The sequence below is a fragment of the Litorivivens sp. genome (assembly GCF_041625495.1).
Lineage (GTDB): Bacteria > Pseudomonadota > Gammaproteobacteria > Pseudomonadales > Spongiibacteraceae > Litorivivens.
Window position 1 is genome coordinate 1 of sequence record NZ_JBFJTH010000010.1, and the last position, 44,117, is coordinate 44,117.

The 44,117-nt window shown below is 55.7% G+C and carries 41 protein-coding genes and 1 pseudogene; 16 read left to right on the top strand and 26 right to left on the bottom strand.

Annotated elements, in window-relative coordinates; genetic code table 11:
• Nucleotides 1-1,458 (bottom strand): phytoene desaturase family protein (locus tag ABYP39_RS02100; RefSeq protein WP_372780926.1); only part of this gene is annotated, 1,458 nt, incomplete at its 3' end.
• A 158-nt stretch (nucleotides 1,459-1,616) separates the two neighbouring features.
• Between ABYP39_RS02100 and ABYP39_RS02105 the strand changes: the two genes are divergently transcribed.
• Complete coding sequence (locus ABYP39_RS02105) at nucleotides 1,617-2,300, top strand: hypothetical protein (protein WP_372749098.1); 684 nt, start codon at nucleotides 1,617-1,619, stop codon at nucleotides 2,298-2,300.
• Nucleotides 2,301-2,309: 9 nt separating this feature from the next.
• Here ABYP39_RS02105 and ABYP39_RS02110 read toward each other — a convergent pair whose 3' ends face one another.
• Complete coding sequence (locus tag ABYP39_RS02110) at nucleotides 2,310-3,032, bottom strand: multiprotein-bridging factor 1 family protein (RefSeq protein WP_372749099.1); 723 nt, start codon at nucleotides 3,030-3,032, stop codon at nucleotides 2,310-2,312.
• Between the two features lie 476 nt (nucleotides 3,033-3,508).
• On the opposite strand from ABYP39_RS02110, the gene ABYP39_RS02115 reads away from it, so the two are divergent.
• A complete protein-coding gene (locus ABYP39_RS02115; protein WP_372780928.1) occupies nucleotides 3,509-4,987 on the top strand; it encodes a FimV family protein in 1,479 nt (492 codons plus the stop codon).
• Nucleotides 4,988-5,083: 96 nt separating this feature from the next.
• Here the strand turns inward: ABYP39_RS02115 and ABYP39_RS02120 are convergent, their stop codons facing one another.
• Complete coding sequence (locus ABYP39_RS02120; RefSeq protein ID WP_372764005.1) at nucleotides 5,084-5,932, bottom strand: serine protease; 849 nt, start codon at nucleotides 5,930-5,932, stop codon at nucleotides 5,084-5,086.
• A gap of 135 nt (nucleotides 5,933-6,067) precedes the next feature.
• On the opposite strand from ABYP39_RS02120, the pseudogene ABYP39_RS02125 reads away from it, so the two are divergent.
• Both ABYP39_RS02125 and ABYP39_RS02130 read left to right on the top strand, forming a co-directional pair.
• Nucleotides 6,068-6,337 (top strand): annotated as a pseudogene (locus ABYP39_RS02125) (diguanylate cyclase); the annotation flags it as partial.
• On the top strand, nucleotides 6,288-6,665 hold the full coding sequence (locus tag ABYP39_RS02130; protein WP_372780930.1) for a diguanylate cyclase domain-containing protein: 378 nt from the start codon (nucleotides 6,288-6,290) through the stop codon (nucleotides 6,663-6,665). The pseudogene ABYP39_RS02125 and the gene ABYP39_RS02130, both read left to right, overlap by 50 nt.
• A 15-nt stretch (nucleotides 6,666-6,680) precedes the next feature.
• Here ABYP39_RS02130 and ABYP39_RS02135 read toward each other — a convergent pair whose 3' ends face one another.
• The 8 genes from ABYP39_RS02135 to bioB all read right to left on the bottom strand — a co-directional run bounded on the left by ABYP39_RS02135 (nucleotide 6,681) and on the right by bioB (nucleotide 16,954).
• Nucleotides 6,681-6,902, bottom strand: a complete 222-nt coding sequence (locus ABYP39_RS02135; protein WP_372764003.1) for a DUF3094 family protein — start codon at nucleotides 6,900-6,902, stop codon at nucleotides 6,681-6,683.
• A 91-nt stretch (nucleotides 6,903-6,993) separates the two neighbouring features.
• The gene (locus tag ABYP39_RS02140) at nucleotides 6,994-8,763 is read right to left on the bottom strand and encodes an acyl-CoA dehydrogenase C-terminal domain-containing protein (RefSeq protein WP_372748720.1); all 1,770 of its coding nucleotides are present in this window, start codon (nucleotides 8,761-8,763) and stop codon (nucleotides 6,994-6,996) included.
• Between the two features lie 22 nt (nucleotides 8,764-8,785).
• Nucleotides 8,786-10,573, bottom strand: a complete 1,788-nt coding sequence (locus ABYP39_RS02145) for an acyl-CoA dehydrogenase C-terminal domain-containing protein (protein ID WP_372780932.1) — start codon at nucleotides 10,571-10,573, stop codon at nucleotides 8,786-8,788.
• Between the two features lie 161 nt (nucleotides 10,574-10,734).
• Nucleotides 10,735-12,372, bottom strand: a complete 1,638-nt coding sequence (locus ABYP39_RS02150) for an acyl-CoA dehydrogenase family protein (RefSeq protein ID WP_372748722.1) — start codon at nucleotides 12,370-12,372, stop codon at nucleotides 10,735-10,737.
• A gap of 117 nt (nucleotides 12,373-12,489) precedes the next feature.
• Nucleotides 12,490-13,173 (bottom strand): dethiobiotin synthase, encoded by a 684-nt coding sequence (gene bioD / locus ABYP39_RS02155; protein WP_372748723.1) that lies wholly within the window; start codon nucleotides 13,171-13,173, stop codon nucleotides 12,490-12,492.
• Nucleotides 13,166-14,704 carry a malonyl-ACP O-methyltransferase BioC gene (bioC, locus tag ABYP39_RS02160; protein WP_372780934.1) on the bottom strand — a complete coding sequence of 513 codons (1,539 nt, stop codon included), beginning with the start codon at nucleotides 14,702-14,704 and terminating at the stop codon, nucleotides 13,166-13,168. The genes bioD and bioC overlap by 8 nt, the downstream gene beginning before the upstream one ends.
• Nucleotides 14,704-15,861 carry an 8-amino-7-oxononanoate synthase gene (bioF, locus tag ABYP39_RS02165; protein WP_372780936.1) on the bottom strand — a complete coding sequence of 386 codons (1,158 nt, stop codon included), beginning with the start codon at nucleotides 15,859-15,861 and terminating at the stop codon, nucleotides 14,704-14,706. The genes bioC and bioF overlap by 1 nt, the downstream gene beginning before the upstream one ends.
• A 46-nt stretch (nucleotides 15,862-15,907) precedes the next feature.
• Nucleotides 15,908-16,954, bottom strand: coding sequence for a biotin synthase BioB (bioB, locus tag ABYP39_RS02170; RefSeq protein ID WP_372747510.1), 1,047 nt, complete (start codon nucleotides 16,952-16,954; stop codon nucleotides 15,908-15,910).
• 66 nt (nucleotides 16,955-17,020) lie between these two features.
• On the opposite strand from bioB, the gene ABYP39_RS02175 reads away from it, so the two are divergent.
• Both ABYP39_RS02175 and ABYP39_RS02180 read left to right on the top strand, forming a co-directional pair.
• On the top strand, nucleotides 17,021-17,701 hold the full coding sequence (locus tag ABYP39_RS02175) for a ComF family protein (protein ID WP_372747511.1): 681 nt from the start codon (nucleotides 17,021-17,023) through the stop codon (nucleotides 17,699-17,701).
• Between the two features lie 23 nt (nucleotides 17,702-17,724).
• Nucleotides 17,725-18,714 (top strand): serine/threonine protein kinase, encoded by a 990-nt coding sequence (locus ABYP39_RS02180; RefSeq protein ID WP_372747512.1) that lies wholly within the window; start codon nucleotides 17,725-17,727, stop codon nucleotides 18,712-18,714.
• Between the two features lie 122 nt (nucleotides 18,715-18,836).
• On the opposite strand, the gene ABYP39_RS02185 is transcribed toward ABYP39_RS02180, so the two are convergent.
• Nucleotides 18,837-19,616, bottom strand: a complete 780-nt coding sequence (locus ABYP39_RS02185) for an SDR family NAD(P)-dependent oxidoreductase (RefSeq protein ID WP_372747513.1) — start codon at nucleotides 19,614-19,616, stop codon at nucleotides 18,837-18,839.
• Nucleotides 19,617-19,735: 119 nt separating this feature from the next.
• Between ABYP39_RS02185 and ABYP39_RS02190 the strand changes: the two genes are divergently transcribed.
• From ABYP39_RS02190 to ABYP39_RS02200, 3 genes are read left to right on the top strand one after another with little or no spacing between them, the layout of a single operon-like run.
• Nucleotides 19,736-20,962, top strand: a complete 1,227-nt coding sequence (locus tag ABYP39_RS02190) for a CaiB/BaiF CoA transferase family protein (protein ID WP_372747514.1) — start codon at nucleotides 19,736-19,738, stop codon at nucleotides 20,960-20,962.
• A gap of 38 nt (nucleotides 20,963-21,000) precedes the next feature.
• Entirely contained in the window at nucleotides 21,001-21,291 is a 291-nt protein-coding gene (locus ABYP39_RS02195; RefSeq protein WP_372747515.1) for a hypothetical protein, read from the top strand.
• A gap of 21 nt (nucleotides 21,292-21,312) precedes the next feature.
• Nucleotides 21,313-22,803 (top strand): class I adenylate-forming enzyme family protein, encoded by a 1,491-nt coding sequence (locus tag ABYP39_RS02200; RefSeq protein ID WP_372747516.1) that lies wholly within the window; start codon nucleotides 21,313-21,315, stop codon nucleotides 22,801-22,803.
• Nucleotides 22,804-22,908: 105 nt separating this feature from the next.
• On the opposite strand, the gene ABYP39_RS02205 is transcribed toward ABYP39_RS02200, so the two are convergent.
• On the bottom strand, nucleotides 22,909-24,033 hold the full coding sequence (locus ABYP39_RS02205; protein ID WP_372747517.1) for an NAD-dependent epimerase/dehydratase family protein: 1,125 nt from the start codon (nucleotides 24,031-24,033) through the stop codon (nucleotides 22,909-22,911).
• Complete coding sequence (locus ABYP39_RS02210; RefSeq protein ID WP_372747518.1) at nucleotides 24,026-24,514, bottom strand: nuclear transport factor 2 family protein; 489 nt, start codon at nucleotides 24,512-24,514, stop codon at nucleotides 24,026-24,028. The genes ABYP39_RS02205 and ABYP39_RS02210 overlap by 8 nt, the downstream gene beginning before the upstream one ends.
• Before the next feature lie 154 nt (nucleotides 24,515-24,668).
• Between ABYP39_RS02210 and ABYP39_RS02215 the strand changes: the two genes are divergently transcribed.
• On the top strand, nucleotides 24,669-27,062 hold the full coding sequence (locus ABYP39_RS02215; protein WP_372780938.1) for a TonB-dependent receptor: 2,394 nt from the start codon (nucleotides 24,669-24,671) through the stop codon (nucleotides 27,060-27,062).
• A gap of 71 nt (nucleotides 27,063-27,133) precedes the next feature.
• Nucleotides 27,134-27,706, top strand: coding sequence for a TetR/AcrR family transcriptional regulator (locus ABYP39_RS02220; RefSeq protein ID WP_372747520.1), 573 nt, complete (start codon nucleotides 27,134-27,136; stop codon nucleotides 27,704-27,706).
• A gap of 8 nt (nucleotides 27,707-27,714) precedes the next feature.
• Here the strand turns inward: ABYP39_RS02220 and ABYP39_RS02225 are convergent, their stop codons facing one another.
• The 4 genes from ABYP39_RS02225 to ABYP39_RS02240 all read right to left on the bottom strand — a co-directional run bounded on the left by ABYP39_RS02225 (nucleotide 27,715) and on the right by ABYP39_RS02240 (nucleotide 31,556).
• A complete protein-coding gene (locus ABYP39_RS02225; RefSeq protein ID WP_372780940.1) occupies nucleotides 27,715-28,749 on the bottom strand; it encodes an aldo/keto reductase in 1,035 nt (344 codons plus the stop codon).
• Nucleotides 28,750-28,774: 25 nt separating this feature from the next.
• On the bottom strand, nucleotides 28,775-29,758 hold the full coding sequence (locus ABYP39_RS02230) for an enoyl-CoA hydratase/isomerase family protein (RefSeq protein WP_372747522.1): 984 nt from the start codon (nucleotides 29,756-29,758) through the stop codon (nucleotides 28,775-28,777).
• 125 nt (nucleotides 29,759-29,883) lie between these two features.
• The gene (locus tag ABYP39_RS02235; protein ID WP_372758474.1) at nucleotides 29,884-30,930 is read right to left on the bottom strand and encodes an aldo/keto reductase; all 1,047 of its coding nucleotides are present in this window, start codon (nucleotides 30,928-30,930) and stop codon (nucleotides 29,884-29,886) included.
• The gene (locus tag ABYP39_RS02240; protein WP_372747524.1) at nucleotides 30,927-31,556 is read right to left on the bottom strand and encodes a TetR/AcrR family transcriptional regulator; all 630 of its coding nucleotides are present in this window, start codon (nucleotides 31,554-31,556) and stop codon (nucleotides 30,927-30,929) included. Before ABYP39_RS02240 ends, ABYP39_RS02235 begins: the two co-directional genes overlap by 4 nt.
• 192 nt (nucleotides 31,557-31,748) lie before the next feature.
• Between ABYP39_RS02240 and ABYP39_RS02245 the strand changes: the two genes are divergently transcribed.
• Both ABYP39_RS02245 and ABYP39_RS02250 read left to right on the top strand, forming a co-directional pair.
• On the top strand, nucleotides 31,749-32,195 hold the full coding sequence (locus tag ABYP39_RS02245; protein WP_372747525.1) for a VOC family protein: 447 nt from the start codon (nucleotides 31,749-31,751) through the stop codon (nucleotides 32,193-32,195).
• An 18-nt stretch (nucleotides 32,196-32,213) separates the two neighbouring features.
• On the top strand, nucleotides 32,214-33,083 hold the full coding sequence (locus tag ABYP39_RS02250) for an LLM class F420-dependent oxidoreductase (RefSeq protein WP_372758475.1): 870 nt from the start codon (nucleotides 32,214-32,216) through the stop codon (nucleotides 33,081-33,083).
• A 5-nt stretch (nucleotides 33,084-33,088) separates the two neighbouring features.
• Here ABYP39_RS02250 and ABYP39_RS02255 read toward each other — a convergent pair whose 3' ends face one another.
• From ABYP39_RS02255 to ABYP39_RS02290, 8 genes are all read right to left on the bottom strand, one after another.
• A complete protein-coding gene (locus tag ABYP39_RS02255) occupies nucleotides 33,089-34,384 on the bottom strand; it encodes a hypothetical protein (protein WP_372780942.1) in 1,296 nt (431 codons plus the stop codon).
• Between the two features lie 143 nt (nucleotides 34,385-34,527).
• Nucleotides 34,528-35,853 (bottom strand): amidohydrolase family protein, encoded by a 1,326-nt coding sequence (locus ABYP39_RS02260; protein ID WP_372749794.1) that lies wholly within the window; start codon nucleotides 35,851-35,853, stop codon nucleotides 34,528-34,530.
• A gap of 98 nt (nucleotides 35,854-35,951) precedes the next feature.
• Nucleotides 35,952-36,665: a DUF2889 domain-containing protein gene (locus ABYP39_RS02265; RefSeq protein WP_372749795.1), complete on the bottom strand. Its 714-nt coding sequence runs from the start codon at nucleotides 36,663-36,665 to the stop codon at nucleotides 35,952-35,954.
• Nucleotides 36,665-37,831: a thiolase family protein gene (locus tag ABYP39_RS02270; protein WP_372780944.1), complete on the bottom strand. Its 1,167-nt coding sequence runs from the start codon at nucleotides 37,829-37,831 to the stop codon at nucleotides 36,665-36,667. Before ABYP39_RS02270 ends, ABYP39_RS02265 begins: the two co-directional genes overlap by 1 nt.
• A complete protein-coding gene (locus tag ABYP39_RS02275) occupies nucleotides 37,828-38,226 on the bottom strand; it encodes a Zn-ribbon domain-containing OB-fold protein (protein WP_372780946.1) in 399 nt (132 codons plus the stop codon). The genes ABYP39_RS02270 and ABYP39_RS02275 overlap by 4 nt, the downstream gene beginning before the upstream one ends.
• Before the next feature lie 3 nt (nucleotides 38,227-38,229).
• Nucleotides 38,230-39,486: a cytochrome P450 gene (locus ABYP39_RS02280; RefSeq protein ID WP_372780948.1), complete on the bottom strand. Its 1,257-nt coding sequence runs from the start codon at nucleotides 39,484-39,486 to the stop codon at nucleotides 38,230-38,232.
• Nucleotides 39,487-39,572: 86 nt separating this feature from the next.
• Nucleotides 39,573-40,397, bottom strand: coding sequence for a coniferyl-alcohol dehydrogenase (locus tag ABYP39_RS02285; RefSeq protein ID WP_372780950.1), 825 nt, complete (start codon nucleotides 40,395-40,397; stop codon nucleotides 39,573-39,575).
• Nucleotides 40,398-40,434: 37 nt separating this feature from the next.
• Entirely contained in the window at nucleotides 40,435-40,638 is a 204-nt protein-coding gene (locus tag ABYP39_RS02290; RefSeq protein WP_372749362.1) for a ferredoxin, read from the bottom strand.
• A 206-nt stretch (nucleotides 40,639-40,844) separates the two neighbouring features.
• Between ABYP39_RS02290 and ABYP39_RS02295 the strand changes: the two genes are divergently transcribed.
• The 3 genes from ABYP39_RS02295 (at nucleotide 40,845) to ABYP39_RS02305 (ending at nucleotide 44,117) form a co-directional block, all read left to right on the top strand.
• Nucleotides 40,845-41,606 carry a hypothetical protein gene (locus ABYP39_RS02295; protein ID WP_372780952.1) on the top strand — a complete coding sequence of 254 codons (762 nt, stop codon included), beginning with the start codon at nucleotides 40,845-40,847 and terminating at the stop codon, nucleotides 41,604-41,606.
• Nucleotides 41,607-41,708: 102 nt separating this feature from the next.
• The gene (locus tag ABYP39_RS02300) at nucleotides 41,709-42,443 is read left to right on the top strand and encodes an SDR family oxidoreductase (protein ID WP_372749360.1); all 735 of its coding nucleotides are present in this window, start codon (nucleotides 41,709-41,711) and stop codon (nucleotides 42,441-42,443) included.
• A gap of 18 nt (nucleotides 42,444-42,461) precedes the next feature.
• Nucleotides 42,462-44,117, top strand: a complete 1,656-nt coding sequence (locus ABYP39_RS02305; RefSeq protein WP_372759529.1) for an FAD-dependent oxidoreductase — start codon at nucleotides 42,462-42,464, stop codon at nucleotides 44,115-44,117.

Consider the following 44,117-nt stretch of genomic DNA (forward strand, 5'->3'; position numbering starts at 1 on the left):
GTGCAGTCCGGGGTGATCAAACCGCTCCGGAAAGTGGTCCAGACCGTAAATTTCACCCTGCACGTTACGCTGATAGAAGCGAGTCGAAAGTGGCGTGGATAGCTCGTAAAAAGCGAGCGCCGACTCCAGCTGAGGCATACGCTGAAAAAGGATAGCCAGCAGTTTTCTGGACAGGTCCGCTTTTTTCGCCTCGTAGTCATCACCCCGCTGCTGCCACGTAGTGTCCTGCCAGCGCGCGAACCATTCCGGATTGGTTACCGTAACAATCTCTACCGTAGACTTATCCGGATAACGCTCAGACCACTGGGGATCCTTGGCCGATGGGAATGAGATATACACCAGCGGAAACGGGTTGTTGTCAGGGTCGCTCAGATACCGTGCAACATTGCCCTCGTGGTCGGCGTCAGGGTAAATCCACAGATTGGTGGTATCCATTCCCAGCGATTGGGGAGAACCGTGAAAACCGGCATACAGGCACAGGTGAGCACTGGAAAGTCGAATGCGATCGTCACTGTGCAACTGAAAGCGCGAACGAACGGTATCAGGTAACAGGCTGTTCACTGTCGGCAAAATGCCCGCATTGCTGACAATCGCCGGCGCACGAATTTCGGTGCCATCTGCCATAACCACGCCAACGGCGCGATCCCGCTCCAACAGAATCTGTGTGACTTCGGCATAAGTAAATACCTCGCCACCGGCCTTCTGAATTGTGGGAATGATACTACGCGCCATCGCCGACGCACCGCCCACAGGATAGGCACCACCAGCCAGATAGTGTTTCGCCACCAACGCGTGCATCACGAAAGAAGATTCCGCTGGCGGCAATCCGTAATCACCCCATTGACCTGTGAGCACCGCAATCAGCTGCTGATTGTCGGTAAGCGATTCGAGCACCTCGCGCGTGGTTTGCCGGAATTGTTTGCCGAGCAGCACTCCGCGGGTTTTGCCGTACACACCTGCCAGAGGCCTCGGCATTGCCTGCCCTGCGAAAAACTGGCTGCTCTTGTAACTTGTTTCGCGCACCAGCGCGACGTAGCGACGTATCGCTTCCTCTTCCTCGGGAAAATGCCAAATTAGCTCGGCAATAAAATTCTCGGTACCCGCTTTTAAATCGTATTCATGGTCACCAAGAATAATACGATCGTATACCGGATCCATTTCTGCCCACTGCAACCGACCCTCACTAACCACGTCAAAAATTCGCCGCAGACGGCTCTCCGGCCGATGGACGTCGCCAATGTAATGCACCCCTACGTCCCATTCGAACCCTTCCCGTTCGTAGGCATGGGTGTAGCCGCCGGCCGTATAATGCTGTTCCAGAACACACACTTTCTTGCCCAGTAATGACAGCAGGGCCGCATTAACCAAGCCACCAATACCGGAACCAATTATCAAAACATCATATTCCCCGGCCAAGCGGTTGGCCCGATAACGCCTGCCTGTTCGCACCTTATCCATTGATTTCCCCATAGTTTTTATTGATCTATTTCGGCTGACGACATGCCGCACCTCGGACACTACGTATTGTCGCCAGTACCTGCGATTGGCTTTACTAGTGCGAGTTTTATAACCCGACAAACAATCAGGTACCAGCGCCCAATGCTAGGAGGGGCCCCATGACAGCAAACTGCCAATGCTCCACACACGACCCAAGCAGGATTGGCGAGCTTCTGGTGCGCGGCGAATTCATCTCCCGTCGACAACTTCGCAAAGCACTTTCCATCGCCGAACTGCAAAAACAGCCACTGTGCAGCGTGCTTATGCGCCAGCGTCGAATTGGTCGCCTGGAAAAGGATGCCTTGCTCAACCTTCAACACAAACTGCGTCAACCGGGCGATACCGCGACAACCGCTGAATTGGGCTGTCGCCTCGGCGACCTCATTATGGCGGACGGCCGCATAAGCCGACAGGAGCTGGAAGAAGCACTGGCAGAACAGCGCAAGAGCAAACGCCCCCTTGGATCAATTTTGCTACAAGCGCATAACGTTTCCGTGGCGCGGCTGACCACCTACTTACGCTTACAGCAGAAACTGCTCACCGCAGCAGCGATGGCGCTGGCGGCGATGTCGCCCAGCTACGCCGCCGAACCTCGTGCACAGGAAGCCGCCTGGGGCAGCCTCGGTGCAGAAAAGCCGCACGCATCACCACATTCGCTGAGTGCAAACTGGCGACGCCCGAGCCTAGCGGACAGCCTATCACCGCGACGCTTTGCAAAAGAGGATGAAATCTTTCGTAGCCGGGGCGGGAAGATGGTTTTACGCTTGACAGAAACCGGCGTGGAATTTCGTAAATTTTTCTGACCAAACAGCTTATTTATCGACGCTGCGTGTAGACTCTTTGCTTGCGGCTTTTTTCTTTGTGGCCTTCTTACGCTTTACCGAGCGCTTATTCACCCCTTCCGCTTCATCCATCACCTGAAGACAATAGTCCACCGACGCGCGCTGCAAATTCAGAAACTGCTCGAAAGTCTCATCACTCATATCACGAAGGCGATCGTGTTTGCGCAGCAGGTTCACATAACGTCTTTCTCTCTCATACTGGCGCGGCAGCTGCAGAATACCCAAATCATCCAGCCGTTGTTCGAGAGCAGGATTGTAGGTTCGCACAAACTTGAGAATAAAAGGAATGGGATCGTGACGGGCAATGAGCGCGGCGATACGCAAGATCATGTCAAACGGTAATGTCGCTCGGCCATTTTCCACTTCACGTAGCAACTCGACGTCTTTCAGGCCGAGGATTTCCGTTAACTCCTGCAGATTGAGACCCGCAACTTCCCGAGCATCTTTCAGGAACTCACCTGCGTCAGCCATGGCTCGCAAACGCTCTGGGTCGAGAGACTTCATGTACAGGTCTTTTAACCAGCTATCGGTATACATCAGCGGTATGGCCGATCCGGTTTTGACCACATCAACAACACTAGCTGTAATCAGGCCCGTATAGTCGAGCAGCTGATCAATCAGGTTGGAGCGGCCACTGGCTTTTTCAGAACGATCGCCTGTTGTTGAGCGTCTGCCTTTGGATCCTTCACCCATAACTCACCTCGCTATCGCCCCCCGCGCCAGCGGAGTGTAGAAAGATCTGTTGCACTGCTTCCCAGCATAGCCCCAATAGACCTCCCCTGAAAGCTGCCCGGCAGCCACATCATGCGTGAAATTGAAAAACAGCCTTTATATAAAGGCTGTTTTAGGACGAGGGTGGATATCATTCGACAGCCATCTGAAACCACAAGACGACCTCATTCACTTGACATTTCAATAACATTTCAATTCATATTGATATAGAGTGGATAGCAATTACGCCGCTACTGCAATTCGTTAGAGAGACGCACATCAAAAATGCAATATTTTTAGGGTGAACTTGCTCTCAAGTGAGGAACTTTCGCTGAAGCGAAAGTTCACGCCGCCGCAATGTCGCAAATTGGGCATTATTGAGAAGTTAGGCTATACTTCACACCACAGGTGATTTTCAGCACTCAAGTCACCGTGAACGCTGAAAAAAGAGCAACTGAATGCGCAGTTACCTGAAGTTCACAGCTTTCGCTATCTTGTTGTTTTTATGCGAATTTTCCTACGCCATCGGACTTGGTGAAGCTGAAGTACGCTCTCATTTTGGCACCCCGCTAGACCTCAGCATTCCCGTTCACCACCTCGGCAAGCTGTCCGGCGAAGACCTCCGTATTGCCCTCTCCACCCTCAAAGACGATGCCTCAGGCCACCCGCTCGATGCGATGGTGGGCAGCAGATACCAGGTAGATTTCGACGCAGCCACCAATATGATTCGCCTGCGCTCCGATGAACCCGTGATGGAGCCTTTCCTGGCGTTTACACTCAATCTGCGCTGGCCACGTGGTTTTTTGCAGCGCGAATACACGGTACTACTCGACTTCCCCGCATTACACCGAAGCGCACCAACAAGTCGTGTAGCGCAGCTCGACAAGCCTGCATCCTCCTCACAGCAGAAGCAGACCACACAGACCAGCAACGCAGCCACCCGGCCAGCCACGATAGATCCGGTAAAACCAGCTCGCTCGCAGCAGGAATTACAGTACAGCGCCACTGAAAACCTCACCTCAAAAACCTCGGCACCGCAGCGAAGAGTTTCAACGTCAGATAACAACTTCAGCGACGGACAATACCGAGTAAGTCGGGGCGATTCCCTGTGGGGCCTGGCAGACAAACTGAGTACACAGCGGGACGGCAGCCACGCCCAGTGGATGGCCGCCGTGTTCGAACAGAATCCTAAAGCGTTTATCGCCAACCAACCGCACCTGCTCAAAGAAGCGTATGTGCTGACCATTCCGGAACAGTGTTACGACGCGCGACTGGTCTTGGAAGACGGCGGCAAAGGCTACCGTATTATTGGCAGTAAAAAATCCAGTCCGCTAAGTACGGCCGTAGCAGTTGCCGACCCCATGCCGAAGGACACCGCAGCGACAATCGACGGTTCCGCAATTGAGGTCAGCGAATCACCCTCATCCGTCGTTGAGTCTGCTCCTGTATATCAATACGACGGCAAAGACTTTGTTAGTGACCCACTGGCCGACACCGCCAACGAACCGACCGGCACAGCGCTCTCGCCATATGAGCTTCACTCTCTAGCTGAGACTGATGCAAGTGCCGACGTCAGCCCTATTCATACCGATACAGTGGCAACCCAACAAGCAGCCCAGACCAATAACACACTGCAACGCGTTGCCGAACTTGAAAAACAGCTAACCAATGCGCTGGCGCTTATTGAAAAGCAGAGCCAGCAGGCAGCGACCCAGAAGACACTGCCTGAGCAGCCGATTGTATCGACTGCATCACCAGCACTGGCCGAACTCACCACGCCCGCCTACCTGTTCCGCTCGATGGGATGGCTTGCCTTTGGCATGTCTGTGGTCATGGGCTACATGATGTATCGCGACCGCGGTGGCCCCCGACTGCGTCTTGTGTCACGAGATCGTCGACGCAAAGATTTCGCATCCATGCTCAGAAAAAACACTTAACCAGCCGCTACCTCAGCTCAACCTTTCACCCAAAAAAACAAGCCGCAACTACCCGACAAATCAGCCCATTGGATAGCAATGACTGGCAGCGAAGAACTACTGCCCGCTGAAGGTCTGCCAGGTAAGCAAGACCGTAGAGGCTGGGATGAAACCACCATTTTTGGCGTAAGCTAACGCACGATCAAGATTTACAACACCGTTACTCACCGGCGCTGTACCAACCCCCACGGCAACATCACTCAAAACACCGAGCGCGCGCCCATCCTCGTGAAGGACCGCACTACCGCTGTCGCCTGGCACCCCGGCATTGTCAGTCCGAACGCGATAGGCTAAACCATCTGCGACCACCTGCGTTATCTGCCCGCGTTTTTCCTCTAACGCAGGCTCTCCAAAGTGCAGGCTCGATTGACCATAGGTAAACACCTCATCGCCTACCGCAGCCAAACCGTTGTACAAACCCGTCGGACCACCAAAGCGCAAGGCTGACGGATGCACATTATCAAGATCATCAGGGTGTATCTGCACCAATGCAAAATCGTTCAATCGGCACTGTTCGGAAGCAGGAACCTCACCCTGCTGCTGCATAGCACTCCAGCTGCTGTAAACCAGTGTTCCTGGAAATCGGGCATTTTCTATTGTCACTCCAGAAAAGCCCGACGCTGCATTGCGCGATTCACAAGGATCCCCATTGTTGGCGTCATCACTAAAGCAATGCGCCGCCGTGCCTATGTAGTAAGTGACAGAATTGGCGGCAAAAATGAAGTTCGAGGTGCAGCTGCCATACGAAGAGGAAATTTTCACCCCAGGGCGGATCTGCTGCGCCGTCGGCTCACCAAAGTCACGGGCGACCGGCTCTGCAGCGGCAGAGGAATTACTCGACGAGGACTTGCACCCGGACAACAACACCACGCCAGCCAGCGCTAATACACGACAATACGAGCTCACAATACGGCACCATAGAAAGAGAATCTGTACAGACTAGCATCTTAATGCGAGCAATAAACACCCAGACCCAACTGATTGCCGTTTAGTCTGGGAAGCTAATCCTCAAAGAACGCCCCCAGCTACAACCCCCTTATAATGGGTATTGGGTCAGGTATTTATCGTACGCACTCGACCACTGCGCTGCTCAAGGCTGGCGTGTCACAATGGCCTGGCAGCAAGGTTGCCGATAGCTGGCATAAAGACAATAGACGCGCAATTGGCCGGACTGGGTTGTTGCCAGCCGCTTTTATCGACTACTTCACACGCTACAACGACGAGTACGGTCACCCAGCAGGCGACAAGGTAATACAGACTTTTGCTGATATTCTGGCGGGTACGTTCAAACGCGCCAGCGACGTGGTGGCGCGCGTGGGGGGGCGAAGAGTTTCTGGTGCTGACCCACGACTCACCCACCGGCTCTTGCCAAGTACTGACCAACAGGGCCCTACAGGAGCTGCGCACAGCAAAACTGGAACATGTGGCGGCACCGCTGAACATTGTGAGCGTAAGCGCTGGAGTCTTTCATGGCATCCCCGATGCCAATCTAACACTGCAGATCGCACTGTCTCGGGTAGATCAGATTCTGTACGCGGCAAAAGAAGCTGGACGCGACCGGGCAATGCACAGCGACGAGCTGGTCAATAACGTCCGGCCGGCGATAACCCCAGACATCGTTGCACTTGCAAAGAAATAGCGCCGCTAAGCAGGCTTAGTAGACGCCTGCTGTTCGGGCCAGGAAAATACTCAGGATACTGAAACCCGTCACCACCGTTATCAACATGAATATCATGCGAAGGGGTTTGAAGGGCTTTCGTGGCGTGTCGTTGTACCCAGACTTGAGGTACTCATCAACGCGTTGCTGATCTTCGGGGTAGAGCTTGCGGTCTTGAGACATGGCGAATACGACATCGGGTGTGAACTGACCTCGCATTATCCCACCCGAATCGGGTTTGGCCAAGCCAGCTGTCCGCAAGACACAGGGCGAGCTTCAACAGAAACCCGCCCTGATCATGGACAGGGGCTTAAAATGCGCTCTCAGGCAAATCCATTAACACATCGCTACCAGCCCGTACTGATGTTGCCAGCGCCTGCAATTGCGGCAGCAAACGCTTCATATAGAAACGGGCGGTGTGCAGCTTGCTCGTGTAAAACTCGTTATCACCCGCTTTCAGTGCTGCCTCTGCCATGCGCGCCCACATGTACGCGTAGATGGTATAGCCAGCGGCGTGCAGGTATTCTACCGACGCTGCGCCAACCGCATGAGGGTCATTCTTGGCCGCATTGAGCACGTCCCTGGTCAGAGAATCCAACACTTCGACAGCCGATTGCAGCGGTGCGGTAAACTCTTCCATTCCAGCAGTTGTGACCGATTCCGCATAGTCACGCATCTCCTGGAGCAGTACACCCATATTCTGGCCGCCATTAGCGGCGACTTTACGCCCCATCAGATCCAGCGCCTGGATTCCGTTGGTGCCTTCGTAGATCTGGGCTATGCGCACATCGCGCACCAACTGCTCCATGCCCCACTCACGCACGTAGCCGTGGCCACCAAAGCACTGCTGACCAAGCACGGTGCAATCCAGGCCTTTGTCTGTCAGGAAAGCTTTAGCGATAGGCGTAAGCAATTCAACCAGGCCCGCTGCGCGCGCCTGCTCTTCACCTTCACCAAATTTGGCGGTATCAAGCTGCTGACCAACAAAGACCGCGAAAGCGCGACCAGCCTCCACATAGGCTTTTTGCGTCAGCAACATACGGCGCACGTCGGGGTGCACAATGATCGGATCGGCCGGGCCGTCAGCATTCTGCGGACCTGCCGGTGACCGACTCTGGAGGCGCTCGCGCGCATAATCGAGCGAACCATTATAAGCAGCGGCCGCCAGCCCCAAGCCCTGAACACCAACTGACAAACGCTCGTAGTTCATCATGGTAAACATGGCTGCCAGGCCCTTGTTCACTTCACCCACCAGATAGCCTTTAGCACCATCAAAGTTGAGTACACAGGTGGCAGACGCGTGAATACCCATTTTGTGTTCTACCGAGCCACAGCTTACGCCGTTGCGCTCGCCGAGACTGCCATCGTCGTTGACGTGGAACTTCGGCACCAGAAACAGCGATATGCCTTTGGAGCCTGCCGGTGCGTCCGGCAACTTGGCCAGTACAAGGTGGACGATGTTTTCTGTCAGGTCATGCTCACCACCGGTGATAAAAATCTTGTTCCCGGTAATGCTGTAGCTACCGTCGGCTTGGGGTTCAGCCTTAGTGCGAATCATACCAAGGTCGGTACCTGCGTGACCTTCGGTCAGACACATGCTGCCAGCCCATTTACCGGAGTACATGTTCGGCAGGTATTTTTCTTTCAGCTCATCACTGGCGTGGTTGGCCAGAGCCAGCGCCGCACCAGAGGTGAGTGAAAGGTACAGACCCAGCGCGATGTTTGAGCCATAGCTCATTTCCTCAAACATCAGCACCAGCATCTTGGGAATAACCTGGCCGCCGTATTCCGGGGCGCCGGCAAGAGCACCCCAGCCACCTTCGGCCAGTTCTTTAAAGGCTTCAGGAAAGCCTTTAGGCGTTGTGACAACCGTGTCGTTCCAGCTTACGCCCTCTTCGTCTCCGCTGCGATTCAGTGGCGAGAGAAGGTTTTCGCTGATTTTTGCCGCTTCATCGAGGATGGCATCTGCCAATTCCCGATTGACCTCCTCCAGTCCCAATTTGGACCAGATGGACTCTGCGTTAAAAACCTCATGCAATACAAATTGCATGTCTTTTACAGGGGCTTTGTAATCCGGCACGGTTGTCCTCCGTTGAGTTTATTTAGAACGCGAATTCGTCAACATCCAACGCCATCAGATTGTCCGCGCCACTGAGCATGCTCAGCTTATGGCTCTCGGTACGCGGCAACAAGCGCTGGAAGTAGAAGCGCGCAGTTTTAATCTTGGACGCCATAAAGCTATCGCCCTCGCTGCCCCCAAGCGCGAGTTCGGCCATCTGAGCCCACATATATGCGAGCGCAATGTAGCCGGAGTACATCAGATAATCAACCGACGCCGCACCCACTTCATCTGGGTTCTGCATGGCTTTCTCACCGATCTGCATGGTGATATCACCCCACTCTTTGTTCAGCGCCGCCAGCGGCTCGACAAACTCAGCCATCGCGGCATTGTCCTTTTGAGACTCGCAGTACTTGTGGATGATCTTGGTCAGCGTCATCAGGGCCTGGCCACCGGTACCCATAATCTTTCGGCCCAGCAGGTCAAGCGCCTGAATGCCAGTCGTACCTTCATAGAGCGTTGAAATGCGCAGGTCACGAACGATCTGCTCCATGCCCCACTCACTGATAAAGCCGTGGCCACCGTAGATCTGAACGCCGTAGTTGGCCACTTCCAGACCGGTCTCGGTAACAAAAGCCTTGGCGATCGGCGTCAGCAGGTGCAACAGGTCGTCGGCTTCCTTGCGCTCTTCTTCAGTCGCACCGCAGTTAGCCTTGTCCACGACCATCAAAATCCAGTACAGAAACGCGCGACTGCCTTCAGTGAAAGCCTTTTGCGTCAGCAGCATGCGGCGCACATCGGGGTGCACGATAATTGGATCGGCAGGACCATCCGGGTTTTTGGGGCCCGACAGTGAACGCATTTGCAAACGCTCACGCGCGTATTCCAGACCACCCTGGTATGACAGTTGGCCCAGTGACAGACCCTGCATGGCAGTACCCATACGGGCAGTGTTCATCATCACAAACATGTAGGTAAGGCCTTTGTTCTCCTCACCGATCATGTAGCCGGTTGCACCGTCAAAGTTCAGTACAGCTGTCGCAGAACCTTTGATACCCATCTTGTGCTCGATAGAGCCACAGGTTACACCGTTGCGATCGCCCAGGCTCGAGTCCTCATGGGCAATAAACTTGGGCACCAGAAACAGCGAGATACCCTTGGTGCCTTCCGGTGCGCCCTCAGTGCGCGCCAGAACCAGATGGATAATGTTCTCCGCCATGTCGTGCTCGCCGGAGGAAATGAAAATCTTGGTGCCGGTAATAGCGTAGGTTCCGTCGCCATTGTCCTTGGCTTTAGTGCGAGACAAACCAACATCAGAACCGGCGTGCGGCTCGGTCAGACACATAGTGCCAGTCCAGGTACCGTCTACCATTTTGGGCAGGTAACGGGTTTGCTGCATTTCATTGCCGTACTCTTCCAGTACGCGTGCCGCAGAGCTGGACAGGCCGGGATACATGCTCCAAGACCAGTTAGCACCACCCATCATGTCTGACAGCAGCAGACCAACAGACGGAGGCAAACCCTGGCCACCAAATTCGGTACGGGCGCTTACACTGGTCCAGCCAGATTCGCAGTATTGCTGATAGGCTTCTTTGAAGCCTTCCGGTGTAGTCACACCGTCTTCGCTCCAGGTACAACCCTGCTGGTCGCCGATCTGGTTAAGAGGGGCAATCACTTCCTCAGCAAACTTCGCACCTTCGTTCAGAATGGCATCCAGAAGATCGGGAGTCACTTCCTCGCGATCAGACAGCGTGGGATAGTGCTGATCAACTTTCAGCAAATCATTCAACACAAACTGCATATCGCGCAACGGAGCTTTATAAACGGGCATGGCTCTTACCTCAATGTTCGTGGCAGGAGAACAACTCAACCGCCAATGTTGACGGCGAGTATATTAGGCAAATCAATTAGTGCTTTGCAAGAGATTTGCCGTCAAATTACCTTTATCGAACATTTACTACTTATATTTCAAAAGGTTACAAACCTTAGTATTTACTCGTATATGTGCGGATTGGCGCGATTTACCAATAAATCCAGGTTCAAACCGGCGGGAAGCGCCCCAAAGTGATGGCTCGGAGACTGCGAGCGACCCGCCAAAAATGCCTCGGCGATCGCTGCATTCGGGCTGCGCAGCAGCAATGAGCCCTGCAGACTGAGACCCAACAGCTCGGCCAAGCGGCGCGCCGACGACTCATCAGCTGCCGCCAACTCGTGCTTCAGGTTCTCCACCACCGCATCCTGCCGCGGATCCATATTGGCAGTGGTCAGCAGCTCAGCCATCCAGGCATCCACCACTTCCGGGCTGCGCTCCATGGCACGGCGCACATCCAATGCCTGAATGTTGCCTGAGCCCTCCCATATCGCGTTTATCGGCGCTTCCCGATACAAACGCGGCATAATGCAGTTCTCCATCACGCCGTTGCCGCCAATGCACTCCATTGCTTCGTAGGCGTGCTGAGGTGTGCGCTTGCAGATCCAGTATTTGCCAACCGCCGTGCCGAGTCGAAGCAGTAGCTGATCTTGCTCACTGCCACCATCGAGAGCCTGCGCCATTCGGAATGTCATGGCCAGCGAGCCTTCTACCTCCAATTGCAGATCAGCAATCACATTGCGCATGATGGGTTGGTCTATCAGACGCTTACCGAAAGCCTCGCGCTGACTGGCGTGGTGTGCCGCCTGCACCACAGCCTGGCGTTGACCAGCACTGGAACCGATCATGCAGTCAAAGCGCGTCATCGCCACCATCTGAATGATGGCGGGCACACCGCGTCCCGGCTGGCCAACCAGCCAGCCCAAGGCGCCGCGAAACTCCACCTCCGACGAGGCGTTGGCAACATTGCCCATCTTGTCTTTCAGGCGTTGAATTTCCAGCGGGTTTTTATGACCTTCCGGGTGCCAGCGCGGCACCAGAAAACAACTGATGCCCTGATCGGTCTGGGCCAACACCAGAAAAGCATCACACATGGGTGCCGACAGAAACCACTTGTGCCCGACCAGCGAATAAGCATCCATCCCATCCACTTCGCCGACCCGAGTAGCCTGGGTCGTGTTGGCGCGCACGTCAGACCCGCCCTGTTTCTCGGTCATTCCCATGCCAATGGTCAGGGCTGACTTTTCGCTGTAGTGCACATTCCGCGGATCGTAGGCATTCGCCAGCACCTTGGGCAGCCAGCGCTCCGCCAGCACAGGGTTTAGCTTGAAGGTCGGCACCGAGGCAAAGGTCATCGTCACTGGACAGCCGTGTGCCGCTTCTATCTGGGAATGTAGATAATATCTGGCGGCGCGCGCCGCATGACTGCCGCCCGTCCAGGGCTCACTGTGTAGCCCGGACTGATAAGCCTGCTCCATGAGCGCATGGTAGCTCGGATGGAACTCTATCTCGTCCAGTCGATGACCAAAACGATCATGGGTATGCAGCACCGGCTTGTGTGCATTGGCCTGAAAACCCAGCTCGATAAATTCAGGCAAGCCACACAGCTGGCCATAGTCCACCAGTGACTCATCAGCCTGTGGCGCCTGAGCCTGAATCGCTTCCCGCAACGCCTGATCACCTAGATAAAGATTGTGATTCTCCAGCGCCGAAGCCTGATTGAACACTTCATGGGTAGACTCAAAGTTCTCGAGAGGCATGATTACTCCTGCACAACATTCAATACCGAATCAGCAGAGTAAACATCGTCTGGTCACAGGCGTAAAGGCGGCTGCACTTATTCCCGATATTTTTAAAGCCAGGACCTGCCCACGGCTTTAGAGTGCAAGCTGAGCAAGATCCAGGTGGGGAGCAACGTGAGTGCCCTGAGTGTCCTGCAAGCGGGGAATTACGCCAAGGCAGGGCGCTGGCAGAAAGTGCTTAAGGGTAGCGATATTGTCATCAAAGCAGGCCATCTGCGGGTCCACCGTATTGGCAACCCACCCTGCCAATGGCAATCCATCGCGCTGAATCGCCTCAGCCGTTAACAGTGCGTGGTTGAGACAACCCAGCTTCATACCAACCACAAGAATAACCGGCAGCTGCAGTTCAACAGCCAGACCAGCCAGCGTTTCGCGCCCACTTAGCGGCACCCGCCAGCCGCCGGCTCCCTCTACCAGCGCAAAGTCGCTCGAGGTCATTAGCGCACCTCGACAATAACCCGCCAACTGAGACACGGTAATGCGCTTACCCGCTTGCTGTGCGGCGATATGGGGGGCGATTGGCGGATCAAACAAAACCGGATTGACCTGTTCATAAGCAAGCTTGACGCTGGCACTGTCCATCAGCGCCAACGCATCTTCGTTACGTAGTTCGCCAGCAATGTTGTCGGCACCTGCAGCCAAAGGCTTTAGAGCCAATGTTCGAAGCCCTAGCTGATTGGCAGCCGCCAGCAGGCCACAGGCAACGGTGGTTTTACCGATTTCAGTATCGGTACCAGCCACGAAGAACTTTTTACCCATTGCTATCACTCTTTTTTTTCAGGTGCAGATACCAGACTTGATAACTGGCGGGCAGCAAGCCCCGCTCATTGCGGTAACTTTCGTAAGCCGTCATAAAGCGCCGCAATGCCTGCTTACCCATCAGACCACCGGCCCGGTCGCTATTGACGTTATGTGCTCCGAGGTTCTTTAGCTCGCCCATCAGTTCGCGCAAATGCTGGTACTCCAGGATTTCCTGCGCTTCTTGCCAGGCAACCAGCGTCAAACCACTCAGCGCTATGCCACGTTCAAGTTCATCGCGCGCCAAAAAGCGATTCACATGGGTGCTGTTGTCAGCTGCCCGGCCCGCCTCCCGCAACTCAAACAAGGTGTCAGGCCCCAGAGTGCTTACCAGCATTTCACCGCCCGGCCGCATCACGCGATAGGCTTCTGCAAATACGGCAGCGATATTTTCACACCACTGCACTGCCAGCGACGAGAACACCTGATCCACACTGTCGTCCGCCAGTGGCAAATCTTCTGCGTCGCCACATACCCAGCCCTGGGCATCACGCCCCTCCAGTGAACGGGCGTAAGTCAGCATACCTTCGGCGAGGTCCATCGCGATGACACGCTGCGCACAGCCGCTCAATCTCGGCAGGCTGTAGCCCGTGCCGCAACCGAGATCAAGTGCAACGCCGCATTCCACATCGGCCAACCGCGTGGCGAGCGTATCGGCGACGCGGCGCTGCAAGTCTGCAACGCTGTCGTAACTCTTGGCTGCCTTGCTGAAAGAGTGTGCAACCCGGCGCTTGTCGAGATGGTGTTCCGTGGTCTCTGACAACAGTGCGTGCTCACGGCAGAAACCAATAACCTCCCGCCAGAAGTTCTCAGTCGAAGATTCAAATAGCCGATGCCCGCCACCGGCCAGCAGCCGTGTTTTCAACGACGGATTCAGGGCATTAACGTTTGCAACGCATGCCTGCGGAACCAGCGCATCCTCGGCACCAAACAACAGCAGCGCCGGGCACTGAAGACCACGCAGCGCAGCGCGGTTATCCATTTGCCTCAACCATTCCAGCAAGGCGCGCTGAATGGACGCATTGCCCAGCTGACTGGCAGAGGCTGCATTCTGAAGCAAATCAAAACGTTTCAGACCGCGCGCGGGGTTTGCTTCAAAGCGCGCGACAAAATCGTGAAAAGTTTTCAACGGCATAGCCGCTTGCCAGTCTTCGCGCTCCACAAAGCTCGCATTGCTCGCAACAGTGATCAGCGCGGCAACCCGCTCGGGATAGCGGGCCGCTATGCTGGTTGCCAGCATGCCGCCAAGCGACCAACCCAAATAGACAGCCCGTGCCGGCATTTGCTGCATTAGCTGATCGATAAAAGCGTCAAGATCAGCATTGTGATCACGACTGGCGCCGTGACCCGGCAGGTCGATGAGCGTGACATTAAAATGCTGCCGCAGCAGCGGCAACGCCGATCGCCAGCAATCACTTGTTGCGCCCCAGCCGTGCAGCAATACCAGTTCTGCCCCCGCCTGCCTGGCAGGCACCCGTTCGCGATACAGCATCAGGCACCACCGCCGATTGCGACAGCCAGCGCGTCCAGCAACTGGTCGATCTGCGACTCACTGTGCGCCGCACTGAGGGTTATGCGCAGGCGTGAGGTACCTTCTGGCACCGTGGGCGGACGAATGGCGGAAACCAGAATACCCTGCGCTTCCAACGCCCGGCTCAGTGCCAGCGCCCGCTCGTCCAAGCCCACCTGCAGCGGCTGTATTGCCGTGTTAGACGGCATGAGCGACAGGCCAAGCTGTATCGCCCCCGCGCGAAAACGCGCAATGGATTTTTGTAGTTTTTCGCGACGCCAGGCTTCACTCTCCAGCAATTCCAGCGCCGCGAGATTGGCCGCTGCCACTGCCGGCGGCATGGCCGTGGTGTAAATGTACGGGCGAGCAAACTGAATCAGACTTTCAATCAGGGTTTCGCTGCCGGCGACAAAGGCCCCAAAACCACCGACGGCTTTGCCGAGCGTGGCCATAAGAATCGGCAATTCGTTCTGATCCAACTGTTCGGCACAGCCGGCGCCGCGCTTGCCCACGACGCCAATCCCGTGCGCGTCATCTGCCATCAACCAAGCGCCGTGTTGCGCGGCGACTGCCGACAGACAAGCCAGCGGTGCTTCATCGCCATCCATGCTGAACACATGATCGACGACCACCAGCTTGCGACCGGATTCATTTTTGCGCAGCCGGCGCTCAAGGTCACCGACATCGTTGTGGGTAAACCGCTGAAAACGCGCTCCGCTGAGCAATCCACCGTCCAGCAGCGATGCATGGTTTAAACGGTCTTCATACACTGCATCACCACGCCCTACCAATGCGGCAATCACACCCATATTGGCCATATAGCCCGTGGAAAACAGTAGTGCCCGGTCGCGCCCTGTGAACTCGGCAAGGCGCTCTTCAAGCAAGTGGTGGTAGCGGGAATGTCCGCACACCAGATGGGATGCGCCGCTGCCGACACCGACCGCATCAGCAGCATCCTGCATGGCTTTAATCAGCGCAGGGTGGCTGGCCAGACCAAGGTAGTCGTTGCTGCAGAACAACAGAACCTCTTTGCCATCGACACGGGCGGTCGCGCCAGTCGCGCTGTTCAGCGTCCGGCGCACGCGATAGCGATGCAATGTGCGACGCTCTTCAAGCGCCGCAGCCAGTTCGGATTCCATGGGGTGGGTCACGGGTTGTAGTGGCCGACGTCAGTTGGCCGACTGCTCAGGCCGTTGCGTCGTAGAAGAAGCGATCGTTTTGCGCCTGCTCTACCTTGGCCTGCAGCGCAGCTTCCTGCTCATCTTCACAGTACTGCTCATCGCGCTCTTCTGGCTTGATTCCCAGTCGATCGAACAGCTTGAGGTCTTTGTTAGCCTCAGGGTTCGGCGTGGTCAGCAGCTTTTCGCCATAAAAGATGGAATTGGCGCCGGCAAAATAGGCCAACGCATGCATCTGCTCGTTCATCTCCTCACGGCCCGCCGAAAGCCGCACGTGAGAAGCAGGCATTAGGATACGGGCCACGGCGATGGTGCGGATAAAGTCGAAGGGATCGAGATCATCCTCTTCAGCCAGCGGGGTACCTTCCACGCGCACCAGCATATTAATGGGTACACTTTCCGGATGCTCGGGCAAATTCGCCAGCTGAATCAGCAGGCCGGCACGATCGCGAACACTCTCACCCATCCCCACGATGCCACCACTGCAGACTTTCAAGCCAGCCTTGCGCACATTGGACAGAGTATCCAGACGATGTTGATAGGTACGGGTGGTAATGATTTCGCCGTAGAACTCGGGCGAGGTATCGAGGTTGTGGTTGTAGTAATCAAGGCCGGCATCCGCCAGCTCTTCCGCCTGCTCTTCGCTGAGCATACCCAGCGTCATGCAGGTTTCCAGGCCCAACTCTTTCACACCTTTTACCATGGCGGTCACGTAGGGCATGTCTTTTTTCTTGGGTGAGCGCCAGGCGGCACCCATGCAGAAACGGCTGGCACCGGTGGCTTTAGCAGCACGCGCCTCAGCCAACACCTTTTCCACTTCCATCAGCTTTTCCTGCTCCAGCCCCGTGTCGTAACGGTTGCTCTGAGGACAGTATTTGCAATCTTCAGGGCAGGCGCCGGTTTTGATAGAGAGCAGCGTGCTGACCTGCACCTGATTGGGATCAAAGTATTCCCGGTGAACAGTTTGCGCCTTAAACAGCAGATCATTAAACGGCAGCTCAAACAGCGCGCTGACTTCTGCGGGGGTCCAGTCGTGGCGAATCGGGGTGCTCATGGCGTATCCTGTGATTTTAAGGCTAACAAAGCCACCCATTCTATCTGTCAACCTGCAGGGACGCAAATGGTTAACAGCACGCTTAAGCACCTGTCTTACAAGCTCTTTCCCGGCGCCTGCCAGCTCTGTCTTGGCGCCACCGACCGCCCCAGCGAAATCTGCAGCGGCTGCGAAGCCGAACTGCCCTGGCTAACCCGGCGCTGTGATCGCTGCGCCCTGCCACTGACCACACCCGGCATCTGCGGCCAGTGCCTGAAAAGGCCACCTCTGTTTGATGCCTGCTATGCAAGCTGGGAATATGGCTTTCCCATCGACACCTTGATCAGCCGCTTCAAATATCATGGCGACCGGACAACGGGCGCCCTGCTGAGCGAGCTATCCGTCCCGCCACTGACGGCAGATCTGCTGATTCCCGTGCCCATGCACTGGCGACGGCAATTTGCTCGCGGCTACAATCAGACAGAAGATATAGCCAGACATTGGAGCCGTGCGACGGCCATCCCAGCATGCAACGCGCTAAAACGCTGCAAAGACACCCCGCCACAACAAGGCTTAAGTGCCAGCGCCCGCCGCAAAAATCTCGCCGGTGCATTTACCGTTATACGTCCTGAGCTTATCAGGGGCCGAACCATCGGCCTGGTCGACGATGTACTGACAACAGGCGCGACAGCCAATACCCTCGCCGCTATACTGCGCAGGGCTGGCGCCACCAGTATTACTGTTTGCTGCCTGGCGCGAACCCCCTGACAACGTTGTACCGGAGCTGTCGTATGCGTGAAGATGTAAACCCCCACCCCTACGAAGCCCTTACCCCCGATATGGTTATCGACGCGGTCGAAAGCCTCGACGTACTGTCTGATCTGCGCATTCTCGCCCTGAACAGCTACGAAAATCGCGTTTATCAGATCGGCATCGAAGGCGGCGAACCACTGATCGTCAAATTTTACCGGCCAGAGCGCTGGAGCGACGAACAAATACTGGAAGAACACCGCTTCAGCTGGCAGTTGCACGATGCCGACATTCCCGTGGTTCCACCTTGGAAGAACGAAGACGGCGACACCCTCTTCGCCTTTAAAGGTTATCGCTTTGCCATCTATCCCCGACGCGGCGGACACGCCCCGGCGCTGGATGACCTCGACAGCCTGTTTCAACTAGGCCGCCTCGCCGGGCGAGTTCACAATGTGGCACGACTGGAAGAGTTCAAGCACCGCCCCGCACTGACCACCGAAACCTTTGGTGAAAGCAGTGCCGCCTTTCTCTTACAACATTTTATTCCGCAGGAATTGCGCAACGCTTACGAAACCCTCAGTCGCGACTTGTTATACCGAATTCGCCAACGCTTTGACGAAGTAAAGCCAAGCCTGCAGCGTGTGCACGGCGACTGCCACGTGGGCAACATTCTATGGCGTGACGACGAGGTTCACTTTGTGGATCTGGACGACAGCCGTATGGCGCCGGCCATTCAGGATATTTGGATGTTTCTGTCCGGCTCACGTGACGCGCAGCAGCGACAACTGTCAGAGCTAGTGGAAGGATACAACGAATTCAGCGATTTCAACGCGCGCGAATTACCCTTGGTCGAACCCCTGCGCAGCCTGCGCATCATGCACTACAGTGCCTGGCTAGCCCGGCGCTGGGACGACCCAGCCTTTCCCCGTACCTTTCCCTGGTTCAATACAGAGCGCTATTGGGCCGAGCACATCCTGGAACTGCGGGAACAGCTAGCGCTGCTGAATGAGCCGCCGCTGGAGGTATTTTAGCCCTCCTCCACCCGAGATCATGCCCACCCACCTGGCAGCGCAAGCCTTTGCACTGAGTTGCGGCAACACCGATCTGGTTCAAGTTACTAACCCCGAACCAGATCGCGCATCACCAAACCTTATTAGCGCGGCTGCATCCGAATAGCACCATCAAGACGAATCGTTTCGCCGTTGACATACCCATTGCGCACCAGCTCCATTGCCATGCTGGCGAACTCACCTGCATTACCCAAACGCGGTGGAAACGGCACCATCTTGCCCAACGCATCTTTCATTTCCTGAGGCGCACGCGCCATGGCAGGGGTGTCAAAAATGCCCGGTTGAATCGTGTTAACGCGAATACCCTCGCGGGACAGATCGCGGGCGATGGTCAGCGTCATACCCACGATCGCGGCCTTGGCGGCAGAATAGGCGGCCTGCCCCATCTGACCTTCTGTGGCAGCAGCCGACGCGGTATTGATCATTACGCCGCGCTCACCGTCGATCGGTTCCAGCGTCATCATGCCCGCTGCCGCGCGGGTAATGCAGCGGAAGGTGCCAACCGTATTGAGCTTTAGTACCCACTCGAATTTGTCCGAAGGGAAAATATTGATCTCTCCGGTTTTCTTGTCTCTACGGGCAGTGGGAATTGCATTTCCGCCACCGGCACAGCTGATTAGAACACGTTCCTGACCGTTGGCCTCGCGGGCTTTAGCAAACGCCGCATCCACGCTCTCATCCGACAGCACATCCACCTGACAGAAGATAGATCCCGTCTCCGCCGCTGCTTTTTCCCCGGTTTCCGGGTTGAGATCAAAGATGGCAACCTTGGCGCCCAACGCTCGCAGCGCCTGCACGGCGGCAAAGCCCAGGCCTGACGCACCGCCCGTGACGACGGCGGCCACAGAGGAATCGATTTTCATAGGAGAGTCTCCCGCACTATAGTTAGGATGATGCGGTGTTTATACCTTAGCCAAGGCCTGTATACAACAACATTGTTGAGTAGTATCATGAGGGTTTTCAGCGACGGCAGGAGTGCACAATGGCCCAGGTCATGAAAGGGGTTCGAGTCCTTGAAGTAGCGCAATTTACCTTTGTACCCGCAGCAGGCGCCATTCTCGCTGACTGGGGCGCCGACGTAATCAAAATCGAGCACCCGGTGCGTGGCGATACCCAGCGCGGCTTTGTCAAAATGGGTGGTGTCGACACCAACCCCAACCGCAGCCCCTTCGTTGAGCACCCTAATCGCGGCAAACGCAGCGTGGGCGTAGATATCTCCACCCCCGAAGGCATGGAAGTTATTCTGGAGCTGGCCAAAACCGCCGATGTATTCCTGACCAACTACCTGCCGCGTCAACGCCAGAAAATGGGCTTTGATATCGAGCATATCCGCAAAGTTAACCCCAACATCATTTACGCGCGTGGCAGCGCCTTTGGCGATAAAGGCCCCGAGCGCGACACCGGAGGCTTTGACGGCACCGCCTTCTGGAACCGCAGCGGCATTGCCGACGCCATGTCACCCAAAGAACTCGGCGGCCCCCTGTCACAGGGCATTCCCGCCTTTGGTGATTCGATTGGCGGCATGACCATCGCTGGCGGTATCGCCGCCGCCCTGTTCCACCGCGCCCAAACCGGCGAGGCAACAGAGGTGGATGTGTCTCTGCTCAGCACCGCCTGGTGGGCAGCCGGCACCTCCATCGACATGGGGATTGAAACCGGCCAGATCATGAGCAACCGCATGCCCCAATCCGGCGCCAATCCCGGCAACCCGCTGATGGGCAACTACTACGCAAAAGATGGCGGTGTCATCAACATGTGTACGCTCACGCCTGGGCCGCACATCAAGAACTTCTTCGAACATATCGGCCGCCCGGAATGCGCTGACGACGAACGTTTTTCCACAGCAGAAAACCTGATGAAAAACTGGGAAGCCGCCAGCGACATTATTGTGGAAGCCTTCGCCTCGAAGGATTTCAAATACTGGCGCGAGCACCTCAAAACTTACAGCGGACAGTGGGCCCCAGTACAGAGCCTGCTTGATATCGCCACCGATGAACAGGCGCTGGCCAATGACATGCTGTTTGAAGTCGAAGCGGCCGATGGCGGCGAACCCATCAAACTGGTACGCGGCCCGGTTCAGTTCAACCATGAACCGGTGAAAACCGAACGCGCACCGCTGGCGTCCGAGCACACCGAGCTGGTGCTGATGGAAATCGGCATGGAATGGGATCGTATCGAGCAACTCAAAGAAAAAGGCGCCATTGCCTGACACAAGGCAGCGCCTGCTAACCAGAAGGGACAAACACAATGAAACCCGGAACAAAATTAAAGAGCGTTGTCTGTGACACCGAAGTCATGGTTATCAAAGGCAAGGATCTGGTCGTGGAGTGCGGCGGGGCGCCAATGGCCGATACCGCACCTGCCGAAAAGGGCAGCGTGGATTCCAATTTTGCCGAGGGCACCAAGGTCGGCAAGCGTTACGTTAACACCGATGGCAGCGTTGAGCTGCTGTGCGTGAAAGCCGGCGCCGGGTCATTGGCCATTGGCGGCGAAATGCTGACCACCAAAGACGCCAAGCCCCTGCCATCTTCAGACTAAACCTTCGGACGCAGTACATCCATGAATATTGCCCTGATTCTGCAAATGGCCGCCGACACCCTGCCCGACCGCATCGGCCTGGTCTGCGACGGCAAACGCTGGTCTTATGGCGAGCTGTTTGACGCCGCCAAAGGCGCCGCTGAATTATTTGTCGCAAACAACTGCCAACATGTCGCCCTGCTCGACGAAAGCAGCGAAGCTGCGCCCATTGCGTTGTTTGGCGCTGCGCTGGCCGGCATCCCCTATGTGCCGCTCAACTATCGACTAGCCGATGCCGATCTTGGAAAGTTGCTTGACCGCATCAAGCCCGCGTACGTGATTGGCGATGTGGCTCGCACCGAGCGACTGAGTCAAGGCCATACCTGCAACCCGCGTTCTGCCTTTGTGGAAGCTTCGCAAGCTGCTGCCGCTGACGCCTCCGGCGAAGAACGTGAGGGCGAAGGCATTGCCGCGCAGATCTTTACCAGCGGCACTACCGGCACGCCGAAGGCCGCCCTGCTGCGCCACGCCAATCTGATGGGCTACATACTCGGCACCGTCGAATTTATGTCGGCCGAAGAAGACGACGCCCAGCTGGTGTGCGTACCGCCTTACCATATTGCCGGCATCTCTACCCTGCTGAGTAATATGTACGCCATGCGACGCATTGTGATGCTGCCAGCCTTTGAACCGGACGCCTGGCTGCGACTGGCCGCTGAAGAAAAAGCGACCAATGCCTTTTTAGTACCGACCATGTTAGCGCGCATTATTGAGCGCATGGGCGATAACGCGGGGGCGCAATTGTCCAGCTTGAAATCCATTGCCTATGGTGGCGGCCGCATGCCGCCGGAACTAATTGAAAAAGCGATTGGCATACTGCCCGACACCAACTTCACCAATGCCTACGGCCTCACCGAAACCAGCTCTACCGTTGCCTTGCTGAGCCCGGAAGATCACCGCGAAGCATTCAGCTCAAACGATCCTAAAGTGCGCGCCCGCCTTGGCAGTGTCGGCAAACCCCTGCCTACCATTGAACTAGAAATTCGCGACGAAGACGGCAACGTTCTGCCCGCCGGTGAAGCCGGTGAAATCTATGTGCGCGGTGAGCAGGTCTCCGGCGAATACCGAGAGAAATCCGCACTGGATGCCGACGGCTGGTTCCCGACACGCGATGCAGGCTTTCTCGACGACGCCGGCTACCTGTTCCTGTCGGGCCGCGCCGACGATGTAATCGTGCGCGGTGGCGAGAACATCTCCCCAGGCGAAATTGAAGACGTACTGGCCACCCATCCCGCAATTGCAGATTCTGCAGCTGTCGGCGTGCCATCTGTCGAATGGGGCGAGGCCGTCGGTGTTGCAGTTGCCATTCGGGCAGGGCACGACCATCCAACAGAAGATGAACTGAAAAAGCTCGTAAAAGACCGACTGCGTTCATCCAGAGTGCCAGAGAAAATCATTTTTCTCGCCGAACTGCCTTATAACGAAATGGGTAAGCTGCTGCGACGAGAAGTACGCACACTACTGGCAAGTTAATAAACCGTCAGCCGCCCCTCGCTCCCAGGCACATGCAATCTTCACTGTGGTTTTATCAATGTGCCGGGAGCGGGCACTGCCCGCAAAAATCGCAAAATGGTATCTTCAGAGACTGCGTAATCTTGCCGCCGCGTCCTCCACCAGCACTTCTTCACCGTAAGTTTCAGCAATCAACCGCCAAGGATCTGCATATCTACCCCGGTTTTCTTTCTTTTTCTGAACACTCAGATTCAGGCGCATCACAGCACGCAGCAGCGGGCTGACTAATCGAATGAAAAACCGGACAGGTCTCGGCAAACCGTCCGCCACCCAGGCACGGGTTTCATCCCAGTTATGCTGCTGAAAATTCAGCGTTGCCTGCGCCTGACGAGTGTCGTACCAGTCGGTAAAGCTCCAGCCGTACTCGTCATCCGGATCCCCCGGCAGGCTCGCACCCTCTCCAAGCCGCCCAATTCCGATGGCCGCCATCATGTCATCCTCTATCTCGCGCTGGGTCTTGAGATAGCTGTCATTACCGCCTATCAGAAATACGCGATCGCGTTTCTCTGCCGGCAGTTCGATGGCGTTGGCAAACGCCAGGGCAGCATCGCGGGCATCAACGCCGTGCACCCGCGTGTCACCGGGAGTTGCACGAGTCAGCAACAGATACTCACCTTTCATGTTGCCGAGACCATCCGGCGACAGCACTCCGGCCAGCCGCAGAACTGCATATGGCAGGCCCGACTGAATCACCAGATTTTCCGAATCCACTTTATCCCGTCCATAACATTCAACAGGCTTGACCGGCGTAGAGTCATCTACACCGTGCGGATGCAGAAAGGGATTGCGAGAGCCGTAAACTGCTGAGCTCGAGGCATAGGCAAACAGCGGCTGCTTGCCGCTTTGCACAGCCGCCTCCAGCAAATGACGGGTGGCATCAACATTGACCCGACGTGCCAGCGACGGGTTCAGATAGCAAGGCGGCGAGCAAATCGCTGCCAGATGAATTACGGCGTCCGGACAATAATGGCGAAATAGCGTGTCAACCGCCCCACGATCAAGCAGATCAGCAAAGGCGACAACCAGGTTATCATGGGCAGACTGCCGCTCCGCCGCGATACTCTCCGTTTTCGAATTGCGCAGCTCTACCGCTATAACGCGATAATTGCGCGCCAGAAGAATATCGAGACAGCGCTTGCCCACCTGACCAAATGCGCCACTGAGCAGAACCGTTTTCAGCGCCTCAGGCATTGATCTTCCTCAACAGCCAGTTGCGAAACCAATTGGCGATATAGATGGCAAACAACCCGTTGAAATAATCCTCGCGCAGACGGGTCAGCTTCGAATATTTTATTTTCCAGAGGCCGTCCACTTTTTCATAGCACTCATGGTAATGACCATAGCCTTTCATGTTCAAACCAAAACCAAATCGAACCACATCTTCCAGCGCCCAGACACCGGTTGCCGTGGTAGGGGAAGTCAGTTCGATCTCTGGACCATGTATCTGATGCACTGTTGCACGGGTGGGTTTGCCGAGAGCCTTTCTGACAAAAGCGACAAAATCATCTGCACCGACAATTTCCTTGCCCCCGGAATCGGCAGTGTCGCTGTGAAAATCGTCAGCAAAAAGCTCGCGCCATCGCTCCCAATCCTTAGCATCGAGCAGTCGACAGTACCGCGCCTTAAGCTGCTTGATAGATTCGATTTCCAGTAGTTTTTCAGCGTTATCCATTATCTGACTACCCTTTCCCGCAGACCAACAGGTTATTTTACGAACAAAACATTGACTATCTTATGAAACTGATGGTTTCATAACTAAAGTACACAATAATTCTTACCGGGTAAAGCGCCCTGCCGCGCTGCACCGCTAAACAACGAGCCATGTAATGAACGCCTTGCTATCCCCCCGCCTGTTGATTGCCCTGCCCATGCTCTATCTCTCGTCAGCCCCATGGGCACAGAGCGAAAGCACCAGCCGCGGCCCAGTGATTGAAGAAGTATTTGTCACCGCCCAGCGCAAGGCTGAACAGATTCAGGACGTTCCGATTTCCATGTCGGCACTAGACGGTGAATTTCTGCGGGATCAGGGTATATCCGATCTGCAGGATGTTGCGCTGTATGTACCCAATGTCAGGGTGGACTTTGCCGGGAATTACATACAACCCCGAGTACGAGGCATTGCAACCAATACAGTGGTAAACCGCGGGCTGGCATTGCCTGTTGGGATCGTCATCGACGAGGTGCCTTACTCGCGTGCCGACTATTTTGCTGCAGGCCTGTTTGATCTGCAGCGAGTGGAAGTTCTGCGCGGCCCTCAGGGGCAACTCTTTGGTGCCAACACCACCGTAGGGCTGATGAACATCACCACGCGCGACCCGAGCGAGGATACCATGCTCGATCTGAGCGCCGAAGGTGGCGAATACGAGCGAAGGCGTTATGAGGCAGCGCTCGGCGGCCCACTGATAGCGGACCGGATGAATGCCCGAATTGCCTGGCTCAAAGAGGAGTACGGCAATTACATGAAGAACACAACTGCGCTGACCAACCCCGAGGCGGATGAAGGCTTTGGTGAGCGCTCACGAGAGTCCTGGCGACTGAAGCTTGCCTTCCCCGACGTCTGGGGCGGCGACATTATGCTGAGCTATCAACACGACGACAGCCACTTTGGCGGCTCCCCCCGAGAAATAGTTTTTGGCCATGAACGCTGGGAAGAGCAATTGCGCGCTGCCGATCCGAATGTCGATGTCACCCCTGACAATTTAATCGGCTCCGTCGACAGCCCGAACTATCGCGATGCGGAGACAGACACGCTGGCACTCAAGGGCAGTTTCTATCTCGGCGAGTGGACGATAAATCTCATCGCCGGTTACTCGGAGCTTGAGTCCATAACCTTTGCCGACTCCGACAATTCCCCCCTGCCTGCCAACACGGTGGAAATTGACGAGGCCAGCAAACAGGACACCGCCGAGATCCGTCTGGGCTCCCCAAACCTCGACGGCTTTCTTGGCCTGGATTCACTGTTTGGCTTACCTCTCGGTAACAGCGATTTCACCGCCGGTGTGTTTTACCAGCGTCGCGACCAGAAGCCCACCAATGCAATCACCCGACTGAATGCACCACTGACAGTAACGCTCACTGGCCTCAGCTCATTACCGGGCTTTTTCCCGATTCCGGGTGTGTTGCCACCAGACAAGTGGGAATCCTTTACCGCCAATTTTGAACAGGAAGCGCGGGAGCAGGCGGTGTTCGGCCAGTTCAACTGGTACTTTCTGGATCGCTGGACCCTGTTTGCCGGCTTGCGAGTCAGCGAAATTCGCAAGGACGCCGTTTGGGTGCAAACCATCGAGTCAGAGGACGGCGCCTGTTGCATCATAGAGAATCTGGTGTCCTCCTTTAATGGCGCCGAAAGCAATACCGAGCAATACCGCGCCCCCAAAGTCGGCCTTAAATTTGACTGGACCGATGACGTCAATTTCTACGCTACCTGGGCCGAAGGTTTTCAACCCGGCGGCTTCAACAACTTCAGTAATTCTGACTCAGTGGAAGCGCGTACCGTAGAGCCGGCCTATGTAGATGCCTGGGAGGCCGGCAGCAAAATGCGTCTGTTAGACGGCGCCGCTGAACTGAATATCGGCGTCTTTCTGATGAACATGAAAGATTTCCAGCTGTTCACCACCGCCAATGAAGACGGCGGGTTCATTCCCATCGCCCAGGTCACAAATGTCGGCGAACTGGAAGTTAAAGGGCTGGAGCTGGATTTCACGTGGCTGCCCAATCACTGGCTGAGCCTTCGCGGCTCGCTGGGGTACAACGATTCGGAGTATATCGATTTCCCCATTGCAACCTGCTTCACTGACAATGCCAACAGCGACGGCGATGACGAAGCGCGCTGCGACCTGACGGGCCAGCAGCTGACCCAGGCTCCGGAGTGGGAAGCCAGCTTTACACCTTCGATTCATCTCCCCATGGCACGGCTGACCAACGTCGCGCTGTTCCGAAATCTCGATCTGCGCGCTGGGCTAGGCGTTCAGTTCACTGACGAGCGGTTCCTTCATGAATCCAATGATCCTCGCCACATTCAACCGGCCTATACGCTAGTCAGTGCCTCGCTGGGCATACATCACGCCACCGCCAACTGGTCGATCGGGGTACGCGTGGAAAACGCAACGGACGAACGCTACGCCAACACGGGTATTGAAGCGATCCCGGCTGCGGGCCTGGGGGTTCGCGCGCCCAATCCGCCGCGCACCGTGATCGGCAGTTTCCGCTGGTCGTTCTGAGCCGCCGACTGGCAATGTCGAGACGACATGACTATGCTCCGCAATTTTCACAGACAACAGACAAGGCGCGCATGAGTACTAAAACCTACCGCCCACACTTTGCGTCTGCCAGTGATGCACGCGTTTTACGCACGCGCGAAGCCTTGCGCGCTGCGATGCTGGAATTGCTGGAAAGCCAACCGCTGGAGCAGATCACCATCCCCCTGCTGGCCGCTCGAGCCGGCATTGGACGCACCACTTTTTTCCGGCACTACCCGTCAAAGGACGCGCTTCTGGACGATGTGGCCACCGATGCCATACGCGACCTGATTGAACTCACGCTGCAGGGCGCTAATGGCAACGATGCGGAGTTGGGCCCACTACTGTTATGTCGCTATGTGGCCAAACACCGCCAGCTGTGGAAAGCACTCCTAACCGGGGGAGCAGCCGGCGCCGTGCGTGATGAATTCGTGCGCGTTGCTCGCGAAGTTGCCGCCAAAGCGCCGACCCGGTCATCATGGGTGCCCAACGAAGCCTCCATCGTTATTATTTCCAGCAGCACGATCGCGCTGCTGACCTGGTGGCTGGAACAAGACAGACCAATCTCTGCAAAGCGTGTGGCCAGCATTATGGAACAGACCATTCTCGCACCGCACTTTGCCTGAACCGTCCCTCAGACCGGCGGGGGATTCAGGCGTCGGTAACTGCGATCCGACCAATAGGCATAGTACGGGTACGGCGGCGTCACCGCGCTGGCCTTGTCCAGACGCTGCAACTGATCATCGCTCAACGACCAGCCAACGGCACCCAGATTATCCTGCAGCTGACTCTCGTTACGGGCACCGAGAATTACCGTCGCAACGGTCGGCCGCGTCAACAGCCAGGCTAGGGCAATCTGGGGGATGCTTCTGCCGGTTTCACCGGCAATTTCCTGCAGCAGATCCACCACGTTGTAGAGCTTTTCTTCGTTCACCGGCAGCCCCCAATGTGCGACCGTGTCCAGACGACTTCCCGCCGGCGCTGACTGATGGCGGCTAACCTTGCCGGTAAGACGCCCCCAGCCCAGCGGGCTCCAGACCATGGCACTCACACCCTGATCTTGGGCTAACGGCATCAACTCCCACTCGTAGTCGCGCCCCACCAGCGAGTAATGCACCTGATGGGACAAATAACGGGGCCAGCCGTTTTTATCTGAGCTAGCCAGTGATTTCATCAACTGCCAGCCAGAAAAATTTGACGCGCCGACATGGCGCACCTTGCCTGACTGCACAAGCGAATCGAATGCGGCAAGCACTTCATCGATGGGTGCGGACGCATCAAAACCATGCAGCTGCAGCAGATCGATGCGGTCGGTCTGCAATCGGTTCAGCGCTTTTTCCACAGCAGCCACAATCCTTTGGCCGGATGTGCCGCTGTCAGCCACACCATCGCCCAGTGGCAAGCCCATCTTGGTGGCGATCAATGCCCTGTCGCGACGCCCTTTTAACGCAGCCCCCAGAATCTCTTCGGCAGCGCCCTCGGAATACACATCCGCAGAGTCAAACAGGTTCGCGCCGGCGTCTAGACAGATATCAATCATCCGCCGCGCTTCGATCGCGTTCAGTTTTCCCCATGCCGAGAAAAAGCGGCCCTTGCCACCGAAGGTGCTAGTCCCGAAGCTCAGTACCGGTACTTGAAGCCCGGAACTGCCTAGCGTGCGGTATTCCATGCCGAGGTTTCCTCAGGTCCAGCCCTCAGTCTTTTTTCGCACGGCCGCCGTAGCTCAATCGCCACTCCGGTGGGTAGTTTAGATCGTTGTCTTTGACGATATTATTCAGCCCCTTGCCGAAAACATCGTCGCCGAGTTGAACATCATCCTGCCGGTCATTAGTCATCATCGGCAACATACCTTCGACAAAGCCTGTCATCAGGCTGCCCATGTACTCACCGCGATACTGTTTGTACATTTCCAGGAACGTCTTCTGCACCTGTATCGTGTCAGTAGGGCGTGTGCGGGCGCAGGCTTCAGCGTATTTGGCGGTTTCTGCTTCCAGCTTTTCGAGCGGTACAACACTGTTTATAAAATCGCACTCTTTCATTTCCTGCGCGGTAAACGGTCGCCCCGTAAACCACATTTCAGAGAACTTACGCACACCCATCATTTCGATCCAGGTCCACAGGCGCGGCCCCCAGCCCACATAACGAAAGGCAGGGTGTCCAAATAGAGCCTCTTCCGAAGAAACAACCAGATCGGCGTCGCCAGCCTGATAAAAGTGCCAACCGTAACAGTAGCCTTTAGCCTCGATAATGCTGATCTTCTTGAATTCCTGCAGCGGGCGATTGCCGGCTCGGGCTTTGGCGTAGTGATCCGTCAAACCGTGCAAAAAACGATAGGAACCTTTTGGTGGATAGCGCACATCTTCCTTGTTACTGATGCCGAATTCATGCAGCAGCGACACATCTTCTTCGGAGGCTGACAGCATATCGTCCTGCTCCGGCAAATCACCACCCGCCCCAAAGTGCTTGCCTTCACCCCGGAGTACCAGCACTTTTACATCGTCATCTATATTCGCTTGATGCACCAGATCAGCATATAACTGACGCATACCAATGGTGGTTGAGTTCTGTTTGTCAGGCCGGGCAAAGGTGAGCGTGGCGATTTTGGTGCTTTTGTCCTTGTCGTAGCGAATGTACTGTCGGGCCTCTTCCTTCAAAGCGTCGATTTCTTTCTCTTTCATCACAAGTCTCCTGCTAGTGTTATCACCCTGAAGGGCAAGTTAATGCACGTGTTCAGACTAGTACGTTTGCGCTGAATTGATCCCGACAGTTAGTGCGGCTTTCTCTACCAGCGACGCAAAAAACTTCAGCGGCGCGGTTCTACCTTGATGCCGCCAAACATGATCTCGGCGGGGCCGGTATCGATCATGTTATGCGGAAAACACATCTCCACCGCACTCACGTCGTGCAGTTTCGCCAAATGCGCTGCAGAAAACGACACGTCCAAGGCCCCGAGGTTATCGGCAAATTGCTCGAAGGTACGGGCGCCGATTATCGGTGAGGTAACCGCAGTGTTTTGCAACGTCCAGGCAAGTGCCACCTGTGACGCAGTGCAGTCAAGCTCATCGGCAATAGCGGCTACGACCTCGGCAATATCCAGCGCCTGTTCGGTCAAACGGCCGGTCGCCAGATTAATGTCCTTGCGCGAACCGCCACCCCCAGGTTTAGCCTTGAGATCATCGCGCGAATATTTACCGCTCAATACACCACCGGCCAGCGGTGACCAGGGCAATACACCCAGACCCATTTCCCGAGCCATGGGCATAAACTCGCGCTCGACGGTGCGCTCAGTGAGATTGTAAGGAACCTGCAGTGCCACCAGCGGCGACCAGCCGCGCAGATCGGCCACCGCCTGCATACGCGAGATCTGCCATGCCGGCGTATCGGAAATACCGGCATAAAGGATTTTTCCAGCCCGCACCAAATCGTCAAAAGCGCGAAGAATTTCTTCCACCGGCGTACGGTTGTCCCACAAATGCAAATACAGCAAATCAATATAGTCGCTCTGCAAGCGACGCAAGCTGTCTTCCACCGCCTGAACCATATTTTTGCGCTGATTGCCGCAGGCGTTAGGATCGCCCTTACGCATGGTGAGACTGTACTTGGTGGCAACGACCATCTGTTGGCGCCGCGCTGACACCAACTTGCCAACCATGGCCTCCGATTCACCGCTGGCGTAAAAATTGGCCGTGTCGATAAAGTTGCCACCCAGCTCCATGTAAAGATTGAGCATCTGTTCGGCTTCGTCGAGGTTGGTACCCCAGCCAGGCATGCCAAAGGTCATGGTACCCAGCGACAATGGCGACACCCGCAATCCGGATCGCCCCAGCAGGCGATAGTCATCAAGTTTCATGTTGTATCCTTCACAAGCGTCGTTCCACCGTGAGCAAGCATCCGACTTAACTGTCTGGCGACGCACTGCTGATCAACGGTTCGACCGGTCATGGCGCTATCCATCGCCACCGCAAAAAACATCCCGAAACTGGCAAGCTGCACCAGTCGCGGCTCAAGATCATCGGCGACAAAATCTTTCATTGCCTCCGCCTGAGCTTCCAGCGCCGGCGCGATATGTTCACAGTACAACTTGCTGCCAAGGGTCTGATCAGAAAAAAGCGCCTGAACAAGCAACGGAAAACTGTCGGCTACGCTGCCTAGATGCTCGCCGACTGCTTGTTCAAGCCGGCGAGAGAAAACCTCGGGGGAATCAGCCTGTGCATAGTGCCCGGCACGTTTGCGTGCGCCCGCCATCAACTCAACCAGCGGCTCAACCACCGCCTGCATAAACAGCTCTTCCTTGGACGAGAAGTGTTCAAATAGGGTGGCCTGATTAACCCCGGCCGCCTGAGCCAATTCACGTGTACGCGAACCTCTAAGACCAGACTGAGCAAAGACCGCGCGACTCGATTCCAGAATCCGACGCCGCCGCTCCGTGGCCGGAAGATACTGCCGTTTTTTCTGATGCGGTATTGCGCGAGTCACGTTAGGCAATCCTGTCGTTATCAGCCCGTTGGATAAGGTTATCCAGCCTACGCCTCTCACCTCACCACTTCCAACCAACTGGTTGGTTGTAGACGAACAGAGAATTGACTCGCGCCGCACTCATACAATTGCTTTAACGCGAAACACGACCTAGAGTGAGGCCTATAACAACAGCAACTAGGCAATCCCGTCATGAGCGATGACCTCAAATCAGCCCTCAATCTGCCACCCATCGACCAGGTGGGCTTTGTGGTCAGCGACCTGAACGAGGCGATAGCGCGCTATACGCCTCTGTTCGGTGAATTTACGGTGATGGACGCACCCGACATGGAGTGGGATTATCGCGGCCAGCAGGAAACCAGCTCACTAAAACTCGCCTTCGCTCGCAGCGGAGAAGTGGAAATTGAGCTGATCCAGTGGCTGTCTGGCAAGACTCCGCACAAAGAGTTTCTGGACCAAGGGCGAGAGGGTCTGCACCACGTACGTTTTCCGGTCATAGACCTGGAACAGCGCGTGCAAGAAGCAGCCAAACTGGACTATCACGCCATCTGGTACAAGCGTTTTTCCGACACGGTAGCCGCCGCCTATCTGGAACGGGCAGGTGACCCCCTGATAGTCGAATTCTTTGAAAACACCTGAGTGAAGGATCTAGAAACTATGCGATTCTGGCAGCCCATCACTTGGGCAGAAACAGATCAACTCATCGAGATTGCCCGATTCGCCGAAGAAGTCGGCTTTTATGGTGTTATGACCGGCGATCATGCGCTTTACCCGCAACGTATGGAAGCCGCCTACCCCTATTCCAGCAGCGGTTATCCCCCGCAAACGGCAGACTCGGAATATCCGGATCAGTGGGCACTGTTTGGCGCGATGGCCGCAGCCACCCGCACCCTGCGATTTACCTGCGGTGTCTATGTGCTGCCGCTGCGAAACCCCATTGAAGTAGCCAAGGCCTGTGCGACACTCGACATCCTCAGCGAAGGCCGCTTTATCCTTGGCGCTGGCGCCGGCTGGATGCGCGAGGAATTTGACATTTACGGCGTCGACTTCAAAACCCGGGGCAAGCGACTCGACGAAAGTCTGCAGGTTATTCAAGCGCTTTGGAAACCGGAAATGGTAGAGTTTCACGGTGAGTTTTTCGACTTTCCACCGATTCAATTGGCGCCAGCTCCCAGGCACGGCATTCCCATTTACATAGGCGGCGCCAACAAATTGGCCCTGAAACGCGCGGCCCGTTTTGGCGACGGCTGGATTGGTACCGGCAATCACCCTGACGAAGTGGCAGGCATCATAAGCGAGTTGCAAACTTTGCGTGCCGAGGTCGGGCGCGACGACCAGCCCTTCGATACGCTTATTGGCCTGACGGCCTCACTTGAGCCGGAAACGTTTCAACGACTGGCGGAGACGGGAATGACCTCAGGGCTGAACATGCCCTTTGAATACGGACTTGGCCGCGGCTCCTCCCTGGATCAGAAAAAGCATTTTATGGAAGCCTTCGCCGAACGAATCATTCGTCGCGTGAACTGACTGCGCTATACGCAACCGTGCTCAAGGCTGTGCATCAACGCGTTCATGTCGGTGCGCTCCCAAAGATTCAGAAAGGCCGTCAATATCAGCAGCTGGGAACGCACTTGCTCATTTGAGGTTATCAGAGCATCGCGCGGACTTTTGGCTTTGGCAAGTTCCGGCTGCGCCGCCAGCATGGTTTTCGGGGAATCGAGCATCCAGGCCAGCCCCATCATGGCCACATTCAGGGTTAGGTGCCGCAAGAGCGTTTTCCGACACAATAATGGACCGCCGCAGCTTTCAAATTCACTGATAAATAGCGTCAGTAAATCGTCAAAATGCTCATTCCAAATGGGCAGCTCTGCGGCACTGAGGCAGCCCCACAGCGCAACCGCTACATTCATCTGGCTAACGTTGCCCCAATCCATAAGTCCGCAGGTCAACTCGCCACTGGCGTTGCGCCAGAACCAGGCATTGTCCACGTGGGCGTTCCAGTGGCACAAGGCGACCATCTCCGGCCGACTTTGCAGGACCGTGATAACCCTGCTTGAAAGTGACTGAAAGCGCGGCGCTTCATCGCGCAGACGCGCAAAGAAAGTCTCCGTTCCTAAGGCGCCGGGGAACAGCTGCGGGTTTTCGGTGGCCAGTTGGATATAGTCATCCACCCGCTCGCCAATCTGCGCTGGCGTATACGGTGCGCGGGCGCTTACGGTGAGTTTGGTGGGATCGAAGGGAAACGAGCGCTCAACAGTATTACCCAGTCGACCGGCTTTATGACTGCCAGCCAGTCTCGCCAAGGCACGGATCAGTGCCTGATAATGGCCAAGCTGATCGGGCATTTCGTGATCGAGCCCTTTTTCATATTGCGGTTCAACGCCATCCATCCCAAAGGGAATACATTGAGTTATCAGAATTCCCGTACCGGTTTGGACATGAAAATCGGCGAAATAGCATGCCGGCACAACTACCGGGAAATCAGGGAGTTGTGATAACAGAGCAAATCGCACTTCCAACTCCATCTGCACTTTGGCGGCATCTCGACGCCTATTGTCGAAATCTCGGGAGAATTTGACGAACAGGTTGTTATGCAGATTGGGTTCAGGGCGTTTGTAGTCGACAACCAGCAGCGTTTTTCGGCCTGTGCTGCCGCCGCTGACTTCACGCGCGTTATTAATACACGATACAGCATTGTTTTCTGACAACATTCCAGAGGCGCGAAATGCACGCGTAAGAAATGCAGCACCGCCTGCGATAAGCGCGTCTGCGTGAGCCGGAAAGTCCAGTCCTAGCGCGTCGCCGCGCACCCAATCGACTTTGGTCATTGCCAGTTCACTTTTCCATCGTTCTCACGCTGCCCCAAAAACTCGCCCCCGCTTAACAGCCGCACGAAACTTCCATGCCCATCCGAATTTTCAATAAAAAAAAGGCCCCAACAATGTCGGAGCCTTTTCTATTTCACCGGCAGTTAGCCAGCTTTTTTCTTCTCACCTTCTTGGGCGTGGTGAGCAAACATTTTCGCCAGATCACCGGACGTTATACGACGGGTTTCCGCCTCATCTGTCGGGCGGTCACCCGGCATGGATTTCGGTGTAGTATCAACCCCATCTGCCTTGGCTTTCGCACGCAGTGCACCAACCGTCAGGTCTTCCTTCTTATTGAACTTAAACAAATCAAAGTTAAACCAGTTGATCGCGTTCAGGTGGGTAATTTTGTCGATCTGAACGTTTGTCAGGTGCTTGCACTGCTCCCACAAAAAGTCCGGGCATTCAGGCCACAGCGTATCGGAATGCGGATAGTCACACTCGTATGCCACCAGATCTTCATTCAGCTCATCGAGATTTTTCAGACCGTAAGCATCGTCGATAAAACACAGCATGAAGTGTTTCTTGAAGCGCTCGCTCGGCAACATGCCACCGAAGTGGTTGCGGGTCCAATACTTGTGACGCGAATGGGCGAAGTCCGCGCGCTCCAGGAAGTAAGGCACCCAGCCGATGCTGGCTTCTGACAGGGCGATTTTCAGATCATACTTGTGCAGAGCTTCCAAGTGCAGCCAGTCAGCGGCGCCCACAGAACTCGATAGCGGCATGGTGGTGATCCACGCTTCAATTGGCGTTTCCATGGAGGCGTGCGGCACCGGGTTCCCTGCACCGATGTGCAGACACATCACAAAATCGTGCTCGGCAATCGCCTTCCACATCGGCTCCCAGTACGCGTTATGAACGCTCGGCAAACCTTGCTTGGTGGGGTTTTCGTTGAGGGAAACTGCGGTGCAGCCTTTGGCCGCCAAACGCTTTATCTCGGCAACGGTCGCATTCATATCCCAGGTCGGCAGAATGGCGCAAGGAATAAAACGGCCTGGGTAAGCACCGCACCACTCATCCACATGCCAGTCGTTGTAAGCTCGCAGATGTTTCAAAGCCAGATCTTTATCAGGCGCCAGATGGAATTTCCCACCGTCAAAGCCCACTACGGTACCAAAGTTCAGTGAGGCGGCTACGCCGTTTACATTCATATCGTCGATACGTTTGTGCACGTTGTAAACGCCTTCACGCATCTGCTCCAACGAGTTCGGTTCCATACCGTACTCTTCCTTCGGACGACCGACGACAGCGTTCAAACCGACAGATGGCATAAACATGCCCTGATAGGTCCAGAAGGCTTTGCCTTTTTCGTCAGTACCGAATTTCGGGGCAGTGGCCAGATCATCGCCAGACAAGTGCTTGTCGAACATATCCGGCGGCTCAGTGATATGATCATCCACACTGATGATTACCATATCGTTCTTTTCCATAACATCCTCCTGTCGGCGATTACACATTTGCCGGTTTCTTACAGTTTAGATAAAACTTGGCAGACAAGTTTCGCTGTACTACGCATTCACGTATCGATTTACCAAGCAGGCTCGAACTTATCGAGGGGCTGCTCGCTCCCTTCACTAAAATCTTTAATTTCACCCACCCGTTTTGCCACTTGCTTACGCTCGGGCTGAAAGGTGTAGCAACTGGGCGGCATTTTGCTCGCATCCGATTGATTTTCCAGCGGAATCGTTCGCCCATTGGCGAGCATATTGCCCCACTGCAGCAGTTTCGCCGGCTCCTGCAACTCAGCTGCCAGCGACGCTATCCAGGGCTTGAGCTTATCGAGCCTCAAACCCGCTGCGCCTGCTGGCTCCTGCAAAACAAAACCTTTTTCTACCCACCACAACACGCAATCGCCGTTGCGCCGCACTTCAGCCCGGCGTTCATTCGCGAGCGGATCAGACACCAGAATGTCGTATACCAATGGCTGATCATCGTTAGCGTGAGCAGCGGCCAGCAGAGCCAGGTCATACAAATGCGTACAGTTACTGCGCTTGTCACTGCGGCGACCAAAATCTGCCAATGCTTCGCCGACAAATGTCTGGCGAACTTTTGCCTCAGCGCCAGGACATGTGGTCCATGGCGCACGACGCATATCCGCCTCCATACCGCGAACTATGGTGCCGTCGTGGTGAACAACCACACTCATGCAGTGAAAATCGTCTTCCACTTCGCACTGAATTTTCCCAGCACCTGGCGTAATACGAAAACGCCGTCGAAACCCGGGCAATTCATCCAGTAACACTAATCTCTCGCCAGCAGCAGCGCGGTGGCCAACGGACCACCACCCGACGTTGCAATAGCGACCTTCGGGTCATTGGCAATCTGACGCTCACCACCGTTGCCACGCAGCTGCAACACCGCTTCGTGAGCAAAGCCAAATCCATGGAACCGGCCCGCTGCTATTTGCCCACCAAAGGTATTCATTGGCAGTTCACCATCGAGCGCAATACGCTGACCGCCTTCAATAAATTTGCCACCCTCACCCACTTCACAAAAACCGAGGGCTTCCAACCAAGTCACCGCAAGAAAGCTGAAGCCGTCATAAAGCTGCACGGTATCCACGTCAGAAGGTTTGTAATCAGTGCGCTGCCAAAGGTCGCGTCCCGTATCATAGGAGGCCATCCACTCGGGTTGATCCCAACTGTGGCGGTCCACACTGCCTGCCATAGCCGCAATGCGAATCGGCGTACATTTCACCTCGTCCAGCGCATCGCCAGCAGACACAATGAGCACCGTAGAGGCATCGGTGTACTGGTCGCAGTCAAACAGACACAGCGGATCGGCGATCATGCGCGCAGACAAATAATCCTCCATGCTCAGTGGCTTGCCATGCATCAGCGCCTTGGGGTTTAACTGGGCGTTCTTGCGGTCGTTCAGGGCAACCTGCGCCAACTGCTCGCGGGTCATACCATATTTTTTTACATGGCGGTTGGCGTACTGCGCTACCCACACAGCAGCTGAAAGAGCGTTAAACGGTGCAGTCCACTGACTCATGCCGTCAACACGGTCTCGGCGCGGCATAGGGTATTCGTCAGGTCTGGCCATGGCCGCCGCTTCATACACAGTGCGATAACAGATGATGTGTCTGGCTTGGCCCGATTTAATAGCGCCAACAGCCGCCACCAGCGCGCCGAGCTGTGACGAAACTTCTCCACCACCGGAATACCATGTGGCTTTGATGCCAAGGGCATCAATCAGCTCATCCGAACCCACCGGCGAAAAACCCAGCATTTGCGGCACCCGACCGGGATAGGTGGCGACGCCGTCGATCTGGTCAATGCTCAAGCCCGCTTCGCCCAGCGCTTCCTTGACCGCATCCACCGTCAGTAACAGAGGATGGCGCTCGAGCTTCTTACCAACATCCGATTGTCCAATACCAGTGATATAGGCTTCTAATGCTTTGCTCATGCCTTCACCTTCTCAAACAGCGGAATGTAAACATCATCCTGATGCTCAAAGGTCACTTGTACCTTGTTACCAAATTCAATCTCGTTTACCTCACAGCCGACCACGTTGCTGGTGATGATTACACCCGGCGCATCATCCAGCGCAATACGCGCCACGATGAAGGGTACTTCCATAGCCGGGTGCCACTTCTGATGATTAACTGTGAAGGTATCTACGGTGCCGATGCCCGACACGGCTTTGGCTTTGACGTTGTCAGACAGGCAGTGGCGACACACCGGGCGCGGCGGATGAATATAACCGTCGCAATCTTCGCAGTGCATGATGCGAAGTTCGCCCTGTTCACCACCGGTCCAGAAATCTCGGTTGATAGCATCAAGTTTCGGTAGCGGTCGCACGCGTTAAACCTCCCACACCAGGTTCAGGGTTTCGACACCGATCACGTTACCGCAATGGAAAGTGGGCGGCTTGGTGGCGTCTAATTTGAACTGGGGTATCGCTGCCAGCAGTTCTTCATACACCACCTGCAGCTCTACCCTCGCAAGATGCGACCCCAGGCAGCGATGAGGGCCGGCGTTAAAAGCGATATGCGGTTTGCTGCGATCCAACTTGTACTGTTCCGGATGTTCGTACTCAGCGCCGTCAAGGTCGGCACCAGGCAGGAACATGACTGCGCGCTCGTCTTTTTTCATTTCAACGCCCTGAAACACGATATCGCGATCGACTCGGCGCGGCGGTATGGTAAAGGTATAGCGCCGCAGAAGTTCTTCTGTGGCGTCTTTGATGAGCTCAGGCGCGACACGCAATTTGGCCTGCAGCGCCTGATCCATCGCCAGGTGACGTACACCGTGACCTATACCCTGCATCACAGTATCGAGCCCTGCGATAAACAGCAGCACACCGTAGTTTTCCTGATCTTCCAGAGTGATAGGCTGGCCGTCGATTTCGACCTCCCACAACATGCTGATAATGTCATCCTGAGGATTGTCTTTGCGCGCAAGAATGGTTGGGCGCATCGCTGCCGCCACATCCTGCATTGAGGTCAAGCTGTCCATAGGATTAGACGAACCGATCGCATCGAGGTGTTCGCGGGTCAGCTTGCGGTATTCGGCCAGTCTTTCCAGCGGCAAACCCAGCATCTTTAGAAACACCTGTACCGGCAGCGGCTCAGACAGGGCGTTCATCAGCTCGCATTCACCTTTGTCTACAAACTGGCTGATAAGCTTCCGAGCTAGTTCGCGGATACTCTCGCGCAACCCTTCAATAACTTTGGGGGAAAATACGCGCTGCAATGGCTGGCGGTATTTGGTGTGATCCGGCGGGTCAAGATTGATCGGCACCGCCATCGGGATTCGACCTAGTTCTTTTTCAAGCTCGCCAAAAATTGCATCCATCTGCTCACGCGGATAGATTTCATTGGAAAAGGTTTCTACATCTCGGGCAGCTTCAAAATTTGCCTGATGTCCAAACAATACCCAGTGACCATTGTTGCGTGGCGTCCAGAAAATGGGCGGCGCGTTGCGATGAATGTCCATAATCCGCTCGTGGGGATTGGCCACCAACGCCGGATCGCGATACATATCGAAGTCGAACACCAACGACTCCGGAATGTGATCCGGCTTCGCGACTGTGTCACTCAGTACTGCGTCAGTTGCCATTGGGCATCCTTATCACTTTAATCTGCCGCCCGAAATCTGCTCGCCTAAGCCGCCGAAACCACGGGCTTTTACGGCTACCACGAGACCTACTTGCCGGGGCCTGCCTGAACCGTCATGGCAGAAAGATCTATCTGACCAGTCATCATGCCGCCCATAAAACCACCATCTACGGGTAAGGCGAGACCGTTCAGGTAACTGGCACGCTCGCTGTTCAGGAAAATCAGTGGTGCCGCTTGTTCTTCAGGCGTAGAACGGCGGTCTATGGGCTGGATAAAGCACTGGAGTACAGCGTCGTCGGTGGCCGCTTCAAAGTGGCTCATCATCGGCGTCTGGGTCGGGCCGGGCAGCGTGCAGTTGATACGAATGCCTTTCTTGATAAGCTGCGCGCCCATAAACATGGTCCAAACGCATACGGCTTCTTTAGAGAAGGCATAGCCCTCACCAACCTGGTCCATATTGTCTTCGCACCATTTTACCGCTGCATCGAAACCCTGATTGGCGATAAAGCCCATATGCTCAGCGATTTTTCGGCTGTATCCCAAACCGCCATTCGAAGAAATGGTCGCAATGCGCGAACCCTCAGACATCAGCGGCAGCACTTTTTCTGTCAGGTGGCGCATGCCGATAAAATTAACTTTCATCACGTCCATGGCCGGTGCGGTCTGTGGCAGACCGGCGCAGTTAAAAAGCGCATCTATTTTGCCACCTACCTTTTCTACCGCTGCATCGATGGTCGCAGGATCACGCAGGTCAACAATATTAAAAGAAGCCAACTCCAGATCGGTTTCCTTGAAATCGAAACCGTGTACTTCTGCGCCCAGCTCAACCAGTTGTTTGGCGGTAGCCGCGCCCATACCTGAGAAGCAGCCACTGACAATGACGCGCTTACCTTTGTATCCCAAATAATCCATCGTCTTTCCTCTTTATTAGTCTGGCGTGAAGCGCGGGCTACTCAGCGTCGTCTTCAACGATTGTGATAATACGTTCTGGGCAGGAACGCGCACCGCGACGGGCCAGCTGCTCCATACCCTCAGGCACGTCGATTTCCTCAACGGCGATGTAGCCATCGTCGTCCAACTCAAACAGCACTTCGGAGATTGCTGCGCAGCGGGCATTGCCCACGCAAGCCGACTTGTCGATACGGATTTTCATGATTAAAAACTCCTAATTTCTTGCGGCTGGCCAAGCCTTCGCAGTTTGAGCTATTATACATCAGTGCTGTCCAATAGCAACACGGAAGGGCACCCCTGAACAGGAGGCACTATGCCTATAAAAAACATAGGCTTAGCGCATTTTTTGCGGCCCGCAATCGAGCCTCAAAACACCTTGACTAACAACATGTAACGGGTGATAAGAACATGGCTTTGTACACCACAATCCACCTTCATAACGTGCCTGAAGGGCGCGAATCCGATTACGCCAAATGGTTTGACGGGGAGCATCGGCAGGAGCTGAAACGCCTGCGAGGCTATAAAGGCAGCGAGCGTCATGAGGTGGCCGATGCCCAGATCATGCCCGACATACTCCAGCCTTGGCGCTTTGCGACGGTCTACGATTTTGAGTCCGACACTCCCGAGATAGACATCCCCGCACTGGGCCCGCTGCTGGCCAATCAGCGCGATGCCGGCCTGATCGCCAATGACACCGCCGAGCGCATCTACACTTATAAACTTTACGGCGACTGGAAGTTCAGCCCCAACCACCAGCCGGACCAACCCTTCTCCGGTGTCAGCATTTTGCTGGGCAACTACGTTGCCGGCCATTTCGACGAGTACCAGACCTGGTACGAAAACGTACACAGCGTAGAAGTAATCAACGTGCCAGGCCATGTGGGAATGAAACGCGGCCAGCTAGCGGAAGTTCAGGTGGAACCGAAACACTACTGCCCTGGCGACCAGCTGGTGTTGTGCGCCCACCAGAGCGACGATTTGATGTTTACCATTCGCGACTTCAGCGCGCGGGCCCGCGGAGTAAGCCCCAGCGGTATTGCCATGGAGCCACGCTCCAATACCGGCTCCTTTGCACGCACGGTGCACTATTTCAACAAGATCAGCGGCGACCGATTCTGGCCGGGCGGCATTGCCTATGCCGGAGATCTGTCGGTGTACGACGAGCAATGATTCGCTGGCAGGGCCAGCTCCCACAACACATGCAGGCAGCAAGCCCCTGCGTGTGGGAGCAAGCCTTGCTCGCGAACAATCTAACTACGGGAGCCAGATAACATGTCCAAAACCATCGTAATTACCGGCGCAGGTGTCGGCCTAGGTCGGGCATTGGCTCGCCGCTTTGCCAACGAGGGCGACCACGTCGTGCTGCTCGGACGCACGTTTTCAAAAATTAAAGACGCAGCCGACGACATTGGTGATCGCGCGCTGGCGGTAAAATGTGATGTTGGCTCTCCCGACTCCGTGCGCGAGGCCTTTGCTGAAATCGCCAAAACCCATAAAACCATTGATGTACTGATTAACAACGCCGCTCTATTCGAGCCGTTCAAAATCGCCGATGCTACCGATGACCAGATCCTTAACGCTGTCATCACTAACCTTGCCGGACCGATGCTCTGTGTGCGCGAAGCCTTACCGCTGATGGTTAAAGGCAGCCACATTATCAATGTCACCAGCGAATCGGTAGACATGCACTTCCCCCACCTGTCGGTCTACCAGTCAACCAAGGCCGGGGTAGAACGCTTCTCGAAAAGCATGCATCAGGAGCTGGAAGGCGATGGCATCCGCGTTACCAACATTCGCGCCGGCCAAATGTTTGAAGAAGGCAAGACCTGGGATGTAGACCCGGAAGCCCGCAAGGCTTTCGGTATGGCCGCCATCGCCGCCGGCATTAATCTTCTTGAACGACCTATCTCACAGTTTGAATCGGTGACCGATGTGTTTCGCGCAGTGATTGACCTGCCGGCAGATTTGCACGTCGCAGCCATGAACCTGCACGCAAGATCGGCATAACAACCAAGAGAACAGGCGATGAACGAACATTTCGACTTTATAGTAGTTGGTAGTGGCGCCGGCTCCATGTGCGCGGCATTAAAGCTGCGCGCCGCCGGCAAATCGGTATTGGTGCTGGAGAAGACCGATCTCATCGGCGGCACGACCGCCACGTCCGGCGGTGTCATGTGGATCCCCAACAACCGCTACATGCAAACCGAAGGTATCCACGACTCACGGGAAGACGCAATCACCTATCTTGAACACGCGGTCGGCGACAGCGACGACACCCCCGGCGCGAGTCGTACGCGGCGCGAAGCCTATGTGGATCAGGCACCAGAAATGCTTGAGTTTCTGATCGGGCAAGGCTGCCAGTTTCGGCGTGTTCCTGAGTGGCCTGATTACTATCAGGTTCCCGGTTACTCCGAATCCGGGCGCACCGTGGTTTCCGAACTGTTCGATTTGAAAAAACTCGACAAGGAATGGCAAGCAAAACTACGCCCCGGGTTCATTCCAATTCCGGCCTATCTCGAAGAGGCCATGCAGCTGGGCAACATGAAACGTTCAAAAGCAGCAAAGAAAGCGTTCTTTCGAATGATCGGACGCACGCTGTGGAGCAAGCTGCGCGGCAAGAACCTGGTCACTGCCGGTCACGCCCTGCAAGGTCAACTGCTGCACGCTGCGCTGCAAGCAGGCGCCGAAGTCCGCGTAAACAGCAGCGTTAACACTTTCATTCTGGATAACGGCCGCGTGGTCGGCATTGTCGCCTCAAGCAACGGTCAGGCGGTAGAAATTGGCGCCTCGCTCGGCGTGCTGATCAACGCTGGCGGCTTTGCCCGAAACCAGGCGATGCTTGACGAATACATTCCGGGAGCACGCAGCGACTGGACTAACGCCAACCCGGGCGACACCGGCGAGGTTCTTCAGGAAGCCATGCGCATTGGCGCAGCGGTAGCGCAGATGGACGAGCGCGTTGGTTCACCCTGCACATTACCGCCCGGCGATGCAGCCCTCAAACCGGCGATGCAGGGAGATCTCTGCAAACCCCATAGCATGCTGATAGATCAGAGCGGCAAACGCTTCATGCGTGAAACCGTGTCCTATATGGCCCAGTCCAAAGCCATACTGGAACACAACAAGAATACACCGGCGATTCCCAGCTACCTGATTCTCGACAGCCAGTATCTGAATAAATTCATGCTCGCGGGCAGCATGCCCGGCAAGAAAAAACCCAAGGAATGGTTTGAATCTAACTTTCTACTGACAGGCGATACCCTCGAGGCACTCGCGCAGGCCTGCGGCATTGACCCGACCGCACTGAAATCATCAGTTGAACGTTTTAACGGCTTTGTCGACAAAGGTATCGATGAGGATTTCGGTCGCGGCAGCGAGGTTTATGATCGCTGGCTGGGTGACCGCCTCAGCGAAACTCATCCCTCACTGGGCCGCATCGAACAAGGCCCCTTCTATGCGCTGCGAATCTATCCTGGCGACCTCGGCACCTATGGCGGCCTAGTGACTGACGAGCACGCCCGTGTGCTGCGCGATGACGGGCAAGCCATTGATGGCCTGTACGCCACGGGCACATCTACCGCGTCAGTTATGGGGCGAATAACACCGGGGGCCGGCGGCAGTATCGGCCCGTCGATCACCTGGGCCTATGTTGCGGCAAAACACGCCGCCGCACAGGCTTGA

What these genes read in the sequence shown, in the direction of transcription:
- ABYP39_RS02145 (WP_372780932.1), bottom strand. Translation starts at nt 10,573, where the DNA reads ATGCCCGTTTATAAAGCTCCGTTGCGCGATATGCAGTTTGTGTTGAAT.
- ABYP39_RS02295 (WP_372780952.1), top strand. Translation starts at nt 40,845, where the DNA reads ATGGCTTTGTACACCACAATCCACCTTCATAACGTGCCTGAAGGGCGC.
- ABYP39_RS02105 (WP_372749098.1), top strand. Translation starts at nt 1,617, where the DNA reads ATGACAGCAAACTGCCAATGCTCCACACACGACCCAAGCAGGATTGGC.
- ABYP39_RS02280 (WP_372780948.1), bottom strand. Translation starts at nt 39,486, where the DNA reads ATGGCAACTGACGCAGTACTGAGTGACACAGTCGCGAAGCCGGATCAC.
- ABYP39_RS02230 (WP_372747522.1), bottom strand. Translation starts at nt 29,758, where the DNA reads ATGAAAGAGAAAGAAATCGACGCTTTGAAGGAAGAGGCCCGACAGTAC.
- ABYP39_RS02220 (WP_372747520.1), top strand. Translation starts at nt 27,134, where the DNA reads ATGAGTACTAAAACCTACCGCCCACACTTTGCGTCTGCCAGTGATGCA.
- ABYP39_RS02190 (WP_372747514.1), top strand. Translation starts at nt 19,736, where the DNA reads ATGGCCCAGGTCATGAAAGGGGTTCGAGTCCTTGAAGTAGCGCAATTT.
- ABYP39_RS02200 (WP_372747516.1), top strand. Translation starts at nt 21,313, where the DNA reads ATGAATATTGCCCTGATTCTGCAAATGGCCGCCGACACCCTGCCCGAC.
- ABYP39_RS02195 (WP_372747515.1), top strand. Translation starts at nt 21,001, where the DNA reads ATGAAACCCGGAACAAAATTAAAGAGCGTTGTCTGTGACACCGAAGTC.
- ABYP39_RS02300 (WP_372749360.1), top strand. Translation starts at nt 41,709, where the DNA reads ATGTCCAAAACCATCGTAATTACCGGCGCAGGTGTCGGCCTAGGTCGG.
- ABYP39_RS02210 (WP_372747518.1), bottom strand. Translation starts at nt 24,514, where the DNA reads ATGGATAACGCTGAAAAACTACTGGAAATCGAATCTATCAAGCAGCTT.
- ABYP39_RS02185 (WP_372747513.1), bottom strand. Translation starts at nt 19,616, where the DNA reads ATGAAAATCGATTCCTCTGTGGCCGCCGTCGTCACGGGCGGTGCGTCA.
- ABYP39_RS02245 (WP_372747525.1), top strand. Translation starts at nt 31,749, where the DNA reads ATGAGCGATGACCTCAAATCAGCCCTCAATCTGCCACCCATCGACCAG.
- bioD (WP_372748723.1), bottom strand. Translation starts at nt 13,173, where the DNA reads ATGGGTAAAAAGTTCTTCGTGGCTGGTACCGATACTGAAATCGGTAAA.
- ABYP39_RS02250 (WP_372758475.1), top strand. Translation starts at nt 32,214, where the DNA reads ATGCGATTCTGGCAGCCCATCACTTGGGCAGAAACAGATCAACTCATC.
- ABYP39_RS02150 (WP_372748722.1), bottom strand. Translation starts at nt 12,372, where the DNA reads ATGCCTCTCGAGAACTTTGAGTCTACCCATGAAGTGTTCAATCAGGCT.
- ABYP39_RS02215 (WP_372780938.1), top strand. Translation starts at nt 24,669, where the DNA reads ATGAACGCCTTGCTATCCCCCCGCCTGTTGATTGCCCTGCCCATGCTC.
- bioC (WP_372780934.1), bottom strand. Translation starts at nt 14,704, where the DNA reads ATGCTGTATCGCGAACGGGTGCCTGCCAGGCAGGCGGGGGCAGAACTG.
- ABYP39_RS02180 (WP_372747512.1), top strand. Translation starts at nt 17,725, where the DNA reads ATGCGTGAAGATGTAAACCCCCACCCCTACGAAGCCCTTACCCCCGAT.
- ABYP39_RS02255 (WP_372780942.1), bottom strand. Translation starts at nt 34,384, where the DNA reads ATGACCAAAGTCGATTGGGTGCGCGGCGACGCGCTAGGACTGGACTTT.
- ABYP39_RS02285 (WP_372780950.1), bottom strand. Translation starts at nt 40,397, where the DNA reads ATGGATTATTTGGGATACAAAGGTAAGCGCGTCATTGTCAGTGGCTGC.
- ABYP39_RS02110 (WP_372749099.1), bottom strand. Translation starts at nt 3,032, where the DNA reads ATGGGTGAAGGATCCAAAGGCAGACGCTCAACAACAGGCGATCGTTCT.
- ABYP39_RS02260 (WP_372749794.1), bottom strand. Translation starts at nt 35,853, where the DNA reads ATGGAAAAGAACGATATGGTAATCATCAGTGTGGATGATCATATCACT.
- ABYP39_RS02225 (WP_372780940.1), bottom strand. Translation starts at nt 28,749, where the DNA reads ATGGAATACCGCACGCTAGGCAGTTCCGGGCTTCAAGTACCGGTACTG.
- ABYP39_RS02235 (WP_372758474.1), bottom strand. Translation starts at nt 30,930, where the DNA reads ATGAAACTTGATGACTATCGCCTGCTGGGGCGATCCGGATTGCGGGTG.
- ABYP39_RS02175 (WP_372747511.1), top strand. Translation starts at nt 17,021, where the DNA reads ATGGTTAACAGCACGCTTAAGCACCTGTCTTACAAGCTCTTTCCCGGC.
- bioF (WP_372780936.1), bottom strand. Translation starts at nt 15,861, where the DNA reads ATGGAATCCGAACTGGCTGCGGCGCTTGAAGAGCGTCGCACATTGCAT.
- bioB (WP_372747510.1), bottom strand. Translation starts at nt 16,954, where the DNA reads ATGAGCACCCCGATTCGCCACGACTGGACCCCCGCAGAAGTCAGCGCG.
- ABYP39_RS02290 (WP_372749362.1), bottom strand. Translation starts at nt 40,638, where the DNA reads ATGAAAATCCGTATCGACAAGTCGGCTTGCGTGGGCAATGCCCGCTGC.
- ABYP39_RS02115 (WP_372780928.1), top strand. Translation starts at nt 3,509, where the DNA reads ATGCGCAGTTACCTGAAGTTCACAGCTTTCGCTATCTTGTTGTTTTTA.
- ABYP39_RS02205 (WP_372747517.1), bottom strand. Translation starts at nt 24,033, where the DNA reads ATGCCTGAGGCGCTGAAAACGGTTCTGCTCAGTGGCGCATTTGGTCAG.
- ABYP39_RS02270 (WP_372780944.1), bottom strand. Translation starts at nt 37,831, where the DNA reads ATGAGCAAAGCATTAGAAGCCTATATCACTGGTATTGGACAATCGGAT.
- ABYP39_RS02305 (WP_372759529.1), top strand. Translation starts at nt 42,462, where the DNA reads ATGAACGAACATTTCGACTTTATAGTAGTTGGTAGTGGCGCCGGCTCC.
- ABYP39_RS02135 (WP_372764003.1), bottom strand. Translation starts at nt 6,902, where the DNA reads ATGCGAGGTCAGTTCACACCCGATGTCGTATTCGCCATGTCTCAAGAC.